This window comes from Amnibacterium sp. (genome assembly GCF_025463795.1).
Taxonomy (GTDB): Bacteria; Actinomycetota; Actinomycetes; order Actinomycetales; family Microbacteriaceae; genus Amnibacterium.
In genome coordinates, this window is record NZ_JAODBE010000165.1 from 1 (window position 1) to 43,490 (window position 43,490).

A 43,490-nucleotide genomic window follows, 5' to 3' on the forward strand; every position below is an offset into this window, starting at 1 on the left:
GCCGAGACGGGCAGGAGCGTTCGCCGGGATCCGCCCGTCGCGCAGGGCGGGACGGCGCCCGCCCAATACGCTGTCCGCTTCGCCCACTTGGTGGAAGGAGCCGAACGGCAGTGTCCGCGGTGCTCGACGTCGTCCTCGTGCTGCTCCTGCTCGGCTACCTGGTGCACGGCTACCGGCTGGGCCTGATCCGCAGCCTCGGCGCGCTCGCCGGCATCGCCGTCGGCGCGATCGCCGCCACACTGGTCGCGCCGCTGCTCGGCCGCCTCGTCGGTGACGGGGGCACGCGCGTGATCGTGACCATCGTCGCGGCGCTCGTGCTCGTCGCGATCGGGCACGCCGTCGGGGTCGGCATCGGCTCGCTCCTCGGCGGCCGCCTGCTGAAGAGCCCCCTCGGCATCATCGACCGCGTCCTCGGCGCGGCGGCGAACCTCGTGGTCGCCGCCCTCGTGATCTCCGTCGTCGCCGCGGTCGTCGCCGCCCTCGGCGTGCCGTTCCTCGCCCAGCCGATCGCGTCGTCCGCCGTGCTGCGCACGATCGGGGCGGTGACCCCGCCTCCGGTCCAGTCCGCGCTGGCGCAGCTCCGCAGCACCGTGCTCGCGAGCGGCATCCCGCAGCTCGGCGAGGCCTTCGGCGGCACGCCGGAGAAGCCGGTGGTGCCGGGCGTCGACACGGGTACGACCGCTCTGAAGCGCGCTGCGCGCAGCGTCGTGAAGGTGACGGGCACGGCGTACGCCTGCGGGCAGGACCAGAGCGGATCCGGGTTCGTGATCGCGACCGACCGTGTGCTCACGAACGCCCATGTGCTCGCCGGCGTCCGCTCCCCCGTGGTGCTCCGCGACGACGGCGCCGCCCTCGTGGGCCGGGTGACCTACTTCGACGCCACGTCCGACCTCGCCGTCGTCGCGGTGCCGGGCCTCGGCCGGCCGGCCCTCCCGCTCGACGGGGTGCCCGCCATCGGCACCACCGGCGTCGTCGACGGCTTCCCCTTCGGCGGCCCGTTCACCTCCGGCGGCGCCAAGGTGCTGCAGGTCGGCGACACGCGCGTCCCGAACGTCGAGGGCGGCGGCAGCTCGAACCGTTCGCTCGCCACGGTCGCCGCCGACGTCGAGCAGGGCAACTCGGGCGGCCCGCTGCTCACGACCACCGGGCACGTGATCGGGATCGTCTTCGCGAAGAGCTCGACCACGGCGGACATCGGCTACGCGATGACGCCGGCGCAGTTCCGCCCGGTCGCGGAGCACGCGTCCGCCGACACCAAGGCCGTGTCCTCGGGCGCCTGCACGAAGGGCTGATCAGGCCGGATCGACGAGCGCGAGCCGCTGGGTCGGCCGGGTGAGCGCCACGTAGAGCGCCCCACTGCCGCCGGACGCCGCGATGGCCTCCTGGTCGACGACCACGACGGCGTCGAACTCGAGACCCTTCGCCGAGCGGGCGCCGAGCACCGAGATGCCGGCACCGAGGCCGTCGGCACCGAAGCCGACCGGCTCGCCGAGCTCGGCGTCGAGCCGGTCGTGGAGCGGTGGGACGAGGCTGTCGGGGGCGATGACCGCCAAGGTTCCTGTCGCGTCGATCGCGCGGTCGTGGCGCACCGCGTCGAGGACCGCGGTCGCGAGGGCCACCGCGGGGACGCGGCGCACGTCGACCGGCCAGCGCCCGTCGCGCACCGACCGGCTGGGCGTGATCGGGAGGCCGTCCGCGAGCGCGCGACGCTCCGCGAGCTCCGTGATCTGCCGCGGCGTGCGGTAGTTCACGGTGAGGTGCTCGAGTCGGAACTCGTCGCCGAGCGCAGCGATCGCCTCCTCCCAGCTCGCGGCGGGCTCGGCGACCGACGCCTGGGCGAGGTCTCCGACGATCGTGAACGACCGCAGCGGGCACCGGCGGCGCAGGAGCCGCCACTGCATCGGCGTGAGCTCCTGCGCCTCGTCGACGACGATGTGACCGTAGGTCCAGGTGCGGTCCATGGCGGCCCGCTCCGCGGTGGTGAGCACGTCGCCGTGATCGGCGAAGTTCGCCGCGAGCGCGTCGGCGGTCACCATCCCTTCGACGCGCATGTTGCGGATCGCGGCCTCGGCGTTCTCGAGGTCGCGCTTGTGCTGCGCCTCCCGTGCAGCCCGGCGGGCGTCGCCGCCCGCGTCGAGCTCGCCGAGCAGCTCGGCGGCCTCGTCGAGCAGGGGCACGTCCGCGACGGTCAGCGGGGCGGCACGGTCCCGGGCGAGCAGCGCGCGGTCGGTCGGCGACAGCTCCTGGCTCACGGCGGCGAGGTAGGCGGGGCGGGCGTACAGGTCGCCGAGCAGCTTCTCCGGGGTGAGCGGGAGCCATGCGGTGTTGAGGAGCACCTTCACGTCCTGCGCCGTGCGGAGGTCCTCGCGGAGCATCCGCCGGTCCTCGTCGTCCACGGTGCCCCCGCGGTGGCCGACGACGTCGACGAGGAGGTCGGTGAGGTCGGCGAGCGCCTCTCGAACGAAGGTGACCCTGGCGACGTTGTGGGGCTTGCGGGTCTGCTGCGCCCGCCGGATCGCCCGCTGGATCAGCGCGGGCGGCACGGTGATCCGCTCGTTGTCCACGGTCACGATGACCGGCTCGACGGGGGCGACCTGCCGGGCGTGCACGGCCCGGCGCAGCACCTGCGCCATCGCGAGGCGGCCCTTGACCGCGGCGACGGCCGGCGCGTCCGCCGCGGAGGCGTCGATCCCCGGCAGGAGCTGACCGACGGTTCGGAGCACCACCCCGCTCTCGCCGAGCGAGGGCAGCACCTGCTCGATGTACTGCAGGAAGCTGCGGGACGGGCCGACGACGAGCACGCCGTTGCGGGCGAGCCGCTCCTTGTGCGCGTAGAGCAGGTACGCGGCGCGGTGCAGGGCCACGGCGGTCTTGCCGGTGCCGGGACCGCCGGCGACCACGAGGATGCCGCGGGCCTCGGAGCGGATGATGCGGTCCTGCTCCGCCTGGATGGTGGAGACGATGTCGTGCATCCGGCCGGTGCGCTGCGCGGAGAGCGCGGCGAGGAGCGCGGACTCGCCGGTGAGCGTCGTGTCGTCGGGGATGTGCTCCGGGTCGAAGACCTCGTCCTCGATCCCGGTGACCGCCCGTCCCCGGGTGGCGAGGTGGCGGCGGACCTTCACGCCGAGTGGCGTGGCCGCGGTGGCCTGGTAGAACGCGCTGGCCTGCGGCGCACGCCAGTCGAGCAGGATCGGCTGCTGGTCGTCGTCGCGGAGGCCGATGCGCCCGATGTAGCGGAGGGCGCCCTCGTCGGTCTGCAGCCGCCCGAACGCGAGGCGCTCGTCGACGTCGGTGAGCTGCCGGATGCGGTCCTCGAAGAGGCGGGCCATGGCGTCGCGCTCGCTGCGCGCCTGGTGGGTGCCGGTGGCGCCGGTGCGGCGGGTGCGTTCGAGCTCGGCCGCAGTCTCCTGCCGCAGGGTGTCGAGGCGGTCGTAGAGACCCGCGACGTACCGTTGCTCGCGGTGCAGCTCCGTCTCGGACGTGTCGGTCACGCGGGTTCCCTCCCGAATCGCGGCCATCGAGTCTATGTCGGCCGGGAGGGGCCGGCGGCTCAGGCGATGCGTCGCACCTGCTGCTCGAGCGACAGGCCCGGCTGGGTTCGGAACGCCCATTCGGGCAGCTCGCCGCGACGCAGCCTCGCGGCGAGGTGCAGCGCGAGCGGGTGACGGGGCTCGGTCTCGAGCGCGAGGTCGACGAATCCGCCCGCGAGGGAGCCGCGCCCGAGGGCCCAGTGGAGCCAGGCCGCGCACGCGGCGAGGGGTGCGCGCTCGGCGGGTTCGAGGTGCGCGAGCGCCGCGCGGACGGCGCGCAGCCCCGCCTCGATGCGCGGTACGTCCGGCCGACCGAGCTCGCCTCCGTCGAGCGCGGCCTGGGCGACGGCGTCGTCCTCGTCGCGCTCCAGCCAGGAGGCGCGGACCCGGTCGCCGAACGCCGGCCCCCAGGCGATGGCGAGCAACAGCTGCTCCGCGAGCGCGGGGACGTCGGCGAACGCGGCGAACGCGGCGAGGCACGGGCAGGGGTCGCCGCTGTCGTCGTGCGGGGTGAGCATGCCCTCGATCAGCGGCCCGGTGTCGAATCCGCGCGCGGCCCGGACGAGGAACGGCTCACCACGGCGGAACCCGGCGCCCTCGAGGCCGGCACCCGGCAGGTAGCCGTGGACGGGGCCGCCGGGGCCGGCCGGGCGCGTGCGCCAGGCGGCGAGCGCCTCCCGGAAGGCGGCACGTGCGGCCGGCCCGGGATCGGGGATGCGCAGCTCGGCGGCCGGGTCGAGGAGGTCGGGGGCATCCGGTCCGAGCTCGGCGAGCGGCTGCCGCCTACCGCCCGGCAGGTGCCCCCAGCCGTCCGCGCCGACGCAGAACGCGTCCTTGACGACGAGGCCCGCGGCCGCCGCGTGCCGGACCAGGAGCTGCACGAGGCGGTCCTGCGCCGCCGCGAACGGAGCGGCCGTGTAGACGACAGGGATGAGGCCGTCGACGCCATCGATCCGGCACAGCAGCCCGATGAGGTGGCGGGCGATCGCGTCGAGGACCGCCGGGTCGTCGGTGGCGGGCAGGTCGACCCGCATCGCCGAACCGGTGCGCTCGCGGGTGAATGCGACGAGCACGAGGCTCTCGGTCGGTGCGAATCCGACGAGCCGCGGGACGAGCCGAAGGAGGTCGACGGGTCGGGCTGCGCGGACGATCTCGGTCATGCGGGGCAGCCTGCCGGGGCGGCTCCCGCCACGAGGCGGGCGTGCGGGAGGGGCGTCGCGCCCGGCGTCCGGCGGGGCTGGGGAGGACGGGTTCGCGCGTCAGTCCAGGGAGGTGAGCGCCAGGACCTCGCGGCCGGCCAGCCGGTCGCGGCCGCCGAGGGCGGTCAGCTCGATGACGACGCCGATGCCGGCGACGACGGCGCCCGCGCGTTCCAGCAGGTCGCACGTGGCGGCGACGGTGCCGCCGGTCGCGAGCACGTCGTCGAGCACGAGCACCCGGGCGCCGACGGGGAACCGGTCCGGTCGCACCTCGAGCACCGCGGACCCGTACTCGAGGTCGTACGCGACGGCGAGGGTCTCGGGCGGCAGCTTGCCCCCCTTGCGGACGGCGAGCACCCCGCTGCCGCTCGCGTAGGCGGCGGCCGCGGCGAGGAGGAAGCCCCGCGCCTCGATGCCGGCGACGAGGTCGAACCGCCCGGCGAAGTGCGCGACGAGCTCGTCGGTGATGGTCCTGAGCGCTTCAGCGTCCGCCAGCGTGGGTGTGAGGTCCCGGAAGAGAACGCCCGGCCGGGGGAAGTCGGGCACGACCGCGGTGAGGCGGGAGATGAGCGCGGCGGCGTCCGTCACCCGCGCAACCCTAGGGCCTTCCCCGCAGCAGCGGCCCCGTGAACGGACCGGAACGATTCGCTCGACGACTCACGCGACCCGACCTCAGGAACCCGGAGCCGCGGGCCTCGCACGGCCCGCGGCGGAGCGCCAGCGACGCCGTGCCGCGCGAGGAGCGGCACGGCCATGAACGAGGAGCGGCACGGCAATGAACACAGATTCATCGCCCGGTGGTCGCGGCACTGCCTGCGACTCGCCCGGGCGATGAATCAACGGTGTCAGGATGCTCCCGCGTCGCGGATCCCGCAACCCTTTCCGGCGCGTCCCTGCGGGCGTTCGGAGGAACGCCTCAGGCGGAGAGCAGATCGATGACGAAGATCAGCGTTCGGCCGGAGAGCCGGTGCCCGGCGCCCGTGGGTCCGTAGGCGAGCTGCGGGGGCACGGTGAGCTTGCGGCGGCCGCCGACCTGCATGCCGGGGATGCCGCGCTTCCACCCCTCGATGAGGTTGTTCAGCGGGAAGGTGATGGACTGCCCGCGGCTCCAGGAGGAGTCGAACTCCTCGCCGGAGTCGAAGTCGACGCCGAGGTAGTGGACGGTGACGGTGCCGCCCGGTTTGGCTTCGGCCCCGTCGCCGGTCACGATGTCCTCGATGACGAGGTCCGCCGGGGCGGCCCCCGTGGGGGGATCGAGCTCGGGCTTGCTGTTCAAGTCGGTCATGAGCCGCAAGTCAATCGGAAGGGACGTGTGCGGTGGCTGAGTCGCGAGCGGGGCGCGGGTCGGGCCACCTCGTCGACCTCTCACCGCTTCGGGCGAGTCCGGCGTTCGCGCGCCTGTTCGCGGGACGGGCGATCGCGGGCATCGGAGGCCAGCTGACCATCGTCGCGGCGGGCCTCAACGTGTACACGCTGACGAGGTCGACGTTCGACGTGGCGCTGATCGGCGTCGTGGCGCTGGTGCCGACGATCCTCGCCGGGCTGTACGGCGGCATGCTCGCGGACGCGTTCGACCGGCGGGTGGTCGCCGTCTCGTCGGCCGTGGTGTCCTGGACGGCGTCGCTGGGCCTCGCGACCCTCTCCTGGACGGGTGCGCAGTCGACCCTCTCGCTCTACCTGCTCACCGCGCTGTCGGCCGTGGCCACGACCGTGCTCCTGACGACGGAGTCGGCGATCACCCCGCGTCTGCTGACGGCGCGCCTGCTGCCGGCGGCTGCGGCCCTGAACGGGATCGGCACCGGCATCGCGGTGACGCTGGGCCCCGCGCTCGCCGGTGTGCTCGTCGCGGCCGTCGGCTTCCCCTGGTGCTACTCGATCGACGCGGTGCTCTTCGTCGGCTCCCTGGCCGGGATCCTGACCCTGCCGGCGCTGCCGCCGGCGGCGCACGTGGACCGGCCGGGCCTCAAATCGCTCGCGAGCGGGATGCGGTTCCTCCGTGGCGCGGCGAACATCCGCACCACGTTCGTCGTCGACATCGTCGCGATGACGTTCGGGCAGCCGCGGGTGCTGTTCCCCGCGATCGGCGCGGTGCTGCTCGGGGGCGGATCCGTGACGGTCGGCGTGCTCTTCGCCGCGTTCGCGATCGGGGCGCTGATCAGCAGCGTCTTCTCCGGGCGGCTCGGCGGGGTGCGGCGGCAGGGGCTCGCCATCGAGCGCGCGATCGAGGGATACGGCGCGTGCATCCTGGCGTTCGGGGTGGTGCTCGCGGTCGTGGCGTTCGGGCGGGCGGGCGGCGAGGTCGGGCGGCCGCCCACGGTCGACCTGGCCGGGATCTGGATCGGGGCCGTGCTGCTCGCGGGCGCGGGCGCGGCGGACAACGTCAGCTCGATCTTCCGCTCGACGATCCTGCAGGCGGCGGCCCCCGACGACGTGCGCGGACGCCTGCAGGGCGTGTTCATCGTCGTGGTGACGGGCGGGCCCCGCGTCGGCGACTTCGTCACCGGGCTGATCGCGAAGACGGACCAGCTCTGGCTGCCCCCGGTGGCGGGTGGCCTGCTCGTGATGGCACTCGTCGCGGTGCTGGTGCGGCGCCGCGGCTTCCTCCGGTACGACGCGGCGGCGCCGACGCCGTGAGCGCCGTGGCGGCGGTGCTCTCCGCGATCCTCGGGCGGGTGCTCGCCCCCTCTCCGTCGCCCGGCACGCTCGACGACGTGGTCGCCGGGCTCGTCGTCGCCGCCGCGGTCGCCTGGCACCCGATGTGGCGGCGGCTCCGGCACGGGATCACGATCGTCCACGAGGCGGGCCACGGGTTCGCGGCCACGGTCACCCGGCGGCGGCTGGCGGGCATCCGGCTCCACTCGGACACGTCGGGGCTCACCGTCAGCGTCGGGCAGGCCCGCGGAGCGGGCATGGCGCTGACGCTCGCCGCGGGATACCCGGCTCCGTGTGGCGCCGGCGTCCTCGTCGCCTGGGCCGTCGGGGCGGGCCACGCCGCGCTGGCCCTGTGGGGCGCGCTCCTGCTCCTGACCCTCGTGCTCGTGCAGATCCGCAACTGGTTCGGGCTCTGGACCGTGCTGCTCTCCGGCGTGCTCGTCGCCGCTGCCACGTGGTGGCTCGATCCGATCTGGCGGATGCGGATCGCCCTGGCGCTCGCGGCGCTGCTGCTCCTCGGCGGCCTCCGGGCCGCGATCGAGCTCGGTGGCGCCCGCCGCAGGGATCGCCGGGGCACGTCCGACGCCGACCAGCTCGCGCGGATCACGGCGCTGCCCGGCGGCGTGTGGGCGGCACTCTTCGTGCTCGCCGGACTCGTCGCGCTCGCCGCGGGTGTGCTGCTGCTCGCGCCGCCCGGCCTCCTGCCGCATCCGGCCTGATCCGTCATCGCGCCGTTCCGGAGGGATGTGACGACACGCCGCCCCCACGAGCGCGGCGGCGGCGTGTCGCCCGGGAGCTCCGGAACGGCGCACCACCCGCGCGCGTCAGGAGACGAGGACGGCGCGGTCGGCGGTGATGCGGGTGAGCAGCTCCTGCTCGTCGGGGGTGCGGCCGACGCCGACCCTCGCCTTCAGCAGCCGCTGCCGCGCGTGGCCGAGGCGGGTCGCGTCGCGGACGAAGCGGATCATCGCCCGCCGCTTGCGCCGCCGGTCCGGCTGGAGGTCGGCCCACCGCAACGCGTGCCTACGGCCGGTCCAGGTGGACAGCAGGGCGACCTCGTCCGGCGTGAACCAGCCGGCCTCCGCGTACTCGCCGAGACGGGCCCGGGTGATCCGCCGCTCCCTGGCCCGTACGGCGAGCACGAGGCCGACCGCGAGCAGGAAGATGGGGACCTCGACCGTGAAGTAGTAGCCGATCGTGTTCCGGGCCGCGGCGAGGCCGCCGTTCCACAGGGCGTGCAGGATCGCGGCGGGGACCACCCCGATCACGAACCAGCCGATGGCGCCGAGCCGCCCGCTGCGCTCCGCGGCCCGGCCGAGGGCGAACCCGGTGCAGGACGTGAAGAGCGCGTGCGCGAAGGGCGAGAAGAGCCCGCGGGCGACGAACACGACCGCGAAGTCGGGACCGACGCCGTGCTCCGCGAGGGCGCGGCCGAAGTAGAGGATGTTCTCGCTGAACGCGAACCCGGCCGCGACGGTCGACGCGTAGACGATGCCGTCGACCGGGCCGTCGAAGTTGCGCCGGTTGAACCAGAGCAGCAGCAGCACGCCGAGGCCCTTCGCGCTCTCCTCGACGAGCGGTGCCTGGACCACGGCCTGCAGCACGGGATCCGGGTGCGCCCCCGCCGTCTGGGCGAGGACGATCTCCACTCCGAGGTCGAACAGCAGCGCGATGGCGACGGCGACGCCTGCGCCCCACAGCACCGCGAACAGCAGCGCCACCCGCGGCTCCGGCTCCCACCGGTCGATCCACCGCACGACGGCGAGCACGATCGCGAACGGCACGAGGGCCGCGGCGCCGGCGATCGCGACGCCGTCCGCCCCGAGCCCGCTCACGAGGTAGACGAAGACCGCCGCGACCGCGAGTGCCGCGATCGCGATGCCGAACGCCGCGGCGACCGCCGTGCCGACGTGCCGCGGCACCTGGGGCTCCGCCCAGATCGGCCTCTGGGGCGCGGACGGGCCGATGAGCGCGGTCATGTCGCCCGGAAGCGGCGCAGCGGCAGGCCGTGCACCGCCGTGTCGACGGCGAAGACGGCGCCCGACAGGGGTTCGGCCGCCCGCTCCTCGTCCGACATGCCGTCGCGGGCGGAGCAGACGAAGAGGGTGCCTCCGTCCTCGCCGCCGAAGCAGACCCCGGTGACCGCCTTCGTCGGCACGGTCACCCGCTCGAGCTCGCGACCCTCCGGGTCGAGCCGGAGCACCACGCCGTCGCCGTTCACCGCGGTCCACAGGCAGCCGTCGGCGTCGAGCACGGCACCGTCGGCGGAGTCGCCCGAGTGCAGCACGGTGAGCTCCCCCGGGCCGGTGTCCGGATCCCACGGGGCGCGGTAGATCGACTGCACGGCGGTGTCCGCGAGGTAGACCGTCGAGCCGTCGAGCGACCACTCGAGGCCGTTCGTGACGGCGAACCCGCCGAGGTGCACGACGGCACCCGTCCCGCTCACGCGGTACCAGTCGGCGTCCGCCTGCTCCGCGTCCATGGCGCCGACGAACAGGGCGCCCTGCGGATCCACCTTGCCCTCGTTCAGCCGCATGCCGTCGTTCGCGAGACGGACGCGCGCTAGCTCGGCGGTGATCCGCCCGTCGGCGTCGAGCCGCACGACCCGGTCCTTGAGCGCGGCGACGTAGCCGCCGCCCTCGGCGGCCTGGATGCAGGGCAGCGGCGCCGGGAGCTCGAACACCCGGTCGGCCGACCCGTCCGCCGGCCCCTCGCCCGGCGACACGTGCAGCAGCCCACGGCCGATGTCCACCCAGTGCAGCGCCCCGGCGTCCCAGAACGGGCTCTCGCCGAGCACCGCGGGGCCGGTCCGGAAGACCCGCGCCTCGCCCAGCACCACGTCGCCCGCCACGGGACAAGTGAAGGCCCCACGCTCTGGACGCGCCCTGGGAAGCCCCGGGAAGCGGCCTGGATCGCCGGCTGTCGCTTCCTAGGCTGCGCCCATGGATCTCGGCATCGCAGGAAAGACGGCCCTCGTGTTCGGTGGGGACTCGGGCATCGGCTGGCACACCGCGAAGCGGCTGCTCGAGGAGGGCGTGACGGTCGTGCTCTCGGACGTCGACCGGGCGACGCTCGACGCCGCAGCGACCCGCCTGGATGCGGACGACGGGCGCCTGTTCGCATTCGCCGCCGACGTGACGCGGCTCGCCGACCTGGCTGCGCTCCGGGGGCGGATCGAGGCGTCCGTCGGGCAGGTCGACATCCTCGTGCAGTCGTCGGGGATCACCGGGGCGCAGGGACTGTTCCACGAGATCGACGACGAGGGCTGGACGCGCACGCTCGAGGTCGACCTCATGGGTCCGGTGCGGATCGTCCAGACGTTCCTGCCGCACCTGCGGCGCGGCTGGGGCCGGCTCGTCCTCCTCGCCAGCGAGGACGCCGTGCAGCCCTACGACGACGAGATCCCGTACTGCTCCGCGAAGGCGGGCGTCCTCGCCCTGATGAAAGGGCTCTCCCGCACCTACGCGAAGGAGGGCCTGACGGTCAACGCCGTCTCCCCGGCCTTCATCGCGACGCCGATGACCGACGCGATGATGACGAGGTCGGCGGAGGAGCAGGGCGTCTCGTTCGACGAGGCGGTCGAGCAGATGCTCACCGAGAAGCGGCCGTTCATGGCGATCAAGCGACGCGGGGAGCCCGACGAGGTCGCCGCGGTGATCGCGTTCCTCGTCTCCGCGGGCGCCTCGTTCGTGAACGGCGCGAACTACCGGGTCGACGCGGGCAGCGTGGGGAGCATCTGACCGCGGGTCAGCCGTTCGTCGAGGCGCTCATGCCGATCAGCCACCCCGCGATCGGTGTCGGCTCCGCCGTCCCGGCGTCGATCTGCATCAGCACGAGCGCCGGCTGCACGGCGGCGAGCAGCACCGGGAGCGCGAAGGCGAGGCCGACGAGGGCGCGCCTCGCCTGACGGGGCCACCAGAACGGCGACGCGCCCGCCTCCTCCGCGATCCGCGCGAGCACCTGCACGGCCGCGGCGAGGGCCGCGAGCCCGAGCGGCACCCAGATGGTCGGATGCACCCGCACGGTGATGAGCACGCCGTCCCCGCCGAGGGCGCGGCTGAACGACCAGCAGGTGGACAGGGCGTACAGCACGGCCACGAGGGCCGCGAGGGGCCAGACCCGCTCCCCTCGGCGCGCCGCCTTGAAGAGGCGCTGCGCCTGGAGATCGACCGGTTCACTGGTCACGGTCGGATGATCCCACCTCCTGCTGGGGGAACGGCGTCAGCGGCCGAGCACGACGGAGGTCTCGAGCAGCATCGCATGCACGAACGCCTGCGGCAGGTTGCCGCGGAGCTGCCGCTGCTGCACGTCGAACTCCTCGGCGAACAGGCCGGGCGACCCGGCCGCCGCGCGGTTCCGCTCGAACCAGCGGAACGCCTCGATCTCGTTCCCGGCGGCGTGCTGGGCGAGCGAGACCATGAACCCGCACAGCAGGAACGCGCCCTCCGTCTCACCGAGGGGGCGGTCGCCGTGCTGGAAGCGGTACGCGTAGCCGTCGGAGGTGAGGTCGTCGAGCACGTGCTGCAGCGTCGCCAGGTTGCGGGGGTCGTCGGCGGGGAACGCCCCCCGCACGGCGGGCATGAGCAGCGCGGCGTCGGTGCCCTCGGTGTCCGGGTGGCGGCGCCAGTAGCCGTCGTGGTGCAGCGACCGGTCGGTCGCCTCCGCGGCGATCCGGTCCGCGACCTGGAGGTAGCGCGCCGCCTCCGCGGGCCCGTGCTCCTTGGCCATCGCGCGCAGGCCGGCGACGCAGATGAGCCGTGACTCGGTCCACCACCGCGGCTCCATCTCCCAGATGCCTGCGTCGTGCTCGTCCCACCGGTCGGCGATCGCCTGCTTGGCGATGTTCGCCGCGGTCCGCCCGTCGGAGTGGAGCAACCCCATCCGCTCCCCCGCCGCGAGCAGCAGCAGGCTGTCCCCGAACACGTCGAGCTGGAACTGCCGGTGGGCGCGGTTGCCCATCACGGATCGGCCGCCCGGGTAGCCCGGCAGCGCGAGCTCGTGCTCGTCGGGCATGACCTCCCCGTAGGAGGTGTACACGGGCTTCAGGTTCGGCCCGTCCTCGAGCAGCCGGGCGGTGACGAACTCGAGGGCCGGCTGCAGCAGCGAGGTGCCCTCCGCCGCCGCGTCGGCCAGGCCCGCGTAGCACTGGTCGCGGATCCAGGTGTAGCGGTAGTCGTAGTCGCGGGCGCCGCCGATGTTCTCGGGCAGGCTGGTCGTGGCGGCCGCGACCATGCCGCCGCCGCGGGAGGTGAGGCCGCAGAGCACCGCGTAGGCCTGCTGGGCGTCGCGCGGGGCGACCGATTGCGTCATGGCCGGCACACGGCCCCGCCAGGCGTCCTCGGTCGCGGGCCATGCGATGTCGGCCCGGAGGGGGGCCTCCGGCAGGTTCGTGCCGAGTTCCAGCACGAGGTCGCGCTGCCCGCCCGAGGCGAGCCCGGCTGTGAGCCGCAGCACGCCGTCCTCATCGGGCTCGGCCTCGGCGGCGCCGCCCAGCCGCCAGCGGATGCCGTCGGCGGTCCGGCCGTGCCAGAAGCCGCTGTCGTCGCGACGCACGTCCCGGGAGCGGCGGCGGCCGTAGGCGGCTCGCACGTCGAACTCGATCTCGACGGCGACGTCGCCGTCGGTCGCGTCGATGCGGCGCAGCAGGGTGAGCGAGTCGCGGGCGGCAGGCAGCGCGAGGGCGTCGACGACGTCGACGGAGGCGCCGCGTCCCTTCCAGCGGCTGCGGAAGATCAGCGTCCCCGGCTCGTAGCTGCCGCTCCACACGCTGACGCCCACGGGTCGCACGGCGAACGTGCCGCCCCCGCCGAGCAGCCGTGCGAAGACGGCGGGGCTCTCCCAGCGCGCCGCGCAGAGCCACGCGACGTTCCCATCCGGCGCGAGCACCGCCCCCCGCTCGCCGTCGGCGAGCAGCGCGAGGTCGCGGACGGAATGGGCGGCGAACTCGGTCACGAGGCCAAGAACACCTTGCCCGGGTTGAGGATCCCCTGTGGGTCGAACGCCGCCTTGATGCGTCGGGAGAGCGCGGTGACCTCGGGGCCGAGCTCGTCCTCGAGCCAGCGCCGCTTCAGCACGCCGACGCCGTGCTCGCCGGTGAGCGTGCCCCCGAGCTCGATGGCCGTGCGGAACAGCTCCTCGGCGGCCGCCCAGACGACGTCGGGATAGGTGCCCGGCTCGTGCGGGAGGCCGGGCGGGATCACGAGGTTCGGATGCAGGTTGCCGTCGCCCGCGTGGGCCACCGTCGGGATGGGCAGGCCGTACGTGGCGCTGATCCTCTCGATCGCGGCGAACATCGCGGGCAGGCGGGTGCGGGGCACGGCGACGTCCTCGATGAGCACCTCACCGAGGCGCGCGTACGCGGGGTGGGCGCTGCGCCGCACCTGCAGCAGGCGCTCCCCCGCCGCCTCGTCCGGGGCGAGCTCGGCGACGCCGCCGGCGGCCTCGATCAGCGCGAGGGCCGCGCGGCTCTCCGCGAGCGCGGCGGGCCCGTCCGTCTGCACGAGCAGGAACGCCCCGCGCCCGGCGAGCGACGGCATGTCCGGCACATCCGCCAGGTAGGCGTCGATGGCCGCGCAGCTGGCGGCGTCGAGCAGCTCGAGCGCGGCGGGCCGGAGCCCCGACGCGGTGATCGCGGCCGCCGCACCAGCGGCATCGACGACCGTCGGGAAGCCCGCGCCGATGGTCACGACGGGATCGGTGCTGCGCCGTCGCAGCTTCAGCGTCGCCTCCACGACGATCCCCAGCGTGCCTTCCGAGCCGATGAGCAGGGCGGTGAGGTCGTACCCGGTGACGCCCTTCACGGTGCGGTGGCCCGTGCGGATGAGTGTTCCGTCGGCGAGGACCACGGCGAGTCCGAGCACGCTCTCCCTGGTCACGCCGTACTTCGCGCAGAGCAGTCCGCCGGCGTTGGTGGCGATGTTGCCGCCGACGGTGGAGATCGCCCGGCTGGCCGGATCGGGTGGCCACCAGAGCCCGTGAGGCGCGAGCGCGGCCGCGAGGTCGTCGGTGACGACGCCCGGCTGCACGACGGCGAGCTCGTCGGCCGCGTGGATCTCGAGCACGCGGTCCATGCGGGCGACGTCGACGACGATCGAGCCCGCGGTGCCGACCGCGCCGCCCGCGAGCCCGGTGCCGGCGCCGCGCGGAACCACCGGCAGCCCGTGCTCGGAGGCGATCCGCATGGTCGCCTGCACGTCGGCGGTGTCCCGGGCGCGGACCGCGGCGAGCGGCACCTCGTCGGTCGTCCAGCCGCTCCGGTCGGTGCGGTACGCGGCGAGCGCCGCCGGATCGGTGGTGAGGGCCGGCCCCACCTCGTCTGCCAGGGCTTTCAGCGCGTGGGGTGCCGCCATCCGCTCAGCCTAGGTACGGTTCGGTGGCATGGCGGGGAGCAGGAACGACCAGCGCGACGCGGTGCCGGGCGACGGCCGCGACGAGACCGAGGCGGAGCGCCTCGACCGCAACTGGAACGCGCTGCTGCAGGAGCTGCGGGTGCTGGAGACCGGCACGCAGATCCTCACCGGCTTCCTGCTGACGGTCGCGTTCCAGCAGACGTTCTCGAAGCTCGATCCGGCCGAGGTGACGACCTACCTCATCACCGTGTCGCTCGCGGCCCTGGCGACGGTGCTCGTGCTCGCGCCCGTCCCGCTGCACCGCGGCCTCTTCCGGCAGCACCGGATGGACGTGCTCGTCCACTGGACGGATCGGATCCTCCGCGTCGCGCTCGCGGTGGCGGGCCTCGCGATCGTCGGCGTCGCCGTGCTCGTGTTCCACGTCGCGGCGGGGCCGGTCGCCGGGATCGTCGCGGGCGCCGTGATGTTCGTGATCATCGCCTCGCTGTGGCTCGCCCTTCCGGCGATGCTGCGCCGCGACTGACTCAGCCGAACCGCGCCTGGTACCGCTGCTGCTCCCCCATCACGCCCCGCGCTTGGCGGGGGTCTTCGTGCGCGTCTTCGACGTCGACGCGCGCTGCTCGGACGCCTCCCGGTTGGCGGCGACGGACCGGCGCAGCGCCTCCATGAGGTCGATGACCTCGCCGTCGCCCTTGCCCTCCGGCTGCTCGCCGAACGTGGCCTCGGTGTCGACCGACTCGCCGTGGGCGAGCTTCGCGTCGACGAGCTTCTTCAGCTGCACCTGGTACTCGTCCGTGTAGTCGGCGGGCGAGAAGTCCGACTCGAAGCTGCGCACGAGGGCCTCCGCCATCTCGAGCTCGCGCTGCTGGATGCGGATGTCGGTCTTCAGGGAGGGGAACTCGGCCTGCCGCACCTCGTCGTCCCAGAGCAGCGATTGGAGCAGCAGCACGTCGCCGTGCACGCGGAGCGCGCCGAGGCGGGTCTTCTGCCGCAGCGTGAACTGCACGATCGCGATGCGGTCCGCCTTCTCGAGCACGCGCTTCAGCAGCATGTAGGAGCGGGGGCTCTTCGAGTCGGGCTCGAGGAAGTAGTTCTTGTCGAGGCGGATCGTGTCGACCTGCTCCGACGGCACGAACTCGACGACGTCGATCTCGCGGCTCTTCTCGATCGGCAGGGTCTTCAGGTCCTCGTCGGTGATCACGACGGTGCGGTCGCCGGCGTCGTACGCGCGGTCGATGTGCTCGTAGTCCACGATGCGGCCGCAGACCTCGCAGCGCCGCTGGTAGCGGATCCGGCCGCCGTCGGCGTCGTGGACCTGATGCAGCGAGAGGTCGTGGTCCTCGGTCGCGGCGTAGAGCTTCACGGGCACGTTCACGAGTCCGAACGTGATGGCACCGCGCCAGATGCTGCGCACGAGACCGCCTCCAAGATGGGTAATCGCCTGGTGGAGGGCCAGTATGGCGGTTCCCGCGGCGTTCCCGCAGGTCGTCTCAGCAATTCAGGAGCCATCCAGGCCACGCTCATCCCATGGCCGGGAAGGATGCGGAGCGCCGGATCGTCGACGTCGACGGGCGTCGCGTCACCCTGTCGCGTCTCGACAAGGTGCTCTACCCGTCGACCGGGTTCACCAAGGGCGACGTGCTCGCCTACTACGCCGAGGTGGCCGACGCGCTCGTGCCGCTCGCCGCGGGACGGCCGGTGACGCGCAAGCGCTGGCCCGACGGCGTGGGCACGGCGGAGGCTCCCGGTGACGTGTTCTTCGTGAAGAACCTCGAGCCGCACGCGCCGGAGTGGATCGAGCGCAGGCGGATCCCCGGCGAGTCGCGGGGCAACGTGTACCCGCTGCTCGAGGACCGGGCGACGCTCACCTGGCTCGCCCAGCAGGCGACGCTCGAGATCCACGTGCCGCAGTGGCGGTTCGAGCCGGACGGCAGCGCGGGGCATCCGGATCGGCTCGTGCTCGACCTGGACCCGGGCGACGGCGCCGGGCTCGCGGAATGCGCGGAGGTCGCCCGCCTCATCCGCCCGATCATCGAGCACATGGGCCTCACGGCCGTGCCGGTGACGAGCGGGTCGAAGGGCATCCACCTCTACGCCGCGCTCGACGGCGCCTGGACCTCGGATCAGGTCACCGAGGTGGCCCACGAGCTGGCCAGGGCCCTCGAGGCCGACCACCCGGACCTCGTCGTCTCCGACATGAAGAAGACCCTGCGCACCGGCAAGGTGCTGGTCGACTGGAGCCAGAACCGGGCGGCCAAGACGACGCTCGTGCCGTACTCGCTGCGCGGAACCCTGCGGCCGATGGCCGCCGCGCCGCGCACCTGGGAGGAGCTCGACGATCCGGCCCTCGGGCACCTGACGCCCGGCGAGGTGCTCGAGCGGCTGCGCAGCGCCCCGGACCCGCTCGCTCCCCTGCATCCGGCGGAGGACCGGCTCGCCCGCTACCGGGCGATGCGGGACGCCGGGCGGACGCCCGAGCCCGGCGTCTCCGTGGCGGCGCCGACGGTCGGCGCGGGGAACGCGTTCGTGATCCAGGAGCACCACGCGCGCCGCCTGCACTGGGACTTCCGCCTCGAGCGGGACGGCGTGCTCGTCTCCTGGGCGCTCCCGCGCGGCGTGCCGGGCCTCGGCGAGCGGAATCACCTCGCCGTGCACACCGAGGACCATCCGCTCGACTACGGCTCCTTCGAGGGCGAGATCCCGAAGGGCGAGTACGGCGGCGGCAGCGTCACCATCTGGGACTCCGGCACCTACACCGCCGAGAAGTGGCGGGACGACGAGGTCATCGCCACGCTCACCGGCCGCGCGGACGGCGGCCTGGCCGGGGAGCCCGTGCGGGTCGCCCTCGTCCGCACCGGGGAGCCCGCCGATGCGGAGGCGGCCGCTCCCGGCGGCGAGCACGCCGGCGAGCAGTGGCTCATCCACCGGATGGCGCTGTCGACCACCGTCGACGCGAAGCACCCGCCGACCGGCGATCCGCTCCCGAGGCCGGTGAAGCCGATGCTCGCCACCGGGAACGGCCGCCCGATGCCGTCCGAGCGCTGGTCGCTCGAGATGAAGTGGGACGGCGTGCGCGCGATCGCCGAGCTCACGGCGCGCGGCGTCGTGCTGACGAGCCGCAACGAGCTCGACCTGACCGCCACGTACCCGGAGCTGGGCGCGCTCGCCGGGGCGGTCGAGGCGGAGTCGGCGGTGCTCGACGGGGAGATCGTCGCCCTCGACGAGCACGGCACGCCCAGCTTCGCCCTGCTGCAGCAGCGCTTCGGGCTGACCCGGCCGGGCGACGTCGAACGGGTGCGGCGGACCGCACCCGTGCACCTCTTCCTCTTCGACCTGCTCGAGCTCGACGGGGCGGGCCTCACCGACCGCCCCTACCGGGAGCGGCGAGCACTGCTCGAGCGGCTCGTCACACGCACCGGGCCGGTCGAGGTGCCGCCGGTCGTCGCCGACGCCACCGGGACCGACCTCGGACCCGTCGTCGACGACGCGATGGCCACCAGCCGCCGTCTCGGGCTCGAGGGCGTCGTCGCGAAGCGCAGCGACGGCGCGTACCTGCTCGGCGCGCGGAGCGGCGACTGGCTGAAGCTGAAGCACGAGCGGGCGCAGGAGGTCGTGGTCGGCGGCTGGAAGCCCGGGGCCGGCCGCCGCGAGGGCGGCGTCGGCGCGCTCCTGCTCGGGGTGCCCACCGGCGACGGGCTCGCCTACGTCGGCAAGGTGGGCACCGGGTTCACCGACAAGGACCTCGACGCCATCGGCGCGCTCCTGCGGGAGCGCGAGCGGGCGACGTCACCGTTCCTCGACGTGCCCCGGCCGGACGCGAGGGACGCCCGGTGGGTGACCCCCGACCTCGTCGGCGAAGTACGATTCGCCGAGTGGACGGCCACCGGCCGGCTCCGGCAGCCGAGCTGGCGCGGATGGCGTCCCGACAAGCGGCCCGCGGACGTCGTCCGCGAGGGGTGAGGCGGCCCGCCGATGACGGATCCGGGCGCAGGACGCGCAGCCGGACCCGATCGCGGCCTGCTGACGGTCGCGGAGTGGCGGCACGTCCTCCGCCGCACCTGGCTCGGCTTCCTGCGGCATCGCGGCGTCGACGCCGGCGCAGCGCTCACCTACCTGTCGTTCCTCGCGCTCTTCCCGATCGCGCTGTCGGCCGTCTCGGCGCTCGCGCTGGTCACCCACCGCGGCGAGGCGGACGCGACGATCCTCGCGGTCATGTCGGCGGTCGCCCCGCCGTCCGGGGTGGAGGCGCTGCGGGAACCGCTCCGGGCGCTCGCGACCATCCCGCTGCCGGGCCTCGCCCTGACGATCGGCGTGCTGCTCACGATCTGGGCGGTCTCGGCGTACGCGGCGTCGTTCGGCCGCGCCCTGAACGCCCTCTACGGGGTCGAGGAGGGGCGGCCGGTCTGGAAGGTGCGCGCGACGATGCTGCTGCTCGCCGTCCCGCTGACCGCGGGCGGCGCGCTCGTCGCGACCATCGTGCTGACCACGCCGCGGCTCGGCAGGGCCGTGGCCGCGACCGCATCCGTCGACGACGACTGGAGCCTCGCGGGGCAGGTGCTGAAGTGGCCGCTGCTGCTCGCCGTGCTCGTCCTCATGCTCGGCGCCCTCTACCGGTGGACGCCGAACGTGCGACGGCACCGCGGTCCGATCAGCTTCGGGCCCGCCCTCGCGATCGCGGGCTGGGCGGTCACGAGCAGCGCCTTCGCCCTCTACGTGACCCGGCTCGGCAGGTTCAGCGTCTACGGCTGGATGACGGGCGCGCTCGTCATCACGCTGTACCTGTTCCTCTCCAACCTGATGCTCGTGCTCGGCGCGAGCCTCGACATCGAGGTCGTGCGGATGCATCAGATCCGTGCCGGAACGGCCGCCGAGCACACGCTCTCCGTCGTCGTGCGCGACGCGAAGCGCAGCACCAGCCTCGCCGAAAGGATGGCGCGCGCCGAGGACGAGAGCCGCGCGCTGCGGGTGGCCGCGGAAGCGCGGGCCGCCCGCCGCGCCACGCAGGGCAGGCGGTCGCCACGTCCGGCCGCATCGGCCGCGCCGATCCCCCGGACAGTGGCGACGCTCGATCGGTACGGTGGCGGTATGACGGCACGGCAGGGCGACCCGGACCTCCCCGACGAGGACGAGGTCGCGCACGACTTCTCGATCCCGGCCGACGCGGACGTCGAGACGGGCGCCGAACCCGATCAGCCCGCCTGAGCGGCTCGGAGCGGGCGCGGAACCCGCGTCGGTAGGTTGCAGGGATGGGGATCCTCGAGGACGCCGGCCGCACGGTCGCGACGCCGCGGCTGACCGCCTGGATCGCGCGGCAGCGCTGGTTCGCCAACCACGCGCCCGACCCGCACCTCACCGTTCTCGGCTCCTTCGCCCTCCACGTCGCCGGCGCCGAGGCCCGCACGCTGCTCGTGCAGGACCACTCCCCCGACGCCCGGGCGCTCTACCAGGTGCCGCTCGTCAGCCGGCCCGAGGATCCGGACGGCATCGACCTCGGTGACTCGGTCGTCGTCGACGGGCCCCGAGACCGCGCCTGGGCCGCCGCCCTCGTCGGGCTCGCGCTCGGCGGCGGGACCGCCGGCGAGGGCGGCGAGGTCAGCGCCCTCGGCGAGCGCCTCGGCTGGCTCGGCCCGCCACCGACCGTGACCGGTGCCCGGGTGCTCTCCGGCGAGCAGTCGAACACCTCGGTCATCGTGACGACGGCGACGCCGGACGGCGACCCCGGGCCGACCGTCATCGTGAAGGTGTTCCGGGCCCTGCACCACGGGGAGAACCCCGACGTGGTGCTGCAGTCCGCGATCGCGGGCGCCGGGTCCGGCCGGGTCCCCGCCACGTACGGCGCCGTGCTCGGCGAGTGGCCGGATCCCGGCCGTGCCGACGGCCGCGCGCGCGGCCACCTCGCGGTCGCGCAGGAGTTCCTGGCCGACACCGAGGACGCCTGGCGCGTGGCGCTCGCCGCCGCCCGCGGCGGGGTCGACTTCGCCCGACCCGCCCGTGACCTCGGCGCGGCCACCGCGGAGGTGCACCAGGTGCTCGCGGCCGCCCTGCCGACGGTGCCCGCCGGCCCCGAGGCCAAGCGCGCCCTTCTCGCAGGGATGCGCGCCCGCGCCGAGCAGGCCGTCCGCGCGGTCCCGTCGCTCGCCGGATCGGAGGACCGCATCGACGCGGTGCTGTCCGCCGCCGAGGCCGACGACTGGCCGCCCTTCCAGCGCATCCACGGCGACTACCACCTCGGTCAGGTGCTGTCGGTGCCGGACCGCGGCTGGGTGCTGCTCGACTTCGAGGGCGAGCCCCTGCGACCGATGGCCGAGCGCAGCGAGGCCGACACGCCCCTGCGGGACGTCGCCGGCATGCTCCGCTCCTTCGACTACGTGGCCGGCACCCTCGAGCTGGAGGACGCCGACCCGTCCGGCCGCGCCTGGGCCGACACCGCCCGCGACGCCTTCCTCGAGGGCTACGCCGGTCGGCTCGGTGAGCCGCTCGAGCCGCGCGCCCGGCTCCTCGCGGCCCTCGAGCTCGACAAGGCGCTCTACGAGTGCGTCTACGAGGTCCGCAACCGCCCCGCCTGGCTCCCCATCCCGGAGCGCGCCGTCCACCGCCTCGCGTGAAGGAGCACCACTTGACCGATCCGCCGCCCGTCGCCGACCGCCGGCCCACCACCCGCACCCACCACGGCGACGCCGTCGTCGACGAGTACGAGTGGCTCCGCGACAAGGACGACCCGGCCGTGATCGCCCACCTGACGGCTGAGAACGCCTACACCGACGGGCGCCTCGCTCCCCTCGAGCCGGTGCGCCAGGCCATCTTCGACGAGATCAAGGCGCGCACGAAGGAGACCGACCTCTCCGTCCCGACGCGCGAGGGCGGCTGGTGGTACTACAGCCGCACGCAGGAGGGCTTCCAGTACGCCCGGCACCACCGCGCTCCCATCGCCGGCCCGGACGACTGGACGCCGCCGCAGCTCGAGGACGAGGTGCCCGGCGAGCAGCTGCTGCTCGACGACAACGCCGAGGCGGAGGGCCACGACTTCTACGCGCTCGGGAGCTTCGACGTGTCGCTGGACGGCACGCGGATGCTCTGGGCGGTCGACACCGAGGGTGACGAGCGGTACACGCTGTTCGTGAAGGACCTCGCCACCGGTGAGCGCTTCCCCGACGTCATCGAAGGAACGATGCCGGGGGGCATGTTCGCCCCCGACGGGCGGTCCCTCTACTACACGACCTGCGACGAGGCCTGGCGGCCCGACACCGTCTGGCGGCACGAGCTCGGCGCGACGGGCCAGGACGAGCAGGTCTTCACGGAGGAGGACGAGCGCTACTGGGTCGGCATCGGGATGACCCGCAGCCGGCGCTACCTGGAGATCGGCGTCGGATCGAAGATCACGAGTGAGTCCCTGCTGCTCGACACGCAGGATCCGGACGCCGGCTTCCGCGTCGTCTGGCCGCGGCGGGAGGGCGTGGAGTACTCGGTCGAGCACGCGGTGATCGACGGGGAGGACCTGCTGCTCGTCCTGCACAACGACGGCGCGGAGAACTTCGAGCTCGTCGCCGTGCCGCCCTCGGATCCGGGTGCCGAGCGCCGCGTGCTCATCCCCCACCGCGAGTCGACGAGGCTCGAGGACGTCGACGCCTTCGCCGGCTTCGTCACCGTCTCCTACCGCCGGCACGGGCTGGCCCGGATCGGCCTGCTCAGCGGCGACCCGGAGCGGGAGGACGCGATCGAGGAGATCGAGTTCGACGAGCCGCTGTTCACCGCGGGCTTCGGGGCGAACCCGGAGTGGGATCAGCCGACGCTGCGGATCGGCTTCACCTCGATGGTCACGCCGTCGACCGTGTTCGACTACTCCGTCGCGTCGAAGCATCTGCGGCTGCTGAAGCAGCAGCCGGTGCTCGGCGGCTACGACCCGCTGAAGTACATGGAGCGGCGCGAGTGGGCGCTGGCGGAGGACGGCACGCAGATCCCGATCTCGCTCGTCGGCGCCGCCGAGCTCTTCGGCGAGCCCGAGCGCCCCTCGCCGATGCTCCTGTACGGGTACGGGTCGTACGAGGCCAGCATCGACCCGTCGTTCTCGATCGCCCGGCTGTCGCTGCTCGACCGCGGGGTCGTGTTCGCGATCGCGCACGTGCGCGGGGGCGGTGAGATGGGCCGCCGCTGGTACGAGGAGGGCAAGACCCTCGCGAAGCGGAACACGTTCACCGACTTCGTCGCGGCCGCGCGCCATCTCGTGACGGAGGGCTACACGAGCCCGGAGCTGCTGGTCGCCGAGGGCGCGTCCGCGGGCGGTCTGCTGATGGGCGCGGTCGCGAACCTCGCGCCGGAGCTGTTCGCGGGGATCCACGCCGGGGTGCCGTTCGTCGACCCGCTGACGTCGATCCTCGACCCGACGCTCCCGCTGACCGTGATCGAGTGGGACGAGTGGGGCGACCCGCTCCACGACCCGGAGGTCTACCGGTACATGAAGTCGTACTCGCCCCTCGAGAACGTGGCCGAGCATCCGTATCCGCGGATCCTCGCGACCACGAGCCTCAACGACACCCGGGTGCTCTACGTGGAGCCCGCGAAGTGGGTGGCGCGGCTGCGGGAGGTCGGGGCCGACGTGCTGCTGAAGATCGAGATGAGCGCCGGCCACGGCGGTGTCAGCGGCCGGTACGCGGCCTGGCGGGAGCGCGCCTTCGAGCTCGCGTGGATCCTGGACGTGCTCGGGCTGGCCTGAGACGCTGCCCCGACGCCCGCCTCAGGCGTCGAAGGTCGTGCCGCAGCCGTCGCAGGTGAACGACGCGGTGTCGGAGTGCACCTCGACCACGTTCATCGAGCGGCAACCGGCGATCGGGCACGTGCCGTGGACGGTCACGGAGGCCGTCCCGGGTCCGTGCAGCGCTTGCAGCGAGTGTCGGGCTCGGCCGACTGCGTCGACCATGGTGCCCAGCGTGTCCGTCATGAGGGTCCCCGTTCCGTCGTCGGGGCACGCTACGGCGGCGGGCGGCGGCGCGTCGAGTGCACACGGCGTGGCGGAACGCAACCCCTTGCGGATCCACAGGTTCACTGCTTCGCGCTGATCGCAGCGCTGCGAGCACGGCCGCGTGGACGGCCGCCCCCTCATGCAGGATCTTCCGGTACGTGATCCGCGGCACGCGATAGCGCTGCAGGGCCGCCGTCCCGTCTGCACCCGGATGTGCCGAGCGCATGCGGAGAGCGGCCGTCAGGCCCCTTCCCCGTCCAGGTGCAAGCACCCGGGACCGAGCCGGGCGTCGGTCAGCGGAGCGCGTCGGTGAGCAGCCCGATGAGCGCGTCGAGCTGCACGGACGTCTCCGCCTGCACCTCGCTGTCGTCGCCGTCGAGGGCGCGGGCGGCGAGGGACGCCTTCGCGTCGACGAGCTCGGCGATCTTCGCGTCGATCGTGTGCGCCGCGATGATCCGCCAGGCGGTCACCGGCTCGTCCTGCCCGATGCGGTGGGTGCGGTCGATGGCCTGCTGCTGCTCGGCGGCCGTCCAGGACAGCTCGGCGATCACGACGTTGGAAGCGACCTGCAGGTTGAGGCCGACGCCCGCTGCGGTCAGCGAGCAGACCGCCGCCTTCACCGACGGGTCGGTCATGAAGGCGTCGACCTCGCGCTGCCGCTGCAGCGTGGTCTGGTCGCCGCGGATCGAGATGCTCTTGATGTCGCGGCGGGCGAAGGTGGCCTCCGCCTGGTCCATCACGTCGATGTGCTTCGCGAACAGCACGACCTTGCCCACGCTGCGGGCGAGCTGCGTCGCGTAGTCGGCGGCGAGCACCGCTTTCGCCTGCCCGATCTTGCGGACCATCGTGAAGATGTTCTCGCCGGTGGTGGCGGCGCGGGACTCCTCGAGCTCCGCTTCGGCGACCATGCGGACGAGTCCCTTCCGGTCCTCGTCGCTGGTGGGCTTACGGGCCGACACCAGTGCGCGGTAGCGGGAGACGAGGCGCTGCGCGAGCTCGCGCTCCGACTGCTTGATCGAGCGGCCGAGGTCGTCGTCGAGCTCGACGGGCAGGTCGACGACCCGTTTCGCGGGCAGGTCGGCGGCCACATCGATCTTGCGGCGCCGCACGATGCCGAGGTCGATGACGGACTGCCGCGCGGCGGGCAGGAAGCCGGGATCCGCGGGCGTGAGCCCGATCTCCTCGAGCGCCGCCATGAGCTCCGGTCGCGGCTTCGCGTCGTCGATCCAGCCGAGGAACTGCCAGATGGCCTTGAAGTCCTCGGTCGAGTTGATGACCGGCGTTCCGGTGAGCGCCATCATCAGCGGGTCGTGGCGCCGCTCGCGCATGGCCGCGGCGAGCGACAGCACGAGCTTCGAGCGCTGCGAGCCGAGGTTCTTGATGAAGTGCGCCTCGTCGACGACCATGCCCTTGAAGCCGAGCGTCTTCAGCCAGCCGGCGTGCCGGTCGAGCACCTCGTAGTTGATGATGACGACGTCCGCGAAGGCGTCGAGGTCCTCGCCGTCGCCGTGGATCACGGTGGAGGTGCGCTGCGGCGTCCACTGCGCCACCTCGCGGGCCCAGTTCATCTTCACGACGTTCGGCACGACCGCCAGCAGCGGGTAGGCGTCGGCGACGGATGCGGCGATGAGGCTCTGCGCCGTCTTGCCGAGGCCGGGCTCGTCGGCGAGCAGGAAGGTGCGGTGCCCCTCGGCGACCGCCGCGATGAGCTGCGCCTGGTGATGCATGAGCGGCTTGCCGGGCGGCGCCCAGCGCGGGTTCGCCGGCGGCTCCGGGAGCTCCATGCTCGTGACGGATCCGCCGCGCTCGAAGGCGCGGAACAGCGGGCCGAGCAGCTCCCAGTTCGCGAGCCGGCGCGTGAGGTGCGGGGTGGTGCCGAGCGCGAAGTCGGGCGCGAGGAAGGGGTTCGCGAGCTGGCGGGCGCGCACGGAGACGGGCATCACCTGGCGCTCGGCGAAGGGGTCCGCGGGGCCGGACAGCTCGGGCGCGGGCTCGTCCGGGACCTCGTAGCCGGCCTCCTCGAGCATCCGCCGCTTCAGGGACCGCGCGGCGTCGGAGGTCGGGTGGTTCGGCTCCAGCAGGGCGATGAGCGACGTGTCGCGGGCCGCGGTCTTGGCGAGGATCGTCGCCACGCCGTCGAGCCGCTTCAGCGTCTCGGCGCGGGCCTCCTCGGACAGCTCGGGGTCGGTCTTGGCACGGGCGCGCTCCTCGCGGACGAGCAGCGCGATTACCTGGTACTTCGTGCGGCCCGACGGACTCACGGGACCGCGCGACGCGGCGGTCTCCACTTCCCGCACGGCCCGGGCGAGCACGGGGATGAGCCCGGTGTTGTCGAACGGGCCCTTCTTGGGCGCGCGGGTACGGGTGGCGGTCGCCGACGGTCGAGCCAAGCTGGTCTCCTGAGTGCACATCCGCGCCCTGGCAGACGGCCGGGCGACACGGATCGAGGGGTGGTGCGGGCGGCTTCGGGAAGCAGGTGGGCGCCCGTGAGAATCGGGCTCCCGCGTCTCGGATCGAGATCCGGCCGCAAGGCCTCAGTGTACCGCGCCCGGATCGGCGTGTCGCTCCGCCGCGCCGCCCCAGTCCGCGGGGTCCGGATAGCGCGCCAGCGCGCCTCGTGCGCCGCCCTCGAGCACCGCGCCGTCGGGCGCGAACCGGCTGCCGCAGACGGGGCAGTCCCAGGAGTGCTCGACGTCGTTCCAGGCGAGCGCCCCACCGAGGCGGGTGCACACCCCGGAGACGCTCCGCACCAGGCCGTCGACGCGACTCGTGGCGGTGATGCCCCGGTCGGTGCGGTGCACGATGCCCTGGCCCTCGGCGAGCAGCCGCCGGTCGGTCGCCGTGACGCGCAGGGGCGTGACGACCCGGCGGGCCGCCGCCGCGGCGTCTGCGGAGGCGCCGATGCGGCCGCTGCGCGGACGGGTGACCCGGCGGCCGATGGTGGCGGACCACTCGAGCTTCGGCTCATCGGCGATCTCCCGCGCGATGCGGATGGCTGCGGCGGCGCCGTGCGTGAGGCCCCAGCCGTCGAAGCCCGTCGCGAACCGCACACGGCCCGCCGACGCCGGCAGCAGGCCGACGAACGCGATGGGGTTGAACGGGCGGTAGTCCTGCCCGCTCCAGGCGGCGTCCCGGGTGAAGCCGTCGAGATGCGCGGACGCGAACCGCTCGACGGCCGCCAGGTGGCGCGACTCCGGCAGGTCGACGCCGGTCGGATGGGCCCCGCCGGTCAGGGTGACCCCGCCGTCGGCCGAGGTCGCGACGGTGGTGCTGCCGCCCGCGGTCACGCTGGTGACGATCGGGGCGCCCGGATCGGTGCCGGCGCCGTGGACCGCGAGGATCCGGTACGGCTGCGTCTTGAAGGCGTACAGGCCGCGGTCGAGGATCGGGGTACCGGTGGCGAGCACGATCGAGTCCGCCTCGCGGACCGCCTGCGGGGTGATCACCCGGCACGGGCCCGTGGTGCGCACGTCGACGTCGACGACCCGCTCCCCCTCGTGGATCGACACGCCGAGCTCACGGGCCTCGGAGGCGAGCGCGTCGAGCAGCACCCGCGGATCCAGCAGCAGCTGGCCGGGCAGCCGCAGCGCGCCGAAGGCGGGCACCGGCAGGGTCGGCCGGCGCAGCTTCTCCACGGCGAGCCCGGCCCGCCGCGCGGCGAGGTGCTCGTCGTCGATGCGCCTCGTCGATGCGGGGTCACCGGCGACGACGTAGGCGTCGCGCTGCTCGAACGGCACCTCGCGGCGCTGCACGAACCGCTCGATCCATGCGAACCCGGCCTCGTTCGCCTGCCGGTAGGCGACGGCGTTCTTCAGCGCCGTCTCACCGCGCAACCGCCGGTAGGCCGTGCCGTGCAGCTGGCTCACCACCCCCGCCGAGCGCCCGGTCGAGCCGCCGCCGACGGGTTCGGCGGTGACGACCTCGACCCGGATGCCCCGTTCCGCGAGCAGCACCGCGGTGGTCAGGCCCACGACTCCGGCACCGACGACGAGGACGGTGGGACCCGGATGCGCCATGCTCGAACGCTATCGGGCGCATCGGGACGGTCGCCGTGGGTTCCCTACGCTGGGGCGCTGTGACGGATCCGCGCTTCCAGGTGTCCGAGGAGGTGGCCGACGCCCTCGCAGCGCGGCGGCCCGTTGTCGCCCTCGAGTCGACGATCATCAGCCACGGCCTGCCGCGGCCCGGGAACCGTGAGGCGGCCGCCGGCTTCGAGGCCGTGCTCCGGGCCGCGGGTGTGGTGCCGGCCACGATCGCCGTGCTCGACGGCGTGCCGCACGTGGGCCTCGACGAGTCCGGTCTCGACCGGATCGCGGGCGAGGACCTGGCCAAGGCGAGCGTGCGGGACCTGCCGGTGCTCGCCGCCCGGGGCGGCAGCGCCGCGACGACGGTCGCCGCGACGATGCGGATCGCCGCCCTCGCGGGCGTGCGGGTCTTCGCCACGGGCGGGCTCGGCGGCGTCCACCGCGGCGCCGTCACGACCTTCGACGAGTCGGCGGACCTCGGCGCCCTCGCCGCCTTCCCCGTCGCGGTCGTCTGCGCCGGGGTGAAGAGCGTGCTCGACATCGGCGCGACGCTCGAGCGGCTCGAGACGCTCTCCGTGCCGGTCGTCGGCTTCGGCACCGACACGTTCCCGAGCTTCTGGCTGCCGGACAGCGGCCATCCTGTGGACTGGCGCGTCGACACCCCCGACGAGGTCGCGGCGATCCTCGCCGCGCAGGACGCGCTCGCCCAGCCCGGCGCAACGCCGGGGCTGGTGCTCGCCAATCCCGTGCCCCGCGAGCTGGCGTGGGAGCGCGGCGAGCACGACCGCGTGCTCGCCGAGGCCCTCGCGGCGGCGGATGCGGCGAAGGTGCGCGGGAAGGCGGTGACGCCGTTCCTGCTGTCGTTCATCGTGCAGGCGTCGGGCGGCCGCTCCCTCGAGGTGAACCTCGCGCTCGCCCGCAGCAACGTGGCCGTCGCCGCACGCGTCGCCACGGCCTACGCCGCGCGCGTCGCATGATCGAGCCGCGCGTCCTCGTCGTCGGGGACGTGATCGACGACGTGCTCGTGCGGCCGTCCGGCCCCATCCGGTTCGGCACGGACACCCCGAGCACGATCGCGCGGCTGGCGGGCGGGTCGGCCGCGAACACCGCCTGCTGGATCGCCGCGTCGGGCGTCGCCGCCACCGTCGTCGCGACCGTGCACCACGAGGACGTCGCCCGCCATGCGGCCCTGCTCGAGCGGGCCGGGGTGGCGCCGGAGCTCGCGGGTGCCGACGAGCCCACCGGCACCATCGTCGTGCTCTCCGACGGTGGGGAGCGCACGATGCTCACCTCCCGCGGCGCGAACGTGCTCACGGGCCCGGACGCGGTGCGGCCGGAGCTGCTCGGCGCGCACACGCTGCTGCACCTCACCGGGCACGTCGTGACCGGCCCGGACCGGGACGCGGGCTGGCGGGACCTGTTCGCGCTCGCGGCGCGGCTCCGGGTGCCGGTGTCCGTGGATCCCGGATCCGTCGGCCTGCTCGCCGAGTACGGCGCGCGCCGGTTCCGTTCCCTGATCGCCGGCTGCGATCTGCTGCTGCCGAGCCGTGAGGAGGCCGGGATTCTGACGGGAGAATCCGACCCGGAACGGGCCGCCCTGGCACTCGCCGAGCACCACCGGACGGTCGTGGTGAAGTGCGGGGCGGCCGGCGCCGTCGCCGTCAGCGACGGCCGCGTGATCGTGACGCCCGCCGCCCCGTCCACCCCGGTCGATGTCACGGGTGCGGGCGACGCCTTCGCCGGGGCCCTTCTGGCGTCCCTCGCTCGGGGGGTGCCGCTCGTCGGCGCGCTCGATTCGGCTGCGGAACGGGCGGCGGAGGCGGTAGGAATCCTCGGCGCGCGGCCCGCCTGACCCCGGTTTCCGTCGGCAAGGACGACGATTCCTGTTCACAGAACCGTCATCGGGTGTCCCACCGGACGACCGGGATGCGACGAATTCCGATGCGTACAGTGCGGTACTCCCTCCGGCGATGAAAGAGCAGGAACCGATGACCACCCGAGGCCGTGGCGGCCACGTCGAACCCGTGCGGACAGCGGAGCACGCCCGTCCGGATCATTTCCTGCTCCACCTGAGCGACACGCATCTGCTCGCGCCGGGCGGGCAGCTGTACGGGTCGGTCAGCCCGGAGGCGACGCTGCAGCGCCTCTTCACGGATCTGGAGGCCGCGGGCACGCGCCCCGAGGCGATCGTCTTCACCGGCGACCTCGCCGACCTGGGCGAGGCGTCCGCGTACCGGGCGCTCCGGCGGATCGTCGAGCCGGCCGCCCGCCGGATCGGTGCGCAGGTGATCTGGTGCATGGGCAACCACGACGACCGGGCCACGTTCCGCCGCGTGCTCTTCGGCCAGGTCGGCAGCAGCAGGCCCGTCGACCGCGTGTACGACGTGAACGGGCTGCGGGTCGTCACGATGGACACCTCGGTGCCGGGCTTCCACTGGGGCGCCCTCTCCGGCGTGCAGCTCGACTGGCTGGCGGAGGAGCTGTCGGAGCCGGCGCCGCACGGCACGATCCTCGCGCTGCATCACCCGCCGCTGCCGTGCATCCAGGACCTCGCCGTGCTCGTCGAGCTCCGCGAGCAGCGCGAGCTGGCGGAGGTGATCGAGGGCAGCGACGTGCGATCCATCCTCGCCGGCCATCTGCACTTCTCGACGAGCGGCATGTTCGCCGGCGTGCCCGTCTCGGTCGCGTCCGCGACCTGCTACACGCAGGACCTCACCGGCGAGGCGCGGGGCACGCGCCCCCAGGACGGCGCCCAGTCGTACAACCTCGTGCACGTGTACGGCGACACCGTGCTCCACTCGGTCGTACCGGTGACCGCGGGGCGCACGCTCTCGGTGACGTCCGCCGCGGACAGCGCCGCGGTGCTCGCCGCGCACGGCGTGGTCGTGCCCGACTCGACGGTCGCGCGGCCGGCGAAGCGCCGCCGCGACGCGGTCGATCGCGAGCTCGAGGCGATGACCTCGCCGATCACCCTGCCGCCGCGCTCGGAGTGACCGCCGCCTCCGGCACCTCCCAAGGCGCCGCGAGGGGGAAGTACCGCTCGAGGAACGATCGCACCGTGTGCGCGCGCTCCTCCGGGCCGACCTCGGGGAAGCTGCCGTCGTTCAGGCAGAAGAAGTCCTGGTCGCGTCGCCTCAGCAGCCGCTTCAGCAGCGCGAGCCCCTTCCGCGTCGTCGTGTCGACGTAGAGCGCCTTCGCCTCGGGGTTCTGGATCGCGGCGCCCGTGAGCAGCGCGTAGTAGTGGTACAGCGAGTTCGTCACGGAGATGTTGTCGGCCGCGCGGAAGGGGCTCGCGGCCGTGCGGGCGAACTCGCGCGGGAACTCCTGCTCCATCCGTTCGATGACGGTGCGGTTCAACGGCGCCGCCGCATGCTCGAGGTGCCGGGTGGTCACCCGGCCGAACCGGGCCTTGAGCAGCGCGCGGTTGACGCGGGCGGAGTTCTCGAAGCCGCTGCGGCGCGGATGGCTCTCGCCGATGCCGATCCGCAGGTCCGCCTCGACGAACCGGGTGATGCCGCCCGGCGAGAAGAAGGTCTCGGGCCGCAGCGGCCGCCCGATGAACATGTCGTCGTTCGAGTACAGGAAGTGCTCCGACAGGCCCTCGATGTGATGCAGCTGGCACTCGACGGCCTGCGAGTTGTGCGTCGGCAGCACGGACGGGTCGGCGAAGAACTCCACGCTGCGCACGATCCGCACCCGCGGGTGCTCCGCCAGCCACGCCGGTGCCGGCGAGTCGGTGGCGATGAAGATGTTCCGCACCCAGGGGAGGTTCTGGTGCACCGACCGCAGCGCGTACTTCAGCTCGTCGATCTGCCGGTAGCGGGCCTCGGAGTCGTCGCCCTCGCCGACGACGTAGCTCTCCATCCTCCGCGCCCTCGCCCGCTGCCACTCCTTGTCGGTGCCATCCACCCAGGAGAAGACGATGTCGACCGGGAACGTGACCTCGGAGGCGAACTGGGCGAACATGTCGCGCATCGTCAGCCAGGTGCGGCCGTAGCGGTCGACCTCGTCGAGGTGCATGTCCTCGCGCACGAACCGTCTGCGGGTCAGCGCGTTCGGGGCCGGCACGCGCACCTCGGCGCCGCTCTTCACCCAGAGCTCGAAGCGCACGGCGTGGTCGGTGCGCAGCGCCCCTGCGGCGTCGATCCGGGGGCGGACGAGGGCGAGCAGCCGCTCGTCCCGGCTCGCCAGCTCGCCGTCGGCGATCAGGATCGGGCGACCCCGGTGGCTCAGGTCGCGCTTCAGCGGGATCGCGTAGCAGGGTTCGTCGGCGCAGGCGATGACGAGGGCCCGCTGGACGGCCACGCGCTCGGTCTCGTCGACCACGAGGATCGGGCGGTCGAGGTCGTCCCGCATGAGCAGCACCTCGACGCCGCCGCGCTCGAGGGCGTCCGCGAGGAACAGGAGGTCGGACACCCGCGCCTCCGCCGGCGTCTCGGACCGGTTGACGAGCGCGAGCAGCCCGTCCTGGACCACCACGTCCGAGCGGCCGCGGATGCGCGACGCGGGCGTGGGCAGGGGCCGCAGCTTCGAGCGCACGTCGGCCATGGCGGTCCCCCTCGAGGTCGGGTCGTGTCGCGGATCCTCCTGCCGGCGCTGGGACGGCATCGAGTGCGGTCCCGGAGCGATCGTCCGAGCGATCCGCAGTCTAGGGGTCGCGGATGCGGGACGCGAAGGGCCTGCCCCCGGTCCCGGTCGTCAGGCCGCGAGGTGCGGGCGCAGGGCGTCGGCCCACACGGCGTAGCCGGCGTCGTTGAGGTGCAGCCGGTCGCTCGTGTAGCGCGGGCTCAGCTCGCCGTCCTCCTCCGCGACCTGCGGCCAGAGGTCGACGAACTCCGCCTTGACCGTGGGGGCGAATTGGCGCACGTGGATGTTCACCTGCCTGATCCACTCGGAGCGCTCCCGCTCCCGGGGCAGCACGGACACGACGAGGATCCGGGTGTCGGGCAACGCGTGGTGGAGGGTCCAGAGGATGTTCTCGGTCCCGCGCACGACCTGCTCGACCGTCGCCCTGAGCCCGAAGTCGTTGGTGCCGACCATCACGACCACGGTCGAAGGACGCCGCTCGATCACGTCGTCCAGGCGGTCCTGCACATCCGCCGTGGTGTCGCCGCTGCGGCCGGCGTTCACGACCTCGAGCTCGGGGAAGTACTCGTCCCAGGAGCCCGCCTCGGTGAGGCTGTCGCCGAGGAAGACGACCGGCCCGGCCGTTGCAGCCGAGTCCGTCGATGATGCGGATCGGGCGTCGGTCACCCGTTCAGGCTACGGCCACCTGCTGGACGGGACAAACGGTCCGGCCTCCGCGACACGCCTAGGCTGCCGGTCGTGAGCACCGAGTTGGAACTCCCGCACCGGCGGAGCCGCCCCGCGCCGGGACCGGGAGGCGTGGCGTGACGGTCGACGGATCCGGCGCGCGGGTCGCCCGGCGCGCGGGTTCCGCGGGTGCCGGTGGAGCGCTCGAGCTCCTCGACGGACCGGTGACCGACACGACCCTGCGCCGCTACCTCGAGGGCATCCCGGGGGTCGACGCGGTCGGCCTAGAGCAGCGCGCCGCCGGGCTGGCCACGCGCTCGCTCAAGACGTCGTCGAAGGCGATGGCGCTCGATCGGGTCATCGAGCTGATCGATCTCACGACGCTCGAGGGGGCGGACACGCCCGGCAGGGTCCGCTCGCTGGTCGCGAAGGCGATCACGCCGGACCCGTCCGATCCGACCTGCCCGCGCGTCGCCGCCGTCTGCGTCTACGGCGACCTCGCCGCCGTCGCCGTCGACGCGCTCGGTCCGTTCCACGCGCCTCGCGCCCGTGCCGCCGGCACGTCCGGCATCGCGGTGGCGGCGGTCGCGACCGCGTTCCCCAGCGGTCGCGCCTCACTCGCCGTCAAGCTCGCCGACGTCGCCGACGCCGTCGCCGCCGGAGCGGACGAGATCGACATGGTGATCGATCGTGGAGCCTTCCTCTCCGGCCGCTACGAGCAGGTCTTCGAGGAGATCCGCGCCGTCAAGGAGGCCTGCCGCCGCCCGGACGGCGAGGACGCGCACCTGAAGGTGATCCTCGAGGTGGGCGAGCTCGTCACCTACGACAACGCGAGGCGGGCGTCCTGGCTCGCCGTGCTCGCGGGCGCCGACTTCATCAAGACCTCGACGGGCAAGGTCGCGAGCAACGCGACGCTGCCGATGACCCTCCTCATGCTGGAGGTGGTGCGCGACTGGCACCGGCTGACCGGCGAGCAGGTGGGCGTGAAGCCGGCGGGCGGCATCCGCACGTCGAAGGACGCGATCCGCAACCTCGTGACCGTCGCGGAGACGGCGGGCGAGGAGTGGCTCCGACCCTCCCTGTTCCGCATCGGTGCCTCCAGCCTCCTGAACGACGTGCTGCTGCAGCGGCAGAAGGCGCGGACCGGGCACTACTCGGGCGCCGACTACGTGACGATCGACTGATGGGAACGGCATGAGCTTCCTCGACTACGCGCCCGCCCCCGAGTCCCGGGCGATCCTCTCGTTGCGGCCGTCCTACGGGCTGTTCGTCGACGGGGAGTTCGTCGACGGCAACGGCCCCGCGTTCACCACGATCTCCCCCGCCACGGAGGAGGGGCTCACGGAGATCGCGACGGCCGACGACGCCGACGTCGACCGCGCCGTCGCGGCCGCCAGGAAGGCGTACGACCGGGTCTGGTCGAAGCTGAGCGGCAGCGACCGCGGCAAGTACCTGTTCCGGATCGCGCGGCTCGTGCAGGAGCGGGCGCGCGAGCTCGCCGTCGCGGAGACCCTGAACAACGGCAAGCCGATCAAGGAGAGCCGCGACGTGGACATCCCCCTCGTCGCCGCCTGGTTCTTCTACTACGCGGGGTGGGCCGACAAGCTGGACCACGCCGGGCTCGGCCCCGACCCGCGCCCCCTCGGCGTCGCCGGGCAGATCATCCCGTGGAACTTCCCCCTGCTCATGCTCGCGTGGAAGATCGCGCCCGCCCTCGCGAGCGGCAACACCGTCGTGCTCAAGCCGGCGGAGACGACGCCGCTGACGGCGCTGCTCTTCGCCGAGATCCTGCAGCAGGCCGACCTGCCACCCGGGGTCGTGAACATCGTCACCGGCCCCGGGGCGACCGGGCAGGCGCTCGTCCGGCACCCGGACGTGGACAAGATCGCGTTCACGGGCTCCACCGCGGTCGGCCGCGAGATCGCGCGCGCGACCGCGGGCACGCGGAAGCGGCTCACCCTCGAGCTCGGCGGCAAGGCGGCGAACATCGTCTTCGACGACGCCCCCATCGACCAGGCCATCGAGGGCGTCGTCAACGGGATCTTCTACAACCAGGGCCACGTCTGCTGCGCCGGGTCCCGCCTGCTGGTGCAGGAGAACGTCCACGACGACGTGGTCGAGCGCCTCAAGCAGCGGCTGACGACCCTCCGGCTGGGCGACCCGCTCGACAAGAACACGGACATCGGCGCGGTGAACAGCGCCGAGCAGCTCGAGCGCATCCGGGAGCTGACCGCGGCCGGCGAGGAGGAGGGCGCGACGCGGTGGAGCCCGCCGTGCGTGCTCCCCGACGCGGGCTTCTGGTTCGCGCCGACGATCTTCACGGGCGTGCAGACCAGCTCGCGGATCGCGCGGGAGGAGATCTTCGGGCCGGTCCTCTCCATCCTCACCTTCCGCACCCCGCAGGAGGCGATCGCGAAGGCGAACAACACGCCATACGGCCTGTCGGCCGGGATCTGGAGCGACAAGGGCAGCCGCGTCCTCGCCGTCGCCGACGAGCTGCGCGCCGGCGTGGTGTGGACCAACACCTTCAACCGCTTCGATCCCGCATCCCCGTTCGGCGGCTACAAGGAGTCCGGCTACGGACGGGAGGGCGGCAAGCAGGGGCTGTCGGCCTACCTCGCTCCGGCAGGAGGGATCCGGTGACGCGCCTCGCCGTGCCCAAGACCTACAAGCTCTACATCGGGGGGAAGTTCCCACGGAGCGAGAGCGGCAGGACCTACGAGATCACCGGCGCCGGAGGCGACTTCCTCGCCAACGCCGCGCAGGCCTCCCGCAAGGACGCCCGGGACGCCGTCGTCGCGGCGCGGAGCGCCCTCAAGGGATGGTCGGCGGCCACCGCCTACAACCGCGGCCAGGTGCTCTACCGCATCGCGGAGCTGCTCGAAGGCCGGCGGGCGCAGTTCGTCGACGAGCTCGTCCGCAGCGAGGGGCTCACCGAGCGCCGAGCGGCGGCCGTCATCGACACCGCGATCGACCGGTGGGTGTGGTTCGCGGGCTGGGCGGACAAGTTCGCGCAGGTCCTCGGCAACGGCAACCCGGTGGCCGGCCCGTACTTCAACCTCTCCGTACCCGAGCCGACGGGCGTCGTCGCCGTCATCGCGCCGCAGGCGGGCGAAGGGCACTCCCTGACCGGTTTCGTGAGCGCCGTGGCACCGGCCCTGGTGAGCGGCAACACGGTCGTCGTCGTGGCCAGCCGGTCCGCGCCGCTGTCCGCGATCAGCCTGAGCGAGGTGCTCGCCACCAGCGACGTCCCGCCGGGCGTCGTGAACGTGCTCACGGGCTCCCCCGCCGAGATCGCGCCGTGGCTCGCGTCGCACGCGGACGTGAACGCCATCGACCTCGTCGGCGCGGGCGCCCTCGACTGGGTGCAGCTGCAGATCGACGCGGCCGAGACGCTCAAGCGGGTGCTCCAGCCCGAGGACGGTCCCGGGGCGCCCGCGCCGACGCTGGCACGGATCAGCGCCTTCACGGAGACGAAGACGGTCTGGCACACGAAGGGCCTGCTCTGAAGGCAGGTGCAGCGGGTGCCAGGCGCACGCGTGCCCACGCGGCCGGGGGCGGGCGATGACCCGAGGGCCGGGACGGCCCTCGGCGCTGGCGTCGCGGCGGAGGCGAGAAATCGGCTCCGCTTCCGGCTTCAGCGCGCAAGGGTGCGCACGCGGGCGACGTCGACCGCCATCTGCGCGATGAGCGGCTCGACGCCCTCGAAGGCGATCTGGCCGCGGATGCGGTGGGTGAACACCACGTCGACGGTGTGCTCGTACAGGTCGAGGGTGCGGTCGAGCACGTACGCCTCCACCTGCTTCGGCGGCACGCCCTCGAACGTCGGGTTGCTGCCGACGGAGATCGCGGCCGGGTAGTCCTCTCCCCCGCCGGTGCGGTCGATCAGCCGACCGGCGTACACGCCGTCGGCGGGGATCATGCCGTCCGACTCCTGGTCGAGGTTCGCGGTCGGGTAGCCGAGCTCGCGACCGCGGTGGGCGCCGTGCACGACGACTCCCCGCACGGAGGGCGGGCGGCCGAGCAGGGCCGCAGCCTCCTCGATCGCGCCCGCGGACAGCAGCTCGCGGATCCACGTGGACGACACCCTGCGGGAGGCGGTTTCGACCTGCCGCTGCACCGTGACCTCGAAGCCCGCCTCCGCACCGAGCCGGGTCAGCAGCGCGACGTCCCCGCGCCCGGCGTGCCCGAAGCGGAAGTCCTCCCCGACGAGCAGCCGGCGCACGTGCAGCGCGTCGACGAGGACCTCGGCGACGAAGGCCTCCGGCTCCTGCCCGGCGCGGGCGCGGTCGAAGGCGAGCACGAGCACCGCCGCGACCCCCGCGCTCTCGAGCAGCTCGAGCTTCTGCCCGGCGCCCACGAGCGGCGGGGGGCACGCCTCCGGCCGCAGCAGCTCGAGCGGGTTGCGGTCGAACGTGACGACCGCCGGCACCAGCGCGTCACCCGCGGCGGCGAGCAGGTCGCCGATGACGACCCGATGGCCCTGGTGGAGGCCGTCGAACTTGCCGATGGTCACGGCGGACGGGCCGAACCCGGCCGGCACCTCGCCGACCCCGTGGAAGACGCGCATCGCCGTCAGGCCTCCGCGAAGACGCGGCGCTGGCTGCGGAGGAACAGCAGGCCGAGGATCGGCAGGGCGAGCGGGATGAGCAGGTACTCGAGGCCGTAGTAGGCCCAGACCGTGCTGCGGTCCCCGGAGAAGGGGAAGAGCCCGAAGTCGGCCACGGAGATCGTGCCGACGACGAGCACCCCGACGAGCTCGATCGTGATCGCGGTGGCGGCGATCCGGAAGGCCCTGCGGCCCGGGGTGATGAGCGCGATCGTCGCGACGAGGTAGACGATCCCGGCGAACAGCGACAGCAGGTAGGCGAACGGCGCGGTACCGAGGTGCACGACGATCTCGAAGATGCTCCGTGCCAGCGCAGCGATCGTCATGATGAAGTAGAAGACGATGAGGGTGCGGCCGGGCCCGGAGGTCTTCGGGCGCGCCGGACGCGTGGTAACCGAGGATCCGCTCATCAGACCTCGATCCTCCCGCATCACGCGTGCTGCACGGTCCAGATGATCTGCATCCGCACGAGCATCACGGCGATGGCGAGGCAGGAGATGCCGACGACGACGACCGCCCAGCGGGTGCGTTCCATCAGCGCCCAGACGACCGCGGCGGGCGGGATCACGAGGGCCGACAGCAGGTAGGCGAAGAACTCGACCGGGTTGCCGGTGGGACGGTTGCCCGTGCCCGGCGCGACGATCGCGACCACGAGCTGCGCGATCAGCAGCACCTCGATGAGCGCAGGTCCGGCGAGCGAGAGGTCGGAGGGCCGGCGGCCGGCGAGCCCGAGCACCAGGGCGAGCACTCCCGCGGCGACGGCGACGGCGATCTCCACGGCGGTGTATCCGGCGATCACGCGGCGGCCTCCGGCGGCAGGTTCAGCAGCACCGACGCGACGCCGCCGCGGACGCGGGCGAGGCCGACGAGCCGGCCGCCGGGGTCGAGCGCCGCGACGGTCTCGGCGTCCGCGACGTCGGGCACATCGAGCCGCTTGCCCTGCTGGAGCGCGAGGGTCTGCTCGGCCGTGAGCGGCAGGGCCGGGAACAGCCGGGTGGCGACCGCCGCGGGGTCGGTCACCGCCAGGGGGGCCTCGAGCGGCACGGCGTCCTCGACGCGGAACGGCCCGATCCGCGTGCGGCGGAGCGCGGTGAGGTGGCCGCCGACGCCGAGCGCGGCGCCGAGGTCGCGGGCGAGGGCGCGCACGTAGGTGCCGGACGAGCAGTCGACGACCACGTCGAGGTCGCTGCCCCGCACGGCCTCGACGTCGAAGCGGGAGACGGTGACGCGCCTCGCCGGGAGCTCGACCCGCTCACCGGCCCGGACGAGCTCGTGGGCGCGGCGCCCCGCCACGTGGATGGCGCTGACGGACGAGGGCACCTGGTCGATCGGGCCCGTCAGGGCGGCGACGGCCTCGCCGAGGCCCGCGAGCACCGCCGCGTCGACCGTGCCCGGCTCCCCGATCGGCTCGCCCTCGGCGTCGTCCGTCGTGGTCGCCCTGCCGAGGCGGATCGTCGCCCGGTACGTCTTGTCGAGCCCGACGAGGTGGGTCAGCAGGCGGGTCGCCGCGTCGATCCCCAGGAGGAGCAGGCCGCTCGCCGCGGGGTCGAGGGTGCCCGCGTGGCCGACCCGTCGGGTGCCCGCGAGGCGGCGCACGCGCTGCACGAGGTCGTGCGAGGTGGGCCCGACGGGCTTGTCGACGAGGAGGATGCCGGCGGCCGTCACGGGAGCCCATGCTGCCAGCCCCTGGGTCGCACCGGGCCCTCCCGCCGCGGATCGGCCCCGGCGGGACGCCCTAGAGTCGGGAACCGTGCGCATCGGCATCGTGGGAGCGGGCGCCATCGGCGGCACGTTCGCCGCCCTGCTCGACCGGGCGGGCCATGAGGTCGTCGTGACCGCGCGCGGTGAGCACCTCGACGCGATCCGGGAGCGCGGCCTCGTGCTCCGCGGCGCCTGGGGCGAGCACATCGCCAGGATCGGCGCCGCCCAGGTGCTGCCCGCGTCGCCCGACCTCGCGCTGATCACCGTGAAGGCCCAGGACGCGCCTGCGGCGGCCGCGGCGCACGCGGCGCTGCTCGCCGGCGTGCCGGTGGTCGTGATCCAGAACGGCCTGAACGGGCCGCAGGCGCTGCGCCGGACACTGTCCGCGTCCCCCCTGATCGGCGGCCTGTCCCTGATCGCGGCGTCCTACCTCGAGCCCGGCGTGGTCACGGTCACGGCACCGGGCACGACGGTGCTCGCGACCGACACCGCGACGCGCGCCGAGCTCGCCGATGCGGCCGGCGTGCTCCGGCAGGCCGCGCCCGTCTCCGTCGCGCCGGACCTCGTCGGCGCCCAGTGGTCCAAGCTCGTCGTCAACCAGCTGAACGCCGCCGCGGCGGTCACCGGGCTGCCCGCGCAGCAGGCGCTCGCCTCCCCCGCCATGCGACGGGTCGTCGCGCTCGCGATGCGGGAGACGCTGCGGGTGGGTCGCGCGGCCGACGTCCGGTTCGGCGGCATCCCCGGCCTGACGCCCGGCGTGCTGCGGATGCTGGACCTGCTGCCGGCGACGGTGTCGGGCCGGCTGCTGGCCGGACGGATGGTGGACCGCATGGGGGCCGTGCCGAACCCCGGCAGCACCCTTCAGAGCATCCGCCGGGGGCGGCCGAGCGAGATCGACCACCTCTCCGGTGCGGTCGTCACCGAGGGCGAGCGCGTGCACGTCGCGACGCCGGTGAACCGGCGCATCGTCGAGCTCGTGCACGAGGTCGAGGCCGACGGCCGTTTCGTCCCGCCCGATCAGGCGGCCCGCCGGATCCTCGGCTGAGCCCGGATCCGGCCCACGTCCGGCATCCGGCCGTCGTTCGCCGCCCGGTTCCCCGGAGGTGCTCGGTCGGCGCGCGGTCAGCAGGCGTCGGCGAACACGCGACGCGGGTGGGTGACGTCGGTGAGGTCGAACGTGGCGTTCGCCCTCGTGCGGGGCACGGTCCGGCGGCGGATGCGCGGAGCGCCCGGCAGGTCGAGCCACGCGGTCGTGTGCCAGACGCCGACGAGCCCCGGCTCGAGGAGGCCCTGACCGCTGACGACGAGCACCGCCCGCCCCGGGGCACGCGGCGGCCCGCCCGGAACGGCGCGAGCACCTCCGTGCGGAACGCCGCCTCGTCGGAGACCGTGGCGGTCCCGGCCGGCACTCCCTGCCCCGTGATGGCAGCGGCGAGGTCCTCGGCGAACGCCGCCCCGGCGGCGGGATCATCGGCGTCGAGCCCGACCAGGATCCGTCCGGACGGGAAGAGCTCCTGCACCTCCGCGGCGTACTCACCGATCACATCCGCGCGCGCCGGCGCCCACCGTGCCATGACTCAACGCTACGCGCGGCGCACCCCGGCCCCGCTCCTACGCTGGTCCGGATGGACACGGGCGCGGTCGTCGACTGGTTCGGGGAGCACGCCCGCGACCTGCCGTGGCGGCGGCCCGGCTTCAGCGCCTGGGGCACGCTCGTCTCGGAGTTCATGCTGCAGCAGACCCCGGTCGCCCGCGTCGTGCTGACCCTCGAGGAGTGGCTGCGTCGCTGGCCTACCCCCGCCGATCTGGCGGCTGCACCACCCTCCGAGGTCCTGCGGGCCTGGGGCCGGCTCGGCTACCCGCGCCGCGCGCTGGCGCTGCACGCCTGCGCCACGGTGATCGCGGAGCAGCACGGCAACGTGGTGCCGGAGGACGTCGACGAGCTGCTCGCGCTGCCCGGCGTCGGCGACTACACGGCTCGTGCGATCGCCGTCTTCGCGCACGGGCACCGGCACCCCGTGGTCGACACGAACGTCCGGCGGGTGCTCGCCCGCGCGGTCGAGGGCGTCGCGGTGCCGGGACCGCCGAGCGCCCGACACGACCTCCCGGCGATGGCCGCACTGCTGCCGGAGGGGCGCGAGGAGCAGCGCGCGTTCAACGCCGGCACGATGGAGCTCGGCGCGATCGTCTGCACCGCCCGGGCGCCTCGGTGCGACGAGTGCCCGCTCGCGGGCGTCTGCGCGTGGCGGCTGGCCGGCTACCCGGAGCACGACGGGCCGGCACCGCGGAGGCAGGCGCGCTTCGAGGGCTCCGACCGGCAGCTGCGAGGCCGCGTGATGGCCGAGCTGCGGGCGAGCGACGCCCCCGTGAGCGAGGCGGAGCTGGCGCAGGCGGTCCCGGACGCGGCGGCGCGAACGAGGATCCTCGCCGGGCTGACGGTCGACGGGTTGGCCGTGGAGGCCGAGGGCGGCTGGACCCTCCCGTCGTGAGGGCTACTCGTCGCGCGGGGTGTACCGCGCGAAGACACCCGTCACCAGCAGCGCGAGCGCGGCCACCAGGTGGCCGAGCCTGAACGGCGGGCCCGTGAAGCCGAACGGGAGGACCGGGTTCCAGAGCACCGCGACCACGAGCGGCACCGGGAGCCACGCCCACTGCCGCGACTGCCACACGAACACGGCTGTGATCAGGGCGAAGATGCTCACTCCGAACCGGATGAACAGATAGCTGTCCTGTCCGACGAGCAGCAGGCCGCCGAGCAGCACGAGGATCCCGCCGGCGGCCGGCCCGAGGGCACGTCGCTGCCTCCGCGTGCCGTAGCGGTTCGCCAGCGTCGGCGTCCGGGCCGCGGCCCGGCGCTCCGCCCGGGTCCCGCTCACTCCTCGCCGGCCTCGCGCGGCTTCACGTAGGGGTCCTCCTCGCCGGCGTACTCCGCGCCGACCGCGAGGGCCCGGGTGGAGCTGTCCTGCTCGCGCGCCCGCGCCAGGAGGTCGGCGACGTGCGCCGCGTTCTCCGGGATCGCGTCGGGGATGAACTCGAGCGTCGGGGTCAAGCGGGCGTGGATGTTCCTGCCCACCTCCGTGCGCAGCAACCCGGTCGCGGCCTTGAGCGCCGCCGCGGAGTCCTCGCGCTCCTGCTCCGTGCCGTACACGGTGAAGAAGACGCTGGCGTGCTGCAGGTCGCCCGTCATGCGGACGTCGGTGATCGTCACGAAGCCGAGACGCGGGTCCCGCAGGCCACGCTCGAGCCGCTTCGCGATGATCTGCTTGATGCTGTCGCCGAGCTTCGCAGCCCTGCCGTGGTCAGCCATGCGGTGCTCCTTGGTCTTCGATCCGCAGGCGGATCGAAGCCTGTGTCGCTGACGCGGCGCTGAACGCGCCGCGCATGCGACGGTTCCGGTCGAATGCGTGTGCGTCGCGGAGAAGGGGATCGGCTGCGCCGAATCCCCTTCTCCGCGAACATGACCCGGGCTAGACCCGGACCTTCTCCTTGGTCTCCGTCGTCTCGATCTCGTCGCCGACCTGGATGTCGTTGAACCGACCGAGACCGATGCCGGCCTCGAAGTCCGTCCGGACCTCGGTGACGTCGTCCTTGAAGCGCCGCAGCGACTCGATCGCGAGGTTGTCCCCCACGACCACGCCGTTGCGGATGACGCGGGCACGCGCGTTGCGCGTGATCGTGCCGCTGCGGACGATGACACCCGCGATGTTGCCGAACTTGGAGGAGCGGAACACCTCGCGGATCTCGGCGAGGCCCGACTGGACCTCCTCGAACTCCGGCTTGAGCATGCCCTTCAGCGAGTTCTCCACGTCCTCGAGGGCCGCGTAGATCACGGAGTAGAACCGCACGTCGATGCCCTCGCGGGCCGCGCGCTCGCGGGCCTTCGGGTCGGGGCGCACGTTGAAGCCGATGATGATCGCGTTGTCGACCGTCGCCAGGTTCACGTCCGACTCGGTGACGGCGCCGACCCCTCGGTGGATGATCCGCAGCTGCACGGAGTCGTCCACCTCGATCTTCAGGAGCGACTCCTCCAGCGCCTCCACGGCACCGGACACGTCGCCCTTGATGATGAGGTTGAGCGTCTCGACCTTGCCCTGCTCGAGCGCGAGCTTGAAGTCCTCGAGCGACAGGCGCTTGCGGGCCTTCGCCAGCTGCGCGTTGCGCTCGACGGCCTCGCGCTTCTCGGCGATCTGGCGGGCGGTGCGGTCCTCCTCGGTGA

40 protein-coding genes are annotated in these 43,490 nt (G+C 73.7%); 17 read left to right on the forward strand and 23 right to left on the reverse strand.

Features of this window, described 5'->3' with window-relative positions; genetic code table 11:
• The first annotated feature begins 110 nt into the window (after window positions 1-110).
• Entirely contained in the window at window positions 111-1,292 is a 1,182-nt protein-coding gene (locus JWQ92_RS13855) for a MarP family serine protease (protein ID WP_297345048.1), read from the forward strand.
• Here JWQ92_RS13855 and JWQ92_RS13860 read toward each other — a convergent pair whose 3' ends face one another.
• The 4 genes from JWQ92_RS13860 to JWQ92_RS13875 form a co-directional block, all read right to left on the reverse strand.
• Window positions 1,293-3,491 carry an AAA family ATPase gene (locus JWQ92_RS13860; protein ID WP_297345049.1) on the reverse strand — a complete coding sequence of 733 codons (2,199 nt, stop codon included), beginning with the start codon at window positions 3,489-3,491 and terminating at the stop codon, window positions 1,293-1,295.
• A gap of 59 nt (window positions 3,492-3,550) precedes the next feature.
• Window positions 3,551-4,690 (reverse strand): DUF4192 family protein, encoded by a 1,140-nt coding sequence (locus JWQ92_RS13865; protein WP_297345050.1) that lies wholly within the window; start codon window positions 4,688-4,690, stop codon window positions 3,551-3,553.
• A gap of 99 nt (window positions 4,691-4,789) precedes the next feature.
• Window positions 4,790-5,317, reverse strand: a complete 528-nt coding sequence (locus JWQ92_RS13870) for an adenine phosphoribosyltransferase (RefSeq protein ID WP_297345051.1) — start codon at window positions 5,315-5,317, stop codon at window positions 4,790-4,792.
• 328 nt (window positions 5,318-5,645) lie between these two features.
• Window positions 5,646-6,014, reverse strand: coding sequence for an FKBP-type peptidyl-prolyl cis-trans isomerase (locus JWQ92_RS13875; RefSeq protein ID WP_297345052.1), 369 nt, complete (start codon window positions 6,012-6,014; stop codon window positions 5,646-5,648).
• Between the two features lie 32 nt (window positions 6,015-6,046).
• On the opposite strand from JWQ92_RS13875, the gene JWQ92_RS13880 reads away from it, so the two are divergent.
• Window positions 6,047-7,363 (forward strand): MFS transporter, encoded by a 1,317-nt coding sequence (locus JWQ92_RS13880; RefSeq protein ID WP_297345053.1) that lies wholly within the window; start codon window positions 6,047-6,049, stop codon window positions 7,361-7,363.
• Window positions 7,360-8,100: a M50 family metallopeptidase gene (locus JWQ92_RS13885; protein ID WP_297345054.1), complete on the forward strand. Its 741-nt coding sequence runs from the start codon at window positions 7,360-7,362 to the stop codon at window positions 8,098-8,100. The genes JWQ92_RS13880 and JWQ92_RS13885 overlap by 4 nt, the downstream gene beginning before the upstream one ends.
• A 105-nt stretch (window positions 8,101-8,205) precedes the next feature.
• Here the strand turns inward: JWQ92_RS13885 and JWQ92_RS13890 are convergent, their stop codons facing one another.
• Window positions 8,206-9,360, reverse strand: coding sequence for a PrsW family intramembrane metalloprotease (locus JWQ92_RS13890; RefSeq protein WP_297345055.1), 1,155 nt, complete (start codon window positions 9,358-9,360; stop codon window positions 8,206-8,208).
• On the reverse strand, window positions 9,357-10,232 hold the full coding sequence (locus tag JWQ92_RS13895) for an SMP-30/gluconolactonase/LRE family protein (RefSeq protein WP_297345056.1): 876 nt from the start codon (window positions 10,230-10,232) through the stop codon (window positions 9,357-9,359). Before JWQ92_RS13895 ends, JWQ92_RS13890 begins: the two co-directional genes overlap by 4 nt.
• 91 nt (window positions 10,233-10,323) lie before the next feature.
• Here JWQ92_RS13895 and JWQ92_RS13900 point away from each other — a divergent pair, with 91 nt between their 5' ends.
• Window positions 10,324-11,121 carry an SDR family oxidoreductase gene (locus JWQ92_RS13900; RefSeq protein WP_297345057.1) on the forward strand — a complete coding sequence of 266 codons (798 nt, stop codon included), beginning with the start codon at window positions 10,324-10,326 and terminating at the stop codon, window positions 11,119-11,121.
• A gap of 7 nt (window positions 11,122-11,128) precedes the next feature.
• On the opposite strand, the gene JWQ92_RS13905 is transcribed toward JWQ92_RS13900, so the two are convergent.
• Genes JWQ92_RS13905 through JWQ92_RS13915 form a run of 3 tightly spaced genes read right to left on the reverse strand, consistent with a single transcriptional unit; the run spans window position 11,129 to window position 14,730 of the window.
• Complete coding sequence (locus JWQ92_RS13905) at window positions 11,129-11,566, reverse strand: hypothetical protein (RefSeq protein WP_297345058.1); 438 nt, start codon at window positions 11,564-11,566, stop codon at window positions 11,129-11,131.
• Window positions 11,567-11,602: 36 nt separating this feature from the next.
• Window positions 11,603-13,333, reverse strand: a complete 1,731-nt coding sequence (locus JWQ92_RS13910; RefSeq protein ID WP_297345059.1) for a glycoside hydrolase family 15 protein — start codon at window positions 13,331-13,333, stop codon at window positions 11,603-11,605.
• Entirely contained in the window at window positions 13,330-14,730 is a 1,401-nt protein-coding gene (locus JWQ92_RS13915) for an FAD-linked oxidase C-terminal domain-containing protein (RefSeq protein ID WP_297345060.1), read from the reverse strand. Before JWQ92_RS13915 ends, JWQ92_RS13910 begins: the two co-directional genes overlap by 4 nt.
• A gap of 28 nt (window positions 14,731-14,758) precedes the next feature.
• Between JWQ92_RS13915 and JWQ92_RS13920 the strand changes: the two genes are divergently transcribed.
• Window positions 14,759-15,253, forward strand: a complete 495-nt coding sequence (locus JWQ92_RS13920; protein ID WP_297345061.1) for a DUF6328 family protein — start codon at window positions 14,759-14,761, stop codon at window positions 15,251-15,253.
• 39 nt (window positions 15,254-15,292) lie between these two features.
• On the opposite strand, the gene JWQ92_RS13925 is transcribed toward JWQ92_RS13920, so the two are convergent.
• Window positions 15,293-16,144 carry a Ku protein gene (locus JWQ92_RS13925; RefSeq protein ID WP_297345062.1) on the reverse strand — a complete coding sequence of 284 codons (852 nt, stop codon included), beginning with the start codon at window positions 16,142-16,144 and terminating at the stop codon, window positions 15,293-15,295.
• Between the two features lie 113 nt (window positions 16,145-16,257).
• On the opposite strand from JWQ92_RS13925, the gene JWQ92_RS13930 reads away from it, so the two are divergent.
• The 4 genes from JWQ92_RS13930 to JWQ92_RS13945 are packed head-to-tail and all read left to right on the forward strand — an operon-like array spanning window position 16,258 to window position 23,440.
• A complete protein-coding gene (locus JWQ92_RS13930) occupies window positions 16,258-18,690 on the forward strand; it encodes an ATP-dependent DNA ligase (protein ID WP_297345063.1) in 2,433 nt (810 codons plus the stop codon).
• Between the two features lie 12 nt (window positions 18,691-18,702).
• Window positions 18,703-19,932 (forward strand): YihY/virulence factor BrkB family protein, encoded by a 1,230-nt coding sequence (locus tag JWQ92_RS13935; protein ID WP_297345064.1) that lies wholly within the window; start codon window positions 18,703-18,705, stop codon window positions 19,930-19,932.
• A gap of 44 nt (window positions 19,933-19,976) precedes the next feature.
• Complete coding sequence (locus JWQ92_RS13940) at window positions 19,977-21,335, forward strand: phosphotransferase (RefSeq protein ID WP_297345065.1); 1,359 nt, start codon at window positions 19,977-19,979, stop codon at window positions 21,333-21,335.
• 11 nt (window positions 21,336-21,346) lie between these two features.
• The gene (locus tag JWQ92_RS13945) at window positions 21,347-23,440 is read left to right on the forward strand and encodes a S9 family peptidase (RefSeq protein ID WP_297345066.1); all 2,094 of its coding nucleotides are present in this window, start codon (window positions 21,347-21,349) and stop codon (window positions 23,438-23,440) included.
• A 21-nt stretch (window positions 23,441-23,461) separates the two neighbouring features.
• On the opposite strand, the gene JWQ92_RS13950 is transcribed toward JWQ92_RS13945, so the two are convergent.
• The 3 genes from JWQ92_RS13950 to JWQ92_RS13960 all read right to left on the reverse strand — a co-directional run bounded on the left by JWQ92_RS13950 (window position 23,462) and on the right by JWQ92_RS13960 (window position 27,702).
• On the reverse strand, window positions 23,462-23,665 hold the full coding sequence (locus JWQ92_RS13950) for a hypothetical protein (protein WP_297345067.1): 204 nt from the start codon (window positions 23,663-23,665) through the stop codon (window positions 23,462-23,464).
• 314 nt (window positions 23,666-23,979) lie between these two features.
• Window positions 23,980-26,097, reverse strand: coding sequence for a DEAD/DEAH box helicase (locus tag JWQ92_RS13955; protein ID WP_297345068.1), 2,118 nt, complete (start codon window positions 26,095-26,097; stop codon window positions 23,980-23,982).
• 123 nt (window positions 26,098-26,220) lie between these two features.
• Complete coding sequence (locus JWQ92_RS13960; RefSeq protein WP_297345069.1) at window positions 26,221-27,702, reverse strand: FAD-dependent oxidoreductase; 1,482 nt, start codon at window positions 27,700-27,702, stop codon at window positions 26,221-26,223.
• Between the two features lie 59 nt (window positions 27,703-27,761).
• Here JWQ92_RS13960 and JWQ92_RS13965 point away from each other — a divergent pair, with 59 nt between their 5' ends.
• From JWQ92_RS13965 to JWQ92_RS13975, 3 genes are all read left to right on the forward strand, one after another.
• The gene (locus tag JWQ92_RS13965) at window positions 27,762-28,688 is read left to right on the forward strand and encodes a pseudouridine-5'-phosphate glycosidase (protein WP_297345070.1); all 927 of its coding nucleotides are present in this window, start codon (window positions 27,762-27,764) and stop codon (window positions 28,686-28,688) included.
• Entirely contained in the window at window positions 28,685-29,563 is an 879-nt protein-coding gene (locus JWQ92_RS13970; protein ID WP_297345071.1) for a carbohydrate kinase family protein, read from the forward strand. The genes JWQ92_RS13965 and JWQ92_RS13970 overlap by 4 nt, the downstream gene beginning before the upstream one ends.
• Before the next feature lie 136 nt (window positions 29,564-29,699).
• Window positions 29,700-30,704 carry a phosphodiesterase gene (locus JWQ92_RS13975; RefSeq protein ID WP_297345072.1) on the forward strand — a complete coding sequence of 335 codons (1,005 nt, stop codon included), beginning with the start codon at window positions 29,700-29,702 and terminating at the stop codon, window positions 30,702-30,704.
• Here the strand turns inward: JWQ92_RS13975 and JWQ92_RS13980 are convergent.
• Together JWQ92_RS13980 and JWQ92_RS13985 are read right to left on the reverse strand one after the other, a co-directional pair.
• Window positions 30,679-32,259: a stealth family protein gene (locus JWQ92_RS13980; protein WP_297345073.1), complete on the reverse strand. Its 1,581-nt coding sequence runs from the start codon at window positions 32,257-32,259 to the stop codon at window positions 30,679-30,681. The genes JWQ92_RS13975 and JWQ92_RS13980 overlap by 26 nt on opposite strands.
• A gap of 150 nt (window positions 32,260-32,409) precedes the next feature.
• Entirely contained in the window at window positions 32,410-32,964 is a 555-nt protein-coding gene (locus JWQ92_RS13985; RefSeq protein ID WP_297345074.1) for a GDSL-type esterase/lipase family protein, read from the reverse strand.
• A 224-nt stretch (window positions 32,965-33,188) separates the two neighbouring features.
• Here JWQ92_RS13985 and deoC point away from each other — a divergent pair, with 224 nt between their 5' ends.
• Genes deoC through JWQ92_RS14000 form a run of 3 tightly spaced genes read left to right on the forward strand, consistent with a single transcriptional unit; the run spans window position 33,189 to window position 36,473 of the window.
• Window positions 33,189-34,148, forward strand: coding sequence for a deoxyribose-phosphate aldolase (gene deoC, locus JWQ92_RS13990; protein WP_297345086.1), 960 nt, complete (start codon window positions 33,189-33,191; stop codon window positions 34,146-34,148).
• Window positions 34,149-34,158: 10 nt separating this feature from the next.
• On the forward strand, window positions 34,159-35,607 hold the full coding sequence (locus JWQ92_RS13995; RefSeq protein WP_297345075.1) for an aldehyde dehydrogenase family protein: 1,449 nt from the start codon (window positions 34,159-34,161) through the stop codon (window positions 35,605-35,607).
• Entirely contained in the window at window positions 35,604-36,473 is an 870-nt protein-coding gene (locus tag JWQ92_RS14000; protein WP_297345076.1) for an aldehyde dehydrogenase family protein, read from the forward strand. The genes JWQ92_RS13995 and JWQ92_RS14000 overlap by 4 nt, the downstream gene beginning before the upstream one ends.
• 128 nt (window positions 36,474-36,601) lie before the next feature.
• On the opposite strand, the gene JWQ92_RS14005 is transcribed toward JWQ92_RS14000, so the two are convergent.
• Genes JWQ92_RS14005 through truB form a run of 4 tightly spaced genes read right to left on the reverse strand, consistent with a single transcriptional unit; the run spans window position 36,602 to window position 39,238 of the window.
• Window positions 36,602-37,534 carry a bifunctional riboflavin kinase/FAD synthetase gene (locus tag JWQ92_RS14005; protein ID WP_297345077.1) on the reverse strand — a complete coding sequence of 311 codons (933 nt, stop codon included), beginning with the start codon at window positions 37,532-37,534 and terminating at the stop codon, window positions 36,602-36,604.
• A gap of 5 nt (window positions 37,535-37,539) precedes the next feature.
• Entirely contained in the window at window positions 37,540-37,983 is a 444-nt protein-coding gene (locus JWQ92_RS14010; RefSeq protein WP_297345078.1) for a hypothetical protein, read from the reverse strand.
• A gap of 20 nt (window positions 37,984-38,003) precedes the next feature.
• On the reverse strand, window positions 38,004-38,372 hold the full coding sequence (locus JWQ92_RS14015) for a hypothetical protein (RefSeq protein WP_297345079.1): 369 nt from the start codon (window positions 38,370-38,372) through the stop codon (window positions 38,004-38,006).
• A complete protein-coding gene (truB, locus tag JWQ92_RS14020) occupies window positions 38,369-39,238 on the reverse strand; it encodes a tRNA pseudouridine(55) synthase TruB (protein WP_297345080.1) in 870 nt (289 codons plus the stop codon). The genes JWQ92_RS14015 and truB overlap by 4 nt, the downstream gene beginning before the upstream one ends.
• A gap of 85 nt (window positions 39,239-39,323) precedes the next feature.
• On the opposite strand from truB, the gene JWQ92_RS14025 reads away from it, so the two are divergent.
• Window positions 39,324-40,319, forward strand: coding sequence for a ketopantoate reductase family protein (locus tag JWQ92_RS14025; RefSeq protein ID WP_297345081.1), 996 nt, complete (start codon window positions 39,324-39,326; stop codon window positions 40,317-40,319).
• A 77-nt stretch (window positions 40,320-40,396) separates the two neighbouring features.
• Here the strand turns inward: JWQ92_RS14025 and JWQ92_RS14030 are convergent, their stop codons facing one another.
• A complete protein-coding gene (locus JWQ92_RS14030) occupies window positions 40,397-40,585 on the reverse strand; it encodes a hypothetical protein (RefSeq protein ID WP_297345082.1) in 189 nt (62 codons plus the stop codon).
• A gap of 314 nt (window positions 40,586-40,899) precedes the next feature.
• Between JWQ92_RS14030 and JWQ92_RS14035 the strand changes: the two genes are divergently transcribed.
• Window positions 40,900-41,763, forward strand: coding sequence for an A/G-specific adenine glycosylase (locus JWQ92_RS14035; RefSeq protein WP_297345083.1), 864 nt, complete (start codon window positions 40,900-40,902; stop codon window positions 41,761-41,763).
• A 3-nt stretch (window positions 41,764-41,766) separates the two neighbouring features.
• Here the strand turns inward: JWQ92_RS14035 and JWQ92_RS14040 are convergent, their stop codons facing one another.
• The 3 genes from JWQ92_RS14040 to JWQ92_RS14050 all read right to left on the reverse strand — a co-directional run.
• Window positions 41,767-42,150, reverse strand: a complete 384-nt coding sequence (locus tag JWQ92_RS14040; protein WP_297345084.1) for a DUF6804 family protein — start codon at window positions 42,148-42,150, stop codon at window positions 41,767-41,769.
• Window positions 42,147-42,581: a 30S ribosome-binding factor RbfA gene (gene rbfA, locus JWQ92_RS14045; RefSeq protein WP_297345085.1), complete on the reverse strand. Its 435-nt coding sequence runs from the start codon at window positions 42,579-42,581 to the stop codon at window positions 42,147-42,149. Before rbfA ends, JWQ92_RS14040 begins: the two co-directional genes overlap by 4 nt.
• Before the next feature lie 160 nt (window positions 42,582-42,741).
• A partial coding sequence (locus JWQ92_RS14050) for a translation initiation factor IF-2 (protein ID WP_367276741.1) occupies window positions 42,742-43,490 on the reverse strand: 749 nt, incomplete at its 5' end.

Excerpts from the sequence above, each read along its gene's own strand:
- JWQ92_RS13915 (WP_297345060.1), bottom strand. The coding sequence starts at position 14,730 with ATGGCGGCACCCCACGCGCTGAAAGCCCTGGCAGACGAGGTGGGGCCG.
- JWQ92_RS13970 (WP_297345071.1), top strand. The coding sequence starts at position 28,685 with ATGATCGAGCCGCGCGTCCTCGTCGTCGGGGACGTGATCGACGACGTG.
- JWQ92_RS13920 (WP_297345061.1), top strand. The coding sequence starts at position 14,759 with ATGGCGGGGAGCAGGAACGACCAGCGCGACGCGGTGCCGGGCGACGGC.
- JWQ92_RS13875 (WP_297345052.1), bottom strand. The coding sequence starts at position 6,014 with ATGACCGACTTGAACAGCAAGCCCGAGCTCGATCCCCCCACGGGGGCC.
- JWQ92_RS13865 (WP_297345050.1), bottom strand. The coding sequence starts at position 4,690 with ATGACCGAGATCGTCCGCGCAGCCCGACCCGTCGACCTCCTTCGGCTC.
- JWQ92_RS13900 (WP_297345057.1), top strand. The coding sequence starts at position 10,324 with ATGGATCTCGGCATCGCAGGAAAGACGGCCCTCGTGTTCGGTGGGGAC.
- JWQ92_RS14010 (WP_297345078.1), bottom strand. The coding sequence starts at position 37,983 with ATGAGCGGATCCTCGGTTACCACGCGTCCGGCGCGCCCGAAGACCTCC.
- JWQ92_RS13995 (WP_297345075.1), top strand. The coding sequence starts at position 34,159 with ATGAGCTTCCTCGACTACGCGCCCGCCCCCGAGTCCCGGGCGATCCTC.
- JWQ92_RS13960 (WP_297345069.1), bottom strand. The coding sequence starts at position 27,702 with ATGGCGCATCCGGGTCCCACCGTCCTCGTCGTCGGTGCCGGAGTCGTG.
- JWQ92_RS14005 (WP_297345077.1), bottom strand. The coding sequence starts at position 37,534 with ATGCGCGTCTTCCACGGGGTCGGCGAGGTGCCGGCCGGGTTCGGCCCG.
- rbfA (WP_297345085.1), bottom strand. The coding sequence starts at position 42,581 with ATGGCTGACCACGGCAGGGCTGCGAAGCTCGGCGACAGCATCAAGCAG.
- JWQ92_RS13930 (WP_297345063.1), top strand. The coding sequence starts at position 16,258 with ATGGCCGGGAAGGATGCGGAGCGCCGGATCGTCGACGTCGACGGGCGT.
- JWQ92_RS13890 (WP_297345055.1), bottom strand. The coding sequence starts at position 9,360 with ATGACCGCGCTCATCGGCCCGTCCGCGCCCCAGAGGCCGATCTGGGCG.
- JWQ92_RS13950 (WP_297345067.1), bottom strand. The coding sequence starts at position 23,665 with ATGACGGACACGCTGGGCACCATGGTCGACGCAGTCGGCCGAGCCCGA.
- JWQ92_RS14035 (WP_297345083.1), top strand. The coding sequence starts at position 40,900 with ATGGACACGGGCGCGGTCGTCGACTGGTTCGGGGAGCACGCCCGCGAC.
- JWQ92_RS13980 (WP_297345073.1), bottom strand. The coding sequence starts at position 32,259 with ATGGCCGACGTGCGCTCGAAGCTGCGGCCCCTGCCCACGCCCGCGTCG.
- JWQ92_RS13935 (WP_297345064.1), top strand. The coding sequence starts at position 18,703 with ATGACGGATCCGGGCGCAGGACGCGCAGCCGGACCCGATCGCGGCCTG.
- JWQ92_RS13975 (WP_297345072.1), top strand. The coding sequence starts at position 29,700 with ATGACCACCCGAGGCCGTGGCGGCCACGTCGAACCCGTGCGGACAGCG.
- JWQ92_RS13940 (WP_297345065.1), top strand. The coding sequence starts at position 19,977 with ATGGGGATCCTCGAGGACGCCGGCCGCACGGTCGCGACGCCGCGGCTG.
- JWQ92_RS13955 (WP_297345068.1), bottom strand. The coding sequence starts at position 26,097 with ATGTGCACTCAGGAGACCAGCTTGGCTCGACCGTCGGCGACCGCCACC.